The 57,671-nt window shown below is 46.4% G+C and carries 55 protein-coding genes (1 of these 55 running past the window's edge); 21 read left to right on the top strand and 34 right to left on the bottom strand.

Annotation, left to right across the window (positions count from 1 at the left end; translation table 11 throughout):
* From mnmG to IRQ95_RS12915, 10 genes are all read right to left on the bottom strand, one after another.
* A protein-coding gene (gene mnmG / locus IRQ95_RS12960; protein WP_194437326.1) for a tRNA uridine-5-carboxymethylaminomethyl(34) synthesis enzyme MnmG crosses the window boundary here: on the bottom strand, nucleotides 1-539 show its 5' end (the start). The gene continues 1,357 nt to the left of window position 1, outside the view; only the first 539 of its 1,896 coding nucleotides appear in the window; it begins with the start codon at nucleotides 537-539; its stop codon lies off the left edge, out of view.
* Between the two features lie 507 nt (nucleotides 540-1,046).
* Nucleotides 1,047-1,481: an FMN-binding protein MioC gene (gene mioC / locus IRQ95_RS12955; RefSeq protein ID WP_194437325.1), complete on the bottom strand. Its 435-nt coding sequence runs from the start codon at nucleotides 1,479-1,481 to the stop codon at nucleotides 1,047-1,049.
* Nucleotides 1,482-1,564: 83 nt separating this feature from the next.
* Nucleotides 1,565-2,926, bottom strand: a complete 1,362-nt coding sequence (gene mnmE, locus IRQ95_RS12950) for a tRNA uridine-5-carboxymethylaminomethyl(34) synthesis GTPase MnmE (RefSeq protein WP_194437324.1) — start codon at nucleotides 2,924-2,926, stop codon at nucleotides 1,565-1,567.
* A gap of 116 nt (nucleotides 2,927-3,042) precedes the next feature.
* Nucleotides 3,043-4,662 (bottom strand): membrane protein insertase YidC, encoded by a 1,620-nt coding sequence (gene yidC, locus IRQ95_RS12945; RefSeq protein WP_194437323.1) that lies wholly within the window; start codon nucleotides 4,660-4,662, stop codon nucleotides 3,043-3,045.
* A 2-nt stretch (nucleotides 4,663-4,664) separates the two neighbouring features.
* Complete coding sequence (gene yidD / locus IRQ95_RS12940) at nucleotides 4,665-4,922, bottom strand: membrane protein insertion efficiency factor YidD (RefSeq protein ID WP_075648154.1); 258 nt, start codon at nucleotides 4,920-4,922, stop codon at nucleotides 4,665-4,667.
* A complete protein-coding gene (gene rnpA, locus IRQ95_RS12935; protein ID WP_232060479.1) occupies nucleotides 4,889-5,212 on the bottom strand; it encodes a ribonuclease P protein component in 324 nt (107 codons plus the stop codon). Before rnpA ends, yidD begins: the two co-directional genes overlap by 34 nt.
* A 46-nt stretch (nucleotides 5,213-5,258) precedes the next feature.
* Complete coding sequence (gene rpmH / locus IRQ95_RS12930) at nucleotides 5,259-5,393, bottom strand: 50S ribosomal protein L34 (protein ID WP_005378825.1); 135 nt, start codon at nucleotides 5,391-5,393, stop codon at nucleotides 5,259-5,261.
* A 227-nt stretch (nucleotides 5,394-5,620) separates the two neighbouring features.
* On the bottom strand, nucleotides 5,621-6,358 hold the full coding sequence (locus IRQ95_RS12925) for an amino acid ABC transporter ATP-binding protein (protein WP_194437322.1): 738 nt from the start codon (nucleotides 6,356-6,358) through the stop codon (nucleotides 5,621-5,623).
* Nucleotides 6,355-7,026 (bottom strand): amino acid ABC transporter permease, encoded by a 672-nt coding sequence (locus IRQ95_RS12920; protein WP_194437321.1) that lies wholly within the window; start codon nucleotides 7,024-7,026, stop codon nucleotides 6,355-6,357. Before IRQ95_RS12920 ends, IRQ95_RS12925 begins: the two co-directional genes overlap by 4 nt.
* 71 nt (nucleotides 7,027-7,097) lie before the next feature.
* The gene (locus IRQ95_RS12915; protein WP_194437320.1) at nucleotides 7,098-7,859 is read right to left on the bottom strand and encodes an amino acid ABC transporter substrate-binding protein; all 762 of its coding nucleotides are present in this window, start codon (nucleotides 7,857-7,859) and stop codon (nucleotides 7,098-7,100) included.
* A gap of 397 nt (nucleotides 7,860-8,256) precedes the next feature.
* On the opposite strand from IRQ95_RS12915, the gene dnaA reads away from it, so the two are divergent.
* From dnaA to IRQ95_RS12890, 5 genes are all read left to right on the top strand, one after another.
* Nucleotides 8,257-9,663 carry a chromosomal replication initiator protein DnaA gene (gene dnaA / locus IRQ95_RS12910; protein ID WP_194437319.1) on the top strand — a complete coding sequence of 469 codons (1,407 nt, stop codon included), beginning with the start codon at nucleotides 8,257-8,259 and terminating at the stop codon, nucleotides 9,661-9,663.
* Between the two features lie 75 nt (nucleotides 9,664-9,738).
* Nucleotides 9,739-10,839 (top strand): DNA polymerase III subunit beta, encoded by a 1,101-nt coding sequence (dnaN, locus tag IRQ95_RS12905; RefSeq protein WP_194437318.1) that lies wholly within the window; start codon nucleotides 9,739-9,741, stop codon nucleotides 10,837-10,839.
* 1 nt (nucleotide 10,840) lies between these two features.
* A complete protein-coding gene (recF, locus tag IRQ95_RS12900) occupies nucleotides 10,841-11,920 on the top strand; it encodes a DNA replication/repair protein RecF (RefSeq protein ID WP_194437317.1) in 1,080 nt (359 codons plus the stop codon).
* Between the two features lie 17 nt (nucleotides 11,921-11,937).
* A complete protein-coding gene (gene gyrB / locus IRQ95_RS12895; protein ID WP_194437316.1) occupies nucleotides 11,938-14,355 on the top strand; it encodes a DNA topoisomerase (ATP-hydrolyzing) subunit B in 2,418 nt (805 codons plus the stop codon).
* Between the two features lie 550 nt (nucleotides 14,356-14,905).
* Nucleotides 14,906-15,343, top strand: coding sequence for an Hsp20 family protein (locus IRQ95_RS12890; RefSeq protein ID WP_075648163.1), 438 nt, complete (start codon nucleotides 14,906-14,908; stop codon nucleotides 15,341-15,343).
* Between the two features lie 138 nt (nucleotides 15,344-15,481).
* Here the strand turns inward: IRQ95_RS12890 and IRQ95_RS12885 are convergent, their stop codons facing one another.
* The 3 genes from IRQ95_RS12885 to glyQ form a co-directional block, all read right to left on the bottom strand.
* Nucleotides 15,482-16,735, bottom strand: a complete 1,254-nt coding sequence (locus tag IRQ95_RS12885) for a valine--pyruvate transaminase (protein ID WP_194437315.1) — start codon at nucleotides 16,733-16,735, stop codon at nucleotides 15,482-15,484.
* A 332-nt stretch (nucleotides 16,736-17,067) separates the two neighbouring features.
* Nucleotides 17,068-19,134: a glycine--tRNA ligase subunit beta gene (glyS, locus tag IRQ95_RS12880; RefSeq protein WP_194437314.1), complete on the bottom strand. Its 2,067-nt coding sequence runs from the start codon at nucleotides 19,132-19,134 to the stop codon at nucleotides 17,068-17,070.
* A gap of 14 nt (nucleotides 19,135-19,148) precedes the next feature.
* Nucleotides 19,149-20,066, bottom strand: a complete 918-nt coding sequence (gene glyQ / locus IRQ95_RS12875; protein WP_075707150.1) for a glycine--tRNA ligase subunit alpha — start codon at nucleotides 20,064-20,066, stop codon at nucleotides 19,149-19,151.
* Nucleotides 20,067-20,561: 495 nt separating this feature from the next.
* Between glyQ and IRQ95_RS12870 the strand changes: the two genes are divergently transcribed.
* The 3 genes from IRQ95_RS12870 to IRQ95_RS12860 all read left to right on the top strand — a co-directional run bounded on the left by IRQ95_RS12870 (nucleotide 20,562) and on the right by IRQ95_RS12860 (nucleotide 23,576).
* The gene (locus IRQ95_RS12870; RefSeq protein ID WP_194437313.1) at nucleotides 20,562-21,116 is read left to right on the top strand and encodes a TMEM165/GDT1 family protein; all 555 of its coding nucleotides are present in this window, start codon (nucleotides 20,562-20,564) and stop codon (nucleotides 21,114-21,116) included.
* A 301-nt stretch (nucleotides 21,117-21,417) separates the two neighbouring features.
* Nucleotides 21,418-23,091, top strand: a complete 1,674-nt coding sequence (locus IRQ95_RS12865) for an ABC transporter substrate-binding protein (protein ID WP_194437312.1) — start codon at nucleotides 21,418-21,420, stop codon at nucleotides 23,089-23,091.
* A 224-nt stretch (nucleotides 23,092-23,315) separates the two neighbouring features.
* Entirely contained in the window at nucleotides 23,316-23,576 is a 261-nt protein-coding gene (locus tag IRQ95_RS12860) for a hypothetical protein (protein ID WP_194437311.1), read from the top strand.
* A gap of 106 nt (nucleotides 23,577-23,682) precedes the next feature.
* Here IRQ95_RS12860 and tusA read toward each other — a convergent pair whose 3' ends face one another.
* Nucleotides 23,683-23,931 (bottom strand): sulfurtransferase TusA, encoded by a 249-nt coding sequence (gene tusA / locus IRQ95_RS12855; RefSeq protein WP_075648203.1) that lies wholly within the window; start codon nucleotides 23,929-23,931, stop codon nucleotides 23,683-23,685.
* A gap of 528 nt (nucleotides 23,932-24,459) precedes the next feature.
* On the opposite strand from tusA, the gene IRQ95_RS12850 reads away from it, so the two are divergent.
* Nucleotides 24,460-25,401 (top strand): LysR family transcriptional regulator, encoded by a 942-nt coding sequence (locus IRQ95_RS12850; RefSeq protein ID WP_123781764.1) that lies wholly within the window; start codon nucleotides 24,460-24,462, stop codon nucleotides 25,399-25,401.
* A gap of 89 nt (nucleotides 25,402-25,490) precedes the next feature.
* On the opposite strand, the gene acuI is transcribed toward IRQ95_RS12850, so the two are convergent.
* The 6 genes from acuI to ilvG all read right to left on the bottom strand — a co-directional run bounded on the left by acuI (nucleotide 25,491) and on the right by ilvG (nucleotide 33,011).
* Complete coding sequence (acuI, locus tag IRQ95_RS12845; protein ID WP_194437310.1) at nucleotides 25,491-26,471, bottom strand: acrylyl-CoA reductase (NADPH); 981 nt, start codon at nucleotides 26,469-26,471, stop codon at nucleotides 25,491-25,493.
* 239 nt (nucleotides 26,472-26,710) lie between these two features.
* On the bottom strand, nucleotides 26,711-28,261 hold the full coding sequence (ilvA, locus tag IRQ95_RS12840) for a threonine ammonia-lyase, biosynthetic (protein ID WP_194437309.1): 1,551 nt from the start codon (nucleotides 28,259-28,261) through the stop codon (nucleotides 26,711-26,713).
* 4 nt (nucleotides 28,262-28,265) lie between these two features.
* Nucleotides 28,266-30,107 (bottom strand): dihydroxy-acid dehydratase, encoded by a 1,842-nt coding sequence (gene ilvD, locus IRQ95_RS12835; protein WP_194437308.1) that lies wholly within the window; start codon nucleotides 30,105-30,107, stop codon nucleotides 28,266-28,268.
* Between the two features lie 14 nt (nucleotides 30,108-30,121).
* Nucleotides 30,122-31,066, bottom strand: a complete 945-nt coding sequence (ilvE, locus tag IRQ95_RS12830) for a branched-chain-amino-acid transaminase (RefSeq protein ID WP_194437307.1) — start codon at nucleotides 31,064-31,066, stop codon at nucleotides 30,122-30,124.
* Between the two features lie 12 nt (nucleotides 31,067-31,078).
* A complete protein-coding gene (gene ilvM, locus IRQ95_RS12825) occupies nucleotides 31,079-31,363 on the bottom strand; it encodes an acetolactate synthase 2 small subunit (RefSeq protein ID WP_114767268.1) in 285 nt (94 codons plus the stop codon).
* A gap of 1 nt (nucleotide 31,364) precedes the next feature.
* Entirely contained in the window at nucleotides 31,365-33,011 is a 1,647-nt protein-coding gene (gene ilvG, locus IRQ95_RS12820; protein WP_194437306.1) for an acetolactate synthase 2 catalytic subunit, read from the bottom strand.
* Between the two features lie 491 nt (nucleotides 33,012-33,502).
* Here ilvG and IRQ95_RS12815 point away from each other — a divergent pair, with 491 nt between their 5' ends.
* A complete protein-coding gene (locus tag IRQ95_RS12815; RefSeq protein WP_194437305.1) occupies nucleotides 33,503-35,026 on the top strand; it encodes a YifB family Mg chelatase-like AAA ATPase in 1,524 nt (507 codons plus the stop codon).
* Between the two features lie 90 nt (nucleotides 35,027-35,116).
* On the opposite strand, the gene IRQ95_RS12810 is transcribed toward IRQ95_RS12815, so the two are convergent.
* On the bottom strand, nucleotides 35,117-36,112 hold the full coding sequence (locus IRQ95_RS12810; RefSeq protein ID WP_194437304.1) for a DUF2860 domain-containing protein: 996 nt from the start codon (nucleotides 36,110-36,112) through the stop codon (nucleotides 35,117-35,119).
* 176 nt (nucleotides 36,113-36,288) lie between these two features.
* Between IRQ95_RS12810 and yihG the strand changes: the two genes are divergently transcribed.
* On the top strand, nucleotides 36,289-37,236 hold the full coding sequence (yihG, locus tag IRQ95_RS12805; protein ID WP_194437303.1) for a 1-acylglycerol-3-phosphate O-acyltransferase, YihG family: 948 nt from the start codon (nucleotides 36,289-36,291) through the stop codon (nucleotides 37,234-37,236).
* 15 nt (nucleotides 37,237-37,251) lie between these two features.
* Here yihG and IRQ95_RS12800 read toward each other — a convergent pair whose 3' ends face one another.
* The 5 genes from IRQ95_RS12800 to IRQ95_RS12780 form a co-directional block, all read right to left on the bottom strand.
* Entirely contained in the window at nucleotides 37,252-37,854 is a 603-nt protein-coding gene (locus IRQ95_RS12800) for a thiol:disulfide interchange protein DsbA/DsbL (RefSeq protein ID WP_194437302.1), read from the bottom strand.
* Between the two features lie 25 nt (nucleotides 37,855-37,879).
* Nucleotides 37,880-38,866 carry a serine/threonine protein kinase gene (locus IRQ95_RS12795; protein WP_194437301.1) on the bottom strand — a complete coding sequence of 329 codons (987 nt, stop codon included), beginning with the start codon at nucleotides 38,864-38,866 and terminating at the stop codon, nucleotides 37,880-37,882.
* 56 nt (nucleotides 38,867-38,922) lie between these two features.
* A complete protein-coding gene (gene ccoG, locus IRQ95_RS12790) occupies nucleotides 38,923-40,341 on the bottom strand; it encodes a cytochrome c oxidase accessory protein CcoG (protein ID WP_194437300.1) in 1,419 nt (472 codons plus the stop codon).
* A 318-nt stretch (nucleotides 40,342-40,659) separates the two neighbouring features.
* A complete protein-coding gene (locus IRQ95_RS12785) occupies nucleotides 40,660-40,926 on the bottom strand; it encodes a YihD family protein (protein WP_194437299.1) in 267 nt (88 codons plus the stop codon).
* A gap of 129 nt (nucleotides 40,927-41,055) precedes the next feature.
* Entirely contained in the window at nucleotides 41,056-41,223 is a 168-nt protein-coding gene (locus IRQ95_RS12780; RefSeq protein WP_167521311.1) for a hypothetical protein, read from the bottom strand.
* A gap of 420 nt (nucleotides 41,224-41,643) precedes the next feature.
* Between IRQ95_RS12780 and IRQ95_RS12775 the strand changes: the two genes are divergently transcribed.
* Together IRQ95_RS12775 and trhA are read left to right on the top strand one after the other, a co-directional pair.
* Nucleotides 41,644-42,441, top strand: a complete 798-nt coding sequence (locus IRQ95_RS12775) for a sporulation protein (RefSeq protein ID WP_194437298.1) — start codon at nucleotides 41,644-41,646, stop codon at nucleotides 42,439-42,441.
* A gap of 97 nt (nucleotides 42,442-42,538) precedes the next feature.
* Nucleotides 42,539-43,195 carry a PAQR family membrane homeostasis protein TrhA gene (gene trhA, locus IRQ95_RS12770; protein ID WP_194437297.1) on the top strand — a complete coding sequence of 219 codons (657 nt, stop codon included), beginning with the start codon at nucleotides 42,539-42,541 and terminating at the stop codon, nucleotides 43,193-43,195.
* A 14-nt stretch (nucleotides 43,196-43,209) separates the two neighbouring features.
* Here trhA and IRQ95_RS12765 read toward each other — a convergent pair whose 3' ends face one another.
* From IRQ95_RS12765 to def, 5 genes are all read right to left on the bottom strand, one after another.
* Nucleotides 43,210-44,655 (bottom strand): TrkH family potassium uptake protein, encoded by a 1,446-nt coding sequence (locus IRQ95_RS12765; protein WP_194437296.1) that lies wholly within the window; start codon nucleotides 44,653-44,655, stop codon nucleotides 43,210-43,212.
* Between the two features lie 13 nt (nucleotides 44,656-44,668).
* Nucleotides 44,669-46,045, bottom strand: a complete 1,377-nt coding sequence (gene trkA / locus IRQ95_RS12760; RefSeq protein WP_194437295.1) for a Trk system potassium transporter TrkA — start codon at nucleotides 46,043-46,045, stop codon at nucleotides 44,669-44,671.
* Between the two features lie 148 nt (nucleotides 46,046-46,193).
* On the bottom strand, nucleotides 46,194-47,474 hold the full coding sequence (gene rsmB / locus IRQ95_RS12755; RefSeq protein WP_194437294.1) for a 16S rRNA (cytosine(967)-C(5))-methyltransferase RsmB: 1,281 nt from the start codon (nucleotides 47,472-47,474) through the stop codon (nucleotides 46,194-46,196).
* Between the two features lie 118 nt (nucleotides 47,475-47,592).
* Entirely contained in the window at nucleotides 47,593-48,540 is a 948-nt protein-coding gene (fmt, locus tag IRQ95_RS12750) for a methionyl-tRNA formyltransferase (RefSeq protein ID WP_194437293.1), read from the bottom strand.
* A gap of 32 nt (nucleotides 48,541-48,572) precedes the next feature.
* Entirely contained in the window at nucleotides 48,573-49,085 is a 513-nt protein-coding gene (def, locus tag IRQ95_RS12745; protein WP_075648189.1) for a peptide deformylase, read from the bottom strand.
* A gap of 171 nt (nucleotides 49,086-49,256) precedes the next feature.
* On the opposite strand from def, the gene IRQ95_RS12740 reads away from it, so the two are divergent.
* The 4 genes from IRQ95_RS12740 to IRQ95_RS12725 are packed head-to-tail and all read left to right on the top strand — an operon-like array spanning nucleotide 49,257 to nucleotide 51,941.
* A complete protein-coding gene (locus IRQ95_RS12740; protein ID WP_194437292.1) occupies nucleotides 49,257-49,745 on the top strand; it encodes a hypothetical protein in 489 nt (162 codons plus the stop codon).
* Complete coding sequence (dprA, locus tag IRQ95_RS12735; protein WP_194437291.1) at nucleotides 49,738-50,853, top strand: DNA-processing protein DprA; 1,116 nt, start codon at nucleotides 49,738-49,740, stop codon at nucleotides 50,851-50,853. Before IRQ95_RS12740 ends, dprA begins: the two co-directional genes overlap by 8 nt.
* Before the next feature lie 2 nt (nucleotides 50,854-50,855).
* Nucleotides 50,856-51,332 carry a DUF494 family protein gene (locus IRQ95_RS12730; protein WP_284438308.1) on the top strand — a complete coding sequence of 159 codons (477 nt, stop codon included), beginning with the start codon at nucleotides 50,856-50,858 and terminating at the stop codon, nucleotides 51,330-51,332.
* A gap of 24 nt (nucleotides 51,333-51,356) precedes the next feature.
* Nucleotides 51,357-51,941, top strand: a complete 585-nt coding sequence (locus IRQ95_RS12725) for a DNA topoisomerase family protein (protein WP_194437290.1) — start codon at nucleotides 51,357-51,359, stop codon at nucleotides 51,939-51,941.
* Nucleotides 51,942-52,022: 81 nt separating this feature from the next.
* Here the strand turns inward: IRQ95_RS12725 and IRQ95_RS12720 are convergent, their stop codons facing one another.
* Complete coding sequence (locus tag IRQ95_RS12720) at nucleotides 52,023-53,156, bottom strand: 5-(carboxyamino)imidazole ribonucleotide synthase (protein WP_194437289.1); 1,134 nt, start codon at nucleotides 53,154-53,156, stop codon at nucleotides 52,023-52,025.
* Nucleotides 53,157-53,159: 3 nt separating this feature from the next.
* Nucleotides 53,160-53,645 carry a 5-(carboxyamino)imidazole ribonucleotide mutase gene (purE, locus tag IRQ95_RS12715; RefSeq protein ID WP_194437288.1) on the bottom strand — a complete coding sequence of 162 codons (486 nt, stop codon included), beginning with the start codon at nucleotides 53,643-53,645 and terminating at the stop codon, nucleotides 53,160-53,162.
* Between the two features lie 304 nt (nucleotides 53,646-53,949).
* On the opposite strand from purE, the gene tsaC reads away from it, so the two are divergent.
* From tsaC to IRQ95_RS12695, 4 genes are all read left to right on the top strand, one after another.
* Nucleotides 53,950-54,507 (top strand): L-threonylcarbamoyladenylate synthase type 1 TsaC, encoded by a 558-nt coding sequence (gene tsaC / locus IRQ95_RS12710; protein WP_194437287.1) that lies wholly within the window; start codon nucleotides 53,950-53,952, stop codon nucleotides 54,505-54,507.
* Nucleotides 54,508-54,524: 17 nt separating this feature from the next.
* A complete protein-coding gene (hemF, locus tag IRQ95_RS12705; protein ID WP_194437286.1) occupies nucleotides 54,525-55,445 on the top strand; it encodes an oxygen-dependent coproporphyrinogen oxidase in 921 nt (306 codons plus the stop codon).
* Nucleotides 55,446-55,513: 68 nt separating this feature from the next.
* Nucleotides 55,514-56,347: a shikimate dehydrogenase gene (gene aroE / locus IRQ95_RS12700; RefSeq protein WP_194437285.1), complete on the top strand. Its 834-nt coding sequence runs from the start codon at nucleotides 55,514-55,516 to the stop codon at nucleotides 56,345-56,347.
* Entirely contained in the window at nucleotides 56,347-56,613 is a 267-nt protein-coding gene (locus IRQ95_RS12695) for a DUF1488 family protein (protein ID WP_194437284.1), read from the top strand. The genes aroE and IRQ95_RS12695 overlap by 1 nt, the downstream gene beginning before the upstream one ends.
* Here IRQ95_RS12695 and IRQ95_RS12690 read toward each other — a convergent pair.
* A complete protein-coding gene (locus IRQ95_RS12690; protein WP_194437283.1) occupies nucleotides 56,603-57,154 on the bottom strand; it encodes a gamma carbonic anhydrase family protein in 552 nt (183 codons plus the stop codon). The genes IRQ95_RS12695 and IRQ95_RS12690 overlap by 11 nt on opposite strands.
* Nucleotides 57,155-57,671 lie beyond the last annotated feature (517 nt).

The following is a 57,671-nucleotide window of genomic DNA, read 5'->3' as shown; positions in this document are numbered from 1 at the left end:
GATGGAGGATCGCCTGCGCGGCCACCTGACGAACTTTCCATCCCAATGTGAATCTTGCCCCCAAGGAAGGTACCAACGGTCAATACAACCGCTTTGGCGCGGAATTTAAGACCCATTTGAGTAACCACACCTACTGCACGATCATTTTCAACAATCAGATCATCTACTGCTTGCTGGAAAAGTGTCAGATTTGGTGTGTTCTCTAGTACGTCACGCACAAAGGCTTTGTATAGTGCTCGGTCTGCTTGGGCACGAGTCGCTCGTACTGCAGGACCTTTAGAAGCATTCAATGTTCGAAATTGAATACCAGCATGATCAATGGCTTGTGCCATTAAGCCACCCATAGCATCCACTTCTTTCACTAGATGCCCTTTGCCGATGCCACCAATCGCTGGGTTACATGACATTTGACCTAATGTGTCAATGTTATGAGTCAATAAGAGGGTTTTTTGCCCTGTACGCGCTGATGCGAGTGCGGCTTCCGTTCCTGCGTGACCGCCACCAACCACAATGACGTCAAAGTTTTCGTGATAAAGCATGAACTGACCTCTGGTATTCAAGAAAAGTCGGACAGATAAAAAAGAGCGATATTCTACCTGCTTTCTAGTAGAGAGAAAAACGCTTTTGTACTTTTTAAGTTTAGAGGGGCAAACTAAATATATATAAGATCTATATATATGATCTTTTATTAGATCTATTATTAGGATCGACGATCTCTGTGGATAACTTAAAAATGATCAACAAGATCATGGATCTTATTCGGATCATATCATGTGATCTTACCTTGATCAGATCGAGGATTAGCTGGGATCAAAATTGGCACTTATTCACAGGGGTAAGTTTGGATCAAAGTTGTTATTGGGATAACTATAGGTTAATCACCGGATAAACCCCGAGTTATGCACAGACTGATTGGGTGTTTTTTAGGCAAATGAACTTGGTTTTTGCGAGCAACTCTATCCACAAGGCAAAAAAATAGGCCAGCAAAGCTGACCTAATTGAATGACGATCTTATTTTTTCACTGTGTTTTAAGCAAAAAGTGGCTCTATAAACGTTCAATATGAACTTGTAACCACTCTTCTGCGGCATCTTCCGGAACGGCATGTGCCAATATATCGATGGTTAATAGGTCACAAATCGGGGTTCCACCGATATCTTCCAGTAGATCGTAGGCATGCTTTCCGGCTGCACAGAAGGTATCGTAGCTCGAATCACCAATGGCGATGACGGCATATTTCACGTCGGCCATCTTTGGCGGCGTATCTTGTAGCGTCTGGATAAACGGCTTGATGTTATCAGGGTATTCCCCCGCACCATGGGTCGATGTGATGATCAACCAAGTACCTTGGTTGTCGATCTCAGTTAGATTGGGTTGATTGTGGATCGTGGTTTCTAAGCCTTTTTCGACCAACAGATCGCTTAGGTGATCACCGACGTATTCTGCACCACCTAAGGTACTGCCTGTAATGATATGAATCATATTGTTTTGATCCCTCACTGATTCTATTGCTTGGATTTTTTAAATAGATACAAAAACGCGCACCGATGGCGCGCGTTTAATGATTATTTGCCGATACAGAAAGAAGAGAAGATACGGCCGAGTAGGTCATCAGAGCTAAACTCACCGGTAATCTCGTTGAGGTGCTGCTGAGCAATGCGTAGCTCTTCTGCCAAGATTTCTCCAGCCATGTAGCCCTCGAGTTGCTGCTGACCGATATCAAGATGCTCAGAGGCTCGCTCCAATGCTTCTAGGTGGCGTCTACGCGCCATGAAGCCACCTTCATGACCACCAGCAAAGCCCATGCACTCTTTTAAGTGGCTGCGCAGTGCATCAACACCTTCACCTGTTTTTGCTGAAAGACGAATTAAGGTTGGCGAATTCACGTGACAAATGCCCAACTCTTCGCCCGTTTGATCGGCTTTGTTGCGGATCACGGTCATGCCGATATTATCCGGCAGGCGATCGACGAAGTCAGGCCAAATATCTTTAGGATCGGTGGCATCTGTGGTGGTGCCATCAACCATAAAGAGTACGCGGTCTGCTTGTGAAATTTCATCCCAAGCACGTTCGATACCAATTTTTTCTACTTCATCAGAGGCATCACGTAGGCCTGCTGTATCGATGATGTGTAGTGGCATGCCATCAATATGAATGTGCTCACGCAGTACGTCGCGAGTAGTGCCTGCAATATCGGTCACAATCGCTGACTCTTTACCTGATAGGGCATTAAGTAGGCTCGATTTACCTGCATTCGGGCGACCGGCAATGACGACTTTCATGCCTTCACGCATGATCGCACCTTGGTTGGCTTCTTTGCGTACTGCGCTCAGGTTATCGATGATAGCTTGTAAGTCTGCTGATACTTTGCCGTCGGCAAGAAAATCGATCTCTTCCTCTGGGAAATCAATCGCAGCTTCAACGTAGATACGTAGATGAATTAACGATTCAACCAGCGTATTAATGCGTTGTGAGAATGCGCCTTGCAGCGACTGTAGCGCTGATTTTGCTGCTTCTTCTGAACTGGCATCAATCAAGTCAGCAATCGCTTCTGCTTGGGCTAAATCGAGCTTATCGTTTAAGAAGGCACGCTCTGAGAACTCCCCTGGGCGTGCGGTACGAATACCGTCAATTTTTAGAATACGCTTGATCAGCATATCCATCACAACGGGACCACCATGACCTTGCAGCTCAAGTACATCTTCACCAGTGAATGAGTGCGGGTTAGGGAAGTAAAGGGCGATGCCTTGGTCTAGCTGATTACCTGCTTCGTCACTAAATGGTAGGTATTCTGCGTAACGTGGACGAAGAGTCTTACCTGTCACTTCTAGCGCAACTTTTTCTGCTAGCGGACCTGAGACGCGGATAATACCGACACCGCCACGACCGGGTGCAGTAGCTTGGGCGACAATGGTATCTGTAGTCATAAAGAGTGTGCCTATGATTGAGTGGCTCTATTGAGCTAAATAATGCGATTAGCTGAATTGTAATCAGCTCCAATAAAAAAGGCGACCTTTTGGTCGCCTTTGTTTTCGAATCAAACTTACTTAGTATGTAAGCCTTTCTTCTCCAGAGACTTGTAGATAAGTGTCTGCTGGATTAGCGTTACGATGTTCGATACCAACCAGTACAGTACTAGACCTGACGGGAAGAACAGGAAGAAGAAGGTAAACATAACCGGCATGAAGGTCATGATCTTCTGTTGCATCGGGTCAGTAACGGTTGTTGGGCTCATCTTCTGGATCATAAACATCGATGCACCCATCAGGATAGGCAAGATGTAGTATGGGTCTTGCGCTGATAGGTCGTGAATCCAACCAAAGAATGGTGAATGACGAAGCTCAACTGATTCCATTAGTGCCCAGTATAGCGCGATGAAAATAGGCATCTGTAGGATAAGAGGTAAACAGCCACCTAGTGGGTTTACTTTCTCTTTCTTGTACAGTTCCATCATCTCTTGGCTCATGCGTTGACGGTCATCACCGATACGCTCACGCATTGCTTGTAGCTTAGGCTGAAGCATACGCATTTTCGCCATTGACGTGTATTGCGCTTTCGTTAGTGGGTACATTGCACCACGAACGATGAAGGTCAAACAGATGATCGCAACACCCCAGTTACCCACAAAGCTTTGGATAAATGAAAGTAGAGTGTGAAGTGGTTTTGCAATAAACCATAACCAACCGTAATCCACTACTAGGTCTAGGTGTGGTGCTACTTCCGCCATTTGACCTTGAAGTTTTGGACCCACCCATAGTGTTGCGGTCATTTCTGCCGTTTCACCATTCGCGATAGTTTTGTTTGGCATACGAACACCGATGTCCGCTAGGTTGCCAATGACGCGAGTGTATAGGTTTGTACCTGGTTCATCACGTGGAATCCACGCGCTTGCGAAGTAGTGTTGGATCATCGCTGCCCAACCTTGACCGTCAGTCAAGTTGATAGACAGGTTGCGATCTTGCATATCTTCGAAGCTGTATTTTTTGTACTTGGTATCTTCAGTCGAGTAAGCACCGCCACGGTAAGTTGGCATTGTGATGCTGCCGCCGTCATCCATTACGTTTTGACGTAGGTGTGCGTACATACCAACTGTTGCGTTGTTACCAGAGTTGTTCACTACATCGTATTCAACGTCAACCGCGTAGCTGCCACGTTTTAAGATGAAAGTTTTGGTGTACTCGATACCATTTGCTGAGAATGTCATTGGAACGCGCAGTTCGTCTTGACCTTCCGCTAGCGTGAAACTGTCAGCACTTACTGTGTAGTGAGGACGGTTTGTGCTGCTTAAATCGACACCTTGAGGGCCCACTAGACCACTTTGAGCAATAAACTGGTGACCCGGTTCATTTTTTAGTAGCTCAAACAGTTCTGGTGAATCCAGTTCAGCAGTGTATTGGTTTAGGTCAGCTTGAACAACGTCACCACCAACCGTATCAATAGACAGAGTTAATACATCCGTTGTTACAGTAATCGCTTTCGCTGTTGCCTGTTGAGCAGGCGCAGGGTCTAGCTCATCGGCAAAAGATGGTGCAGGTAGGGAGCTGCTTGATTGTGCCTGTTCAATCGCTTGAGGAGCTGGATTCTTAGCTACATTCCATTGCTGGTAAAGTAGGAAGGAGACCAAAGCCAAGGCGATTAACAGGATATTACGTTGAGAATCCATCGTTATTTATCTCTGTCGTGTTTTTGAACTGGTGGAACGGGGTCAAAGCCCCCTTCATTTAGAGGGTGGCATTTTAATAGACGTTTGCCAGATAACCAACACCCTTTTACAAAACCGTGAGCTTTCAGTGCTTCTACGGCATAAGTTGAGCATGTTGGTTGAAAACGACAACGTGGTCCGATAAGCGGACTAATGAGACCTTGATAAAGTCGGACTACACCGATTGCTAGCCACGTGATGGGCGAGACAGTCGTTGCCATAGCTTATCAAACAATTTGAACATTTCGTCATTGCTTAAATCTTGCGCAGATTTCTTGGCAATTACAACAAAATCTTTGTTAGGAAGTTGATGTTGATGATTACGGAAACTTTCGCGAGATAAACGCTTAAAGCGGTTGCGACCGACAGCAGTTTTGATTTGCTTCTTAGGAACAGCTAAACCTAGTCGAGGATGAGATAGGTTATTATTGCGTGCAATGATGGTGAAATGAGGTGAGCCCGCTCGATGAGCTTGCTTGAAGACATTTTGATAATGCTCGGGAGTTAACAAGCGTAACTCCCGATTGAACGCGTACGTATTCAAAATAAATTAATTATTATTTTGACAGGCGCGCACGGCCTTTAGCACGACGTGCATTAATTACTTTACGACCGTTCTTAGTTGCCATGCGAGCACGGAAGCCGTGAGTACGCTTGCGCTTTAGAACTGTAGGTTGAAAAGTGCGTTTCATGATAATTACCTTACTGATCAGTAGTTTTAGGTTCTTTAGTTAACCCGGCGTGGGCATAAAGTCTTCTTATATATAAAGAGGACAACCGACGCCTCTCAACAAAGAGGCGGAATTGTAATCACACTCACAAATTGTGTCAACGACTCATGTGTATGAAATTCCGCGTCGGGCGATTATACGTAGTGTGAGCAAAATCTCAAGGATCAAGCGATCCTTATGTTGGATCTTTATTCAACTCCTACCTGATTGAGGAACTTTTTCAGTCTCGGATCTTGCGGATTGTCGAAAATTTCCGCAGGCGATCCTTGTTCGACGATATTTCCCTCGGCCATGAAGATCACTCGGTCAGCGACTTCTTTGGCAAATTGCATTTCATGAGTCACCACCAGCATGGTCTGATGTTGAGTGGCGAGGTGTTTCATTAGGTTTAACACTTCTCCGACCCATTCAGGATCTAACGCTGATGTTGGCTCATCAAATAACAATAATTCTGGCTGCAATGCCATGGCACGGCCAATTCCTACACGTTGTTGTTGTCCACCAGAAAGTGCCGCGGGATAGCTATCGCCTTTATCACCTAGACCAATATCATCAAGGATTTGCTGAGCACGGGCGAGAGCATCGGCTTTTTTCCAGTTACGCACTGTGATTAAACCCTCGGCGATGTTTTGTCTGGCGGTCATATGAGCAAATAGGGCATAGTTTTGAAACACAAAACCGGTTTTTCGTCGCAGCGCCAACACTTCCGCTTTGGTGTGTTTTTGGCTATCTACACTCACATCATCAATGGTTATCGTACCTTGGTCGGCTTGCTCGAGAAAATTGACACAACGTAATAACGTCGATTTACCGGTACCACTAGAGCCGATAATCACAATGATCTCACCTTGTTTAATTTCAAGATCAATGCCTTTAAGTACTTCGCTATTGCCAAAGCGTTTGTGAATATTATCTAACTTGATCATCGTACGTACGCCTTATTTAGTTTGTGTTCTGCCCAAATTTGCACGCGAGTTAGAATCACGACAACGCCCCAGTAAATGAGTGCAACCGCTAAGAAGGCTTCAAAGAAGCGAAAGCTCGAAGAGGCTTCCATTTGGGCTTTGGCCATGATTTCAGCCACACCTAGAGTAAATGCCAACGAGGTCGATTTAATCATATCGATGAAATAGTTCATCAATGATGGCAATGCGACTCGGGTTGCTTGCGGCAGAATAATGCGGCGCATAGCTTGGGTGGTGGTCATACCCACAGACAAACTGGCTTCCATCTGGCTGCGATCAATACCAATAATTGCGGCGCGAATACTTTCCGCCATATAAGCGGCAAAATGTAAGGTTAAACCGATAATCGCTGCGCTAAAGGCATCCAGCCCAACCATTATTGGGAAGACTTGTGGTAAGCCGTAGTAAAGCAAAAACAACTGAACTAATAGGGGAGTACCACGAAAGAAGCTGATGTATAGCTGACTAAGTTGATCCAACACCGGTAGACGAAAAACACGAATATTGGCAAGAATGACCGCTAAGATCAGTGAAAATACCAACCCCCACGATGCCATCTCCATGGTGGTGCCAAGATACTTGAGTAGGATCGGCATCAGCTCAAGCATGTAGTTAAAATCGAATCCCATAAACCTTACCTAAAAGAGAAAAGAAAAGGTGGAGTTACTCCACCTTTATTGTGTTGGATGATAATTAGAGCTTAGTGAGTAATGTCGGCACCGAACCATTTTTCTGAGATGGTTTTTAGCGTGCCGTCTGCGCGCATGTCACTCAGGGCTTGGTTGACTTCAGTTTGTAGCTGTTGACCGCGAGCATTGTTTAAGAAAGGCCAAGCATTTTGAATGGTTTCAAAGGGTTCGCCAGCAAGTTGCAGTGGTAGACCGGTTTTCTTGATTAACTCTAGCGCTGAGAGTCGATCCATCACAAAGGCGTCCGCGCGACCTAAAGCGACATCGTGTTCGATGCCGGTATCGTAAGTTTTGATATTGATTTGATTGTCTTTATCGTATTGGCGCAATAGTTGCTCGAAGTTAGAACCTAAGTTTACCGCCACTGTTTTACCCGCGAGATCTGTAACATCTTGGATCTCATCATTCCCTTTGCGTACTGTGATTTGAGCACCATCCACTACGTATGGGTCAGCAAATAGGTACTTAGCTTTACGCGCGTCAGTCATGGTGATTTGGTTCGAAATGGTATCAATACGACCGGTTTCTAATAAGCCGAATAGACCTGAAAAGTTGGCTGTCACATACTCCACTTGGTAGCCATTACGTTTACCAATTTCATCCCATAGATCGACTTCAAACCCTTGCAGTTTATCCTTTTCTACAAACGTGAATGGGAAGTAACGACCGGACATCCCCACTTTTACTTCATCAATCACAGTTTCAGCCGAAGCGTGCAATGCAGCAGTCGAGAGGGCGATAGTAGCAATTGTTGTTTTTATCCAGTTTTTCATATTACATCCTCATAAATTTATGGTTACAAATACTACATATGAGAATCTGCTTAGATAAATAACTTCGAGTGATAACCTAGATAGCTTAGTAATAAGATTGTTATTTGTAGGGGCTTGTTTTTCGATATCTGTTGAATTTACTTGTGGATAAGCTTTGAAAAAATAACTTCATGCACAGAGTTATCACCAATGCGTGGATCTAGGGATAAACGGGTAAATGTGGATCAATTTGTGGGTAATACTGGGATTGGGCGTGATGATCCGTCGAATAATTGCGAGAAAATTGTGAATAACTTAGATCTTATTCACTGGATCATCGATCATTTGCTGGCGATCTTGGTTATCAACAGGTAAAATCCGTTCTCTTTTCCGATCAATTATCTCGAGTGGGGTCTCTGTGTCATCTTCGCTTTGGTTGCAATGCCTGCAACAGCTTCAAGAAGAGCTACCAGCTACAGAATTCAGTATGTGGGTACGTCCGTTACAAGCGGAGCTTAATGACAATACACTCACTTTATTCGCGCCGAACCGATTTGTATTGGATTGGGTGCGTGATAAATACCTCAATAGCATCAATCGTCTGCTGCAAGAGTACTGTGGTAACGATATTCCGAATCTTCGTTTTGAGGTCGGTAGTCGCCGTGTAGCAGCACCTGCTCCGGCTCCTAAGCGCACCCCAGCCGATGTGGCGGCGGAATCTTCTGCGCCAGCACAACTGCAAGCGCGTAAGCCTGTGCATAAGACTTGGGATGATGATGCGCAAGCGATGGCAAATATAAACCACCGCTCAAACGTGAACCCAAAACATAAGTTCAATAACTTTGTTGAAGGTAAATCAAACCAATTGGGTTTGGCAGCGGCGCGTCAGGTAGCGGATAACCCTGGTGCAGCATACAACCCACTGTTTCTTTATGGTGGAACAGGTCTGGGTAAAACTCACTTGTTGCATGCGGTGGGTAACGCGATCGTCGATAACAAGCCAAATGCAAAAGTGGTGTACATGCACTCAGAGCGTTTTGTGCAAGACATGGTTAAAGCGCTGCAAAATAACGCGATTGAAGAGTTCAAACGCTATTACCGCAGTGTGGATGCGTTGCTTATCGATGATATTCAGTTCTTTGCCAATAAAGAGCGCTCTCAAGAAGAATTCTTCCATACTTTCAATGCTCTGCTTGAGGGCAATCAACAGATCATTTTGACTTCGGATCGCTATCCAAAAGAGATCAGCGGTGTTGAAGATCGCTTGAAATCGCGTTTTGGTTGGGGTTTGACGGTTGCGATCGAGCCACCTGAGCTTGAAACGCGCGTCGCTATCTTGATGAAAAAAGCCGAAGATCACCAAATTCATTTGGCGGATGAAGTGGCTTTCTTTATTGCTAAGCGTCTACGTTCTAACGTTCGTGAGCTAGAAGGCGCATTAAACCGCGTAATTGCCAATGCGAATTTTACCGGTCGTCCAATTACGATTGATTTTGTACGTGAAGCGCTACGTGACCTACTGGCTCTACAAGAAAAGCTGGTAACGATTGATAATATTCAAAAGACAGTTGCGGAATACTACAAGATTAAAGTGGCTGATCTGCTATCAAAACGTCGTTCGCGTTCCGTTGCACGTCCTCGCCAGTTGGCGATGGCACTAGCAAAAGAGCTGACCAACCACAGTTTGCCAGAGATTGGCGACGCGTTTGGTGGTCGTGATCATACGACAGTATTGCATGCATGTCGTAAGATCGAGCAGCTGCGCGAAGAGAGTCACGATATTAAAGAAGATTACTCGAACTTGATTCGTACCCTTTCTTCTTAATTCGCTGTATTCTTATCAGTTGCTAGTATTGGCTATAGAGCTAAACGCCATCAAGAATTCAAACAAGAGCGCATTATGAAATTTTCCATTGAACGCAGTCATCTACTGAAACCACTTCAACAAGTGTCGGGTGCTTTGGGCGGCCGACCTACGTTACCAATTCTTGGTAATTTATTGATTAAAGTTGAAGAAAACACCTTATCAATGACCGCAACGGATTTGGAAGTTGAGCTGATCAGCCGCGTGACCCTTGAAGGGGATTTCGAAGCGGGCAGCATCACTGTGCCATCACGTAAGTTTCTTGATATCTGCCGTGGTCTACCAGACGACTCAGTGATCACCTTCGTACTTGAAGGCGATCGCGTACAAGTTCGCTCAGGTCGTAGCCGTTTTTCTTTAGCGACGCTACCTGCGAACGATTTCCCAAATATTGAAGATTGGCAAAGTGAAGTTGAAGTATCACTGACTCAAGCTGAACTGCGTGGTTTGATTGAGAAAACGCAATTCTCTATGGCAAACCAAGACGTACGTTACTACCTCAATGGTATGTTGTTTGAAATTGATGGTACGACACTACGTAGTGTCTCAACCGATGGCCACCGTATGGCGGTTTCTTTGGTCTCGTTAGGCGCAGACTTTGCAAACAAGCAAATTATCGTACCGCGTAAAGGGGTACAAGAATTGGTGAAACTGCTGGATGCACCAGAGCAACCAGTGGTGCTTCAGATAGGTAGCTCCAACGTACGAGCCGAAGTAAATAACTTTGTTTTCACCTCTAAACTGGTCGATGGCCGCTTCCCGGATTACCGCCGCGTAATGCCACAGAGTACGACTAAAACGTTGGAAGCAAATTGTGATGAACTGCGCCAAGCATTTTCACGCGCAGCAATCCTTTCTAACGAGAAATTCCGTGGTGTACGCGTTAACTTAGCAGAAAGTGAGATGCGTATTACGGCCAACAACCCTGAGCAAGAAGAAGCGGAAGAGATGTTGGATGTGAGCTTTGAAGGTGATGCGATCGAAATCGGCTTCAACGTAAGTTATGTTCTTGATGTATTGAATACGTTGCGCTGTGAAAAAGTGCGTATTTCCATGTCAGATGCTAATGCCAGTGCGTTAATTGAAAACGCCGATGATGACAGTGCTCTGTATGTGGTGATGCCAATTCGACTCTAGCATGCCGCTATCTCGCCTTATTATTAAGCAGTTTCGCAATATTAAAGCCTGTGATATCCAACTATCAGCAGGCTTTAACTTTCTTATTGGTCCTAACGGTAGCGGTAAGACCAGCGTCTTAGAAGCCATTTATTTATTGGGGCATGGGCGTTCATTTAAAAGCAGTTTAACTGGACGCGTGATCCAAAATGAATGTGATGAACTGTTTGTTCATGGCCGTTTTTTGAACTCGGATCAATTTGAGCTACCTATTGGGATTAATAAGCAGCGTGACGGCACAACAGAGGTTAAAATAGGCGGTCAATCTGGGCAAAAGTTAGCGCAACTGGCTCAAGTTCTGCCACTGCAACTTATTCACCCGGAAGGGTTTGATTTGTTGACTGACGGTCCTAAACATCGCCGTGCATTTATTGATTGGGGTGTGTTTCACTCAGAATCGGCTTTTTATGATGCGTGGGGACGATTTCGTCGGCTGAGTAAACAGCGTAACGCTTTATTAAAAACTGCCCGTAGCTACCGAGAATTAAGCTATTGGGATCAAGAAATGGCTCGTTTGGCTGAAAACATTAGCCAATGGCGCGCTTTTTACGTTGAGCAGATGAACAGCAAGGCCGAGCAACTCTGTCGCGAATTTTTGCCAGAATTTGATATCCAATTGAAGTATTATCGTGGGTGGGATAAGGACACGCCTTATCAACAAATCCTCGAAAAGAACTTCGAACGCGATCAAGCATTAGGTTATACCTTTAGTGGGCCTAATAAAGCGGATTTGCGCATAAAAGTGAATGGTACACCAGTAGAAGATGTGCTTTCACGTGGTCAGTTAAAACTGATGGTGTGTGCTTTGCGCGTGGCGCAAGGGCAACTCCTTACCGAAATGACCGGAAAGCAATGCATTTACTTAATTGATGACTTTGCATCGGAATTAGATAGTCAACGTCGCAAGCGTCTTGCTGATTGCTTGAAAGAGACGGGGGCTCAAGTTTTTGTAAGCTCTATTACTGAGGGTCAAATTGCCGATATGTACGACGATAAAGGCAAGATGTTCCATGTGGAACATGGCACAATAGAGCAACTATAAATAGCGGAAGATAACTCATGTCTGAAAATTACGATTCATCGAGTATTAAGGTACTGAAGGGTCTGGACGCTGTTCGTAAGCGCCCAGGTATGTACATCGGCGACACGGACGACGGCACCGGTCTTCACCACATGGTCTTTGAGGTGGTGGATAACTCAATTGATGAAGCGTTGGCAGGTCACTGTAAAGACATCATTGTGACAATCCATGAGGATAACTCTGTTTCTGTTAGTGATGATGGCCGTGGTATCCCAACTGAGATGCACCCGGAAGAGAAAGTGTCGGCAGCCGAAGTTATCATGACGGTACTGCACGCGGGTGGTAAGTTTGATGACAACTCGTACAAAGTATCGGGTGGTCTACACGGTGTTGGTGTCTCGGTTGTAAACGCTCTGTCTGAGAAAGTTGAACTGACTATCAATCGTGGTGGTCACATCCATACCCAAACTTACCATCATGGTGAGCCGCAAGCACCACTAGCGGTTGTGGGTGATACCGATAAAACCGGTACCATGATTCGTTTCTGGCCAAGTGACCAGACTTTCACTAACGTAGAGTTCCACTATGACATCCTAGCGAAACGCCTACGTGAGCTATCATTCCTAAACTCAGGTGTTTCTATCAAGCTTGCTGACGAGCGTGAAGAAGACAAACACGATCACTTTATGTATGAAGGTGGTATCCAAGCGTTTGTTAATCACCTAAACACCAACAAAACACCAATCCATGAGAAAGTATTCCACTTCAACTCTGAACGTGATGATGGCATCTCTGTAGAAGTGGCAATGCAGTGGAACGATGGTTTCCAAGAAAACATCTACTGTTTCACCAACAACATTCCACAACGCGATGGTGGTACTCACCTAGCAGGTTTCCGTGCAGCGCTAACGCGTACACTGAATACTTTCATGGATAAAGAAGGCTTCTCGAAAAAAGCGAAGACGGCAACATCGGGTGATGATGCGCGTGAAGGTCTAACCGCGGTTGTCTCGGTGAAAGTGCCTGATCCAAAATTCTCAAGCCAAACTAAAGACAAGTTGGTTTCATCTGAAGTGAAATCAGCTGTTGAGTCGACCATGGGTGAGAAACTGTCAGAGTTTCTAGCGGAGCATCCGTCAGAAGCTAAGATGGTTTGTTCGAAGATCATTGATGCTGCTCGTGCACGTGAAGCGGCGCGTAAAGCGCGTGAAATGACTCGTCGTAAAGGCGCACTTGATCTTGCGGGTCTACCAGGCAAACTTGCTGACTGTCAGGAAAAAGATCCTGCACTGTCTGAACTATACATAGTGGAGGGTGACTCTGCGGGTGGTTCAGCAAAACAAGGTCGTAACCGTAAGAATCAAGCTATCCTGCCACTAAAAGGTAAGATCCTAAACGTTGAGAAAGCACGTTTTGATAAAATGCTGTCTTCTCAAGAGGTGGCTACGCTAATTACCGCACTTGGTTGTGGTATCGGCCGTGATGAGTACAACCCAGACAAATTGCGTTACCACAACATCATCATCATGACCGATGCTGACGTCGATGGTTCGCACATTCGTACGCTACTGTTGACCTTCTTCTACCGCCAAATGCCAGAGCTGATTGAACGCGGCTATGTGTACATTGCTCAGCCACCACTATACAAAGTGAAGAAAGGCAAACAAGAGCAGTACATTAAAGATGAAGATGCAATGAACCAGTACCAAGTTTCATTGGCTCTGGACAACGCTGCACTACATGTAAATGCAGAAGCACCAGCACTAGCAGGTGAAGCTCTAGAGAAGCTAGTACAGCAGTACAACGCATCAATTAAGCTGGTGGATCGCATGAGCCGCCGTTACCCACGTGCACTAGTGCATGAGCTAATCTACGTACCGCGTCTAACGGCAGAACAGTGCCAAGATGCAGCAACTGTGGAAGCTTGGACTAAGCAGTTGGTTGAGCAGTTAAACGCGAAAGAAGTTGGTGCAAGTCAGTACAGCTTCGAAGTTGAGCAACACGCTGAGCTTGGTATTAACCTACCGAAAATCATCGTACGTACCCATGGTGTAACTTACGATTACGCGCTAAGTGCTGACCTGCTGAACTCGAAAGAGTACGGCAAACTGGCAACCCTATCAGAAGCACTAGATGGTCTGATTGAAGAGGGTGCTTACATCAAACGTGGTGAGCGTACTCAGCCTATCGCAAGCTTTGTTGATGCACTAGAGTGGTTAATTAAAGAGTCACGTCGTGGTCTAAGCCTACAACGCTACAAAGGTCTTGGTGAGATGAACCCAGATCAGCTTTGGGAAACCACGATGGATCCAGAAACTCGCCGTATGATGCAAGTAACGATTGAAGATGCCGTAGGTGCAGACCAATTGTTTACGACATTGATGGGTGACCAAGTTGAGCCGCGTCGTAACTTCATTGAAGAGAACGCATTAAAAGTAGCAAACCTAGACGTTTAGATTATTTTTTCTTTGCTGGATACGCTGATTTCGTTGTCGAAGGTGCTCACATACATTTGTATGCTGCGCGCCTTCTCCTAGAACTAAAGCGTATCCCACTGCGAAAAAACGAATCTAAATTTCTTTTGATAGAATTTTAAAAGCACTGCCTTCGGGGGGTGCTTTTTTATTGGCTGAGGATACGAGTGGGCTGCGGGAGCGCTTCGCTTCAAGAATGTGACCTCGATAGAAGAGGGGACCTAATAATATTTTTAGCCGATCCCTTGAAAGCCGATCTTTTGACCTTATATCTATTTATGAAGAGGAATGGCTAACTTGCTCAACAAGAGAAGTGCAGCGCCTCTGGAAGCGCTAAATGAGATCGCTCAGGAGAGGATACTCAAATTAGCACACAACTTGACCCTAGATTCGACATCATGTCCCCGAACCTAAAGAGTAGGTCAGAGGAATGAATCATCGAATCCCTTAGCTCGGCGCTTTCTTGCATAAATGCGCCATGTGGATGACTCTCATCCGAGCTAAGACTATTGCTTAATAAGAGGATAGGATTATGCGTAATGTAGATTTCTCACCACTATACCGTAATGCAATTGGCTTCGACCGTCTGTTCAACCTGATGGAAGCAAGCTCTGCGAAAAACACTTCTGGCGGTTACCCTCCATACAACATCGAGCAAAAAGACGAGCACAACTACCGTATCACTATGGCAGTGGCAGGCTTTGCTGAAGAGCAGTTAGATCTGACTCAAAACGAAAACATGTTGATTGTTAAAGGTGAGCGTAAAGCGGAAGAAGGTAAAAACTACGTTTACCAAGGCATTGCAGAGCGCGATTTTGAGCGTAAATTCCAATTGGCGGATTACGTGAAAGTTGTTGGTGCTTCAATGGAAAACGGTCTACTTCATATCGATTTAGTTCGTGAAATTCCAGAAGCGATGCAACCACGTAAGATTGCTATCGGTGGCAACAGCCTAATTGAGAATAACTAATCTGTTAGTTATACCTCAGCTAACCACGCGTATATAGAACGCGGTTATAGAATGAGAAAGAGCGCCAGATGGCGCTCTTTTTAGTTTTGGTTTTTTTAAGCGACCACTCTAAACAGAACAGTGACTTAGTTGGTGAGTCTACTGACCTTCGCGATAAGCTTTTGCCACTTCTTCTGCGATAATCGCGATGCCTTTTTGCATCATCTCATCGTCTTGTACGTAGTTCATACGCAAGCACTGGTGAGCGTGGTCCCAGTCGTCTTCTTGACCAATAAAGAAGTATTCACCCGGAACAATCAGTACTGCGCGTGCTTTAAGACGCTTATATAGCTCCATAGTGGTAATCGGCAGTTCATCAAACCACAGCCACAAGAAAATCGCCCCTTCCGGCTTATGAATTTTAAAGCGTGGATCCGTGATGGCTTGTTGTAGAAGTTCAACCGCACGCAGCGCTTTTTGGCGATAAAAGGGTTTAATCACCTCAGTGCTGAGTTTTAGCAGGTCACCATTTTCAATCATATGGTTAGCGTAAGCGGGACCAACACTGCTTGGTGCTAGGCTAATAATGCCATTCATATTGGTCATCGCTTCGGTGATCGCTTCGCTAGCAATCACAATCCCACAACGCACACCCGGTAAACCGAGTTTCGATAGGCTCATACACAAAATGGTGTTGTCATTCCAAAACGGTTCGACATCTTCAAAGATGATGTTCGGGAACGGTAAGCCATAAGCGTTATCGATGATCAGGGGAATGTTATGCTGGCGTGCCAGTTTATCCAGCTTGTGGATCTCTTCATCCGTTAGGACATTGCCAGTTGGGTTGGTTGGGCGTGATGCACAGATTGCGGCGATAGAGTCATCGATGGTTAGCTGTTCAAAGTCGACATGGTATTTAAATAGACCATCATCAAGTAGTTCTATCTCAGGATGGTAAGAGACAAAGATATCTTCATCGATACCCGCATCACCGTAGCCGATGTATTCCGGCGCCAGTGGTAGCAGGATTTTCTTGTGTGACCCGTCTGGTTGTTTGCCTGCTAACAAGTTAAACAGATAGAAGAAGCCGCTTTGGCTGCCATTGGTTAGGCTAATGTTCTTCTCGCTGATATCCCAGCCATAAGTCTGTTTAAGTAGGTTAGCCAGTGCTTTAACAAAGCTGTCTTTGCCCTGAGGACCATCATAGTTGGCGAGGGCGGCGACCAGTTCGCCATTGGCGAGCATTTTCTCACTGGCTTGATGAAAGTAATCGAGCATGGCAGGAATGGCGGCTGGGTTACCCCCTCCGAGCATGATGGCGCCAGGTGTGCGCAGACCATCATTCAAATCGTCCATTAATTGCGTGATACCGGAATACTGATTAAATTTTTCACCAAATTTTGAGAATTGCATGCTTTGTTAGACCTAGTACATTGTGTTTGCTTTCATGTGTATGGCGTCAGTACATTGCTGACGAATCGAGTAATCCTTGAACATACCGCAATGGCTTTGAGACGCAAAGCACAAATTTGCGCAAGATAAGATAAAAGTGCTTTTCTCTGCCTATTGATAGCCTAGTTAGAAACTATTTAATCAAACTAGGATTAATAAGAATGAAATGCGGGTAAAAAAATCGATACGGATTGGCTGGTGGTTGTAAGCAATAAAAAAGGGAAGCCACTGGCTTCCCTTTGCTATCTGAGCGATCGGCTCTTAATTCTTGGAGTCGATTACTTTGGTCTCGATTACTTTTGCAGTAATGAGATATCTGCGATCTGTAGGAACAGGTTACGTAGGTTGTTCAGTAGCGTTAGACGGTTAGTCTTAAGCGCTTCATCATCAGCCATAACCATTACGTTATCGAAGAACGCATCCACAGGCTCACGAAGGTCAGCCAGTTTGCTGAGTGCTTCTTGGTAGTTACCTGTTGCAAATGCTGGTTCAAGCGCTTCAGTCATCACTTCCACGTTTTCAGCCAGTACTTTTTCCGCATCTTCTTGCAGTAGCGCAAGGTCGATTTCTGCTGCTAGCTCGCCATCGAATTTCGCTAGGATGTTACCAACACGTTTGTTCGCCGCTGCCAATGCTTCTGCCGCTTCCAGTTCACGGAAGTGAGAAACCGCTTTAACACGTTGGTCAAAGTCAGCTGGCTTAGTAGGACGACGTGCCAATACCGCTTGAATGATGTCAACGCTGAAACCTTCATCTTGGTACCATGCACGGAAACGACCAAGCATAAACTCAATCACTTCTTGCTCAACGTTGTCGTTAGTTAAACGCTCGCCGAACAGTGACTTCGCTTTCGCTACTAGGTCTACTAGGTCTAGGTTGTAACCGTATTCAACGATGATACGCAGTACACCAAGTGATGCGCGGCGCAGTGCGAATGGGTCAGAACCTTTTGGTGCTTGACCGATACCGAAGATACCTACGATAGTGTCTAGCTTATCTGCCATAGCAACCGCTGCTGACACACCATTTGATGGTAGCTCATCACCAGCGAAACGAGGCATGTATTGCTCGTTAAGTGCCACTGCCACTTCTTCCGCTTCACCGTCATGGCGAGCGTAGTGCATGCCCATAACACCTTGAGTATCGGTAAATTCGAATACCATTGATGTCATTAGGTCACATTTTGCTAGTAGACCTGCGCGTTTAGATTTCTCAACGTCCGCACCGATTTGTTCAGCAATGTAGCCAGCAAGTTCAGTGATGCGATCGGTTTTGTCTTTGATGGTGCCAAGTTGCTGTTGGAAAATCGCGTTTTCTAGCATTGGCAGACGATCGACTAGCTTGCTCTTACGGTCAGTGTTGAAGAAGAACTCAGCATCGGCAAGACGTGGACGAACCACTTTCTCGTTACCTTCAATAACGTAACGAGGCTCTTTCGATTCGATGTTAGATACGAAGATGAAGTTAGGTAGTAGCTTCTTGTTTTCATCGTAAACAGGGAAGTACTTTTGGTCGCCTTTCATGGTGTAAACCAATGCTTCAGCTGGGACTTTTAGGAACTCTTCTTCGAACTTAGCTGTCAGTACAACCGGCCATTCAACCAGAGACGTCACTTCTTCTACTAGGTCATCTTCTAGATCTGCGATACCGCCGATTGCTGCTGCCGCTTTTTGTGCATCAGCAAGAATGATGGCTTTACGCGCATCGTAATCTGCCATCACTTTACCGCGCTCTTCTAGGATCGCTGGGTATTGCTCTGCAGAATCGATAGTGAACTCGCGCTCACCCATAAAGCGGTGACCACGGATAACGCGATCAGAGGCTACGCCTAAGATTTCACCTTGGATAAGGTCACTACCCATTAGCATAGTAAGCGTTTTCACAGGGCGGATAAACTGAGTGGTTTTGTTGCCCCAACGCATAGGTTTTGCAATTGGCAGACCTGCTAACGCTTTTGCTGCAAGTTCAACTACGATGTCAGCAGTTGGTTGGCCTTTTACTTCTTGTTTGAACAGTAGCCATTCACCTTTGTCAGTCACCATGCGGTCAGCTTGTTCAACGGTGATACCACAACCACGTGCCCAACCTTGAGCGGCTTTGGTTGCGTTACCTTCTGCATCAAATGCTGCTGATACCGCAGGACCACGTTTTTCAACGATCTTGTCTGCTTGGTTTTCTGCCAGTGCTGTCACTTTAAGTGCTAGACGGCGAGGTGCTGCATACCATTTTACGCCTTCGTGCGTTAGCTCAGCGCCTTTCAGTTCAGCTTCAAAGTTTGCTGCAAATGCTTCAGCCAGAGTGCGAAGTTGCGTTGGTGGCAGTTCTTCAGTACCTAGCTCGATTAGAAATTCTTTTGCCATATTCACTCTACCCCTTACGCTTGTTCTTTTTTACACATTGGGAAGCCTAGTGCTTCACGCGATGCGTAGTATGCTTCTGCTACTGACTTAGTCAGGTTACGGATGCGCAGGATGTAGCGTTGACGCTCAGTTACTGAGATTGCTTTGCGAGCATCCAGTAGGTTAAACGCGTGTGCTGCTTTTAGAATGCGCTCGTACGCAGGTAGCGGAAGCGGTGTTTCAAGTGCAAGTAGGTTTTGACACTCTTTCTCACACTGTTCGAAGAAACCGAATAGGAAATCAACGTCAGCGTGTTCAAAGTTGTAAGTTGATTGCTCAACTTCGTTTTGGTGGAAGATATCACCGTAAGTAACCTTGCTGCCATCTGGCGCAATGTTCCAAGTTAGATCGTAAACAGAGTCTACTTCTTGGATGTACATTGCTAGACGCTCGATACCGTAAGTGATTTCGCCCGTAACTGGTTTACATTCAAGACCGCCAACTTGTTGGAAGTAAGTAAACTGAGTTACTTCCATACCGTTTAGCCATACTTCCCAGCCTAGACCCCATGCGCCTAGTGTTGGGTTTTCCCAGTTGTCTTCCACGAAACGAATGTCGTGTACTAGTGGGTCAATACCAAGTACTTCTAGAGAACCTAGGTACAACTCTTGGATATTGTCTGGTGATGGTTTTAGCGCTACTTGGAATTGGTAGTAGTGCTGTAGACGGTTAGGGTTTTCACCGTAACGACCATCAGTTGGACGACGAGAAGGTTGTACGTAAGCTGTAGACATTGGCTCTGGGCCAAGCGCTCGTAGACAGGTCATTGGGTGAGAGGTACCCGCACCCACTTCCATATCTAGCGGTTGAACAATGGTGCAACCATTTTGAGCCCAATAATCCTGCAGCGCGAGGATCATTCCCTGGAAGGTTTTGATATCGTATTTTTGCATAAGTCGGTTCGCGCGATTCTCTAATTACTCGCATGGCATCTTTGGCGAGGCTTGATACCTCAGCTCTGACGTTTGGGAGTAATGACGGTTGAATAAAATAACAATCAAGTATACCCAGATATTGTGCGAGGGAGTAGAGCTAATCTTGCTTATTTCATAGCCAGAACCGCTAAGTTTGCCCATTTATTGGCATATTTGGCTATCAATGCGAGAAATTGAACCTTTAAGGTGATTTTTGCTTACAAAAGCGGGCTTGAGATGCCGAGGTAATATGATTAAAATCGCGCCGTCTTTGGGGAGTAGCTTACTCAATTCACAGCTTGGTGAATGAGTTTGTTCGTCAACATAATTGGTGCAAAATCACCATGGCGTCCAAGACTTGCCACCCTTGGCAAGTTTAGCAAGACCTTAGACAAATCATCATGAACCGGGGTGGGGCATGAGGTTTGTCTATGGTTATAAAAATTATAATCCCCGCCTCGCAATGAGCATGTTGTGAGTGTATTAGCACTATCTTTAACTACGGTTGCGATCGCTGAGATCGGCGACAAGACCCAGCTATTGTCGCTGGTTCTCGCTAGTCGTTATCGTAAACCGATTCCAATCATCCTCGCGATTTTATTTGCGACCTTGGCAAATCATGCCCTAGCCGCTTGGCTTGGTGTGTTGGTTGCCGATTACCTTTCACCAGATATTCTACGTTGGGTCGTGACCATCAGTTTCTTATTGATGGCTGGTTGGGTTTTGATTCCAGATAAACTCGACGAAGAGCAAACCCACTGTGGGAAAAGTGCCTTTGTCACCAGTTTTGTGGCTTTCTTTGTCGCTGAAATTGGCGATAAAACTCAAATAGCCACCTCGATTTTAGGTGCGCAGTATGCCGATGCACTGCTAATGGTGATTATTGGCACCACGTTAGGCATGATGGTCGCCAATGTACCCGTGGTTTTGATGGGTAAGATGTCGGCGGATAAATTACCCTTGGCGCTTATTCGTAAAATATCGGCCTTGTTGTTCTTAGGGTTGGCGATCGTTGCCGCGTTTTTCTAGTCGGTAGCAACGGATGATGCGAGTTGAGCGAAATTTTTAATCGACTCGCATTTTTCATTTCTAATCAAATGCGCTTAAAGACACCTTACTTGTGGTAATTTTCCAACAATTGGTCGGTTTATTTTCGACTCATATCGAGGTTGTTGTGGTCTGCTGTGGCAAAGCTACGTTACTGCATCATCAAACTTACCTCTGTTGTTAACAATAGAGTAACTAACTGTTTTTATGTGATTTTTATCACCGTTGAAGCCTAGTAGTTAACTGGTTATTTTGTGTTCATGTCCATAGTTAAGGTAACGTCATGAAAACAAACCTACTTTCTGCAGTGATCGCTTCTGCATTGACTCTGTCTGCCCATACCGCAGTCGCAGCTGATGTAGATAACATGTCGCAAGTCACCATTATTCCTAACCATAATGCGTCATTGATCCGTAACTTCAACCCTTACGCTGTCTCACGTTTGCACACCGCTCGTGACTTTATTTTCGAACCTTTGGTCATTTTTAATGAACTGAAAGGCAATACGCCTAATTTCCGTTTGGCGACCAACTATGAGATGAGTAATGATCTACTCAGCATCACTTTTGATTTGCGTGAAGGTGTGAAATGGTCCGATGGCGAAACGTTCGATGCCGATGATGTGATTTTTACCTTTAACTTGGTTGAGAAGCACCCAAATATTGACGATCGCGGAATCAACAGTAAGTTGAAATCGGTTGAGAAACTGGGCCCGTACAAAGTGCGTTTTCATCTCAATGAAGTAAACACCAACATCAGTTATGAAATTGTCCAAGTACCAATCGTACCTGAGCACCAATGGAATACCGTTGAAGACCCTGCCGCGTTTATGAACCCAAATCCGGTAGGTACCGGTCCATTTACAGAGCTGCCTCAATTTACATCGACACTATTTCTGCAATGTCGTAACCCCAATTATTGGGATAACGCAGAGCTAGACGTCGACTGTCTGCGTATTCCGCAGATGAACCATAATGACCAAGTATTGGGTGAGCTTATCAACTCTCGCATCGATTGGGCTGGTTCATTTGTACCAGACATTGATGCGACTTTCCTCGATGTATCAAAAGATCACGGCTACTGGTTCCCACCTGCAGGGACGCAAGCATTTGTATTTAACTACGCGTCGAAAGACAAAGTAAAACATGAAGTTCTGACCGATATTGATTTCCGTCGTGCCTTCTCAATGGCATTGGATCGCCAAACACTGATCGATATTGCCAACTATGGTAATGCGGTATTGAACGACTTCGCGTCCGGTCTAGGTTATGCATTTGAAACATGGTCAGATAAAGAAGTGCATGAAAAGTACAAACCATTTATGACCTACTCGCCAGATAATGCCAAAGCGTTGTTAGCCAAAGCGGGTTATAAAGACATCAATGGTGATGGTTTCGTCGAATCCCCATCAGGTCAACCGTTTGAGTTAGCGATTCAATCACCGCAAGGTTGGACCGATTTTAACAATACGGTGATGTTAGCCGTTGAGCAGTTAGCAGAGGTGGGTATTCATGCCAAAGCGCGCACACCGGACTTCTCGATCTACAACAACGGCATGATCAGTGCGGATTATGATATTGCTTACACCAACTATTTCCACGGTCCAACACCGCACAAGTATTGGGACAGTGGTTACCACTCGCGTCTGCAAGCATCTGAAGGGATGCCACGTTTTGCGATGCACCATTGGCAAAATGCTGAGTTAGATAAATTGCTAGATAGCTTCTACAAAACGGCAGACAGCCAAGAGCAGTTGAAGATTGCGCATAAGATTCAGAACATCATTGCAGAGAATCAAGTCACGGTGCCTGTGTTGTCAGGTCCTAACTTCTATCAGTACAACACCAAGCGCTTTACGGGCTGGTGGACCAAAGAGAATCCAAAAGGTCGTCCTATGATTTGGGAAGGGACACCTGAGCGTTTACTGCATGTGTTGGACCTTAAGCCTCGCAGCTAAATTTGCCTAATACGTTAAAGGCTCTAATCTTGTGATTAGAGCCTTTTTTATTGTCGGCAGAATGAACATTGATAGGTGAAATCATCGTATTTTTTCAATCCGTCACGGAAGTTGAGTTAGTTCAAAATCCACGAAAAATCGGCGTATAGCGTGACCAGTGACATATAAGTGTCATGTTTGTCATGCTACTTTAATCTTAACCATTAGTGGTGGAGGGCAAGAGTATGTTGACACGTTATATGGGGATGTCCCCGAAGAGTCAAAGCTATCTGTTCACCTTCGGGTTTGTGTTAACCCTGCTAGGTATGATGCTGACGGATATGTGGCTGCCTATGGTTGCTGGCGCGATTATTCTCGCTGGTTTGACCGTTGAGGCGTGGATTCGCGTCGCGCACATAATTCCTATGCATGAAGAGATGCGTTCAATGCAACAGCAAATCCGCAAGCTTCAATCGGAAGTGCGAACCCTCGAATACGATGAATAACAATATACTCAAGCACCTCGAGGTTATTTGAGTATAACGGCAGCCCGATAGGCTGCCGTTTTCCATTCTGCTTAAAAGATTTTAGTTGCATGTCAGCAACGTTATCTTAGCTTAACCCTTTCTTAATCAGATACTGATACGGTAGCTCTTCTGTTTGAGCGCCAATCAACTGATGATCCATAAAGCGACAAAAGCTTGGGATATCACGCGTTGTTGATGGATCGTCTGCTTTGACTAGCAGTATATCGCCATCCTGCATATTTCGAATTGTCTTCCTGACCATCATTACTGGCTCTGGGCAGCGGAGTCCTTCCGCTTCCAATGTATGTGTAGCCTGTTCTGGATTGAATGTCATGGTCATCACTTCATTGCCTTTTCAGGCGACTGATAATACTAGTGGAGAAAAAATATTCAATAATCACTTGGCAAAACGATCATTTTGTTTTAATTTAATTAACAAGTTGGTAACAAAATTATTTCAACGCCAATTCAAAGCCAGTTTGACCGACCTGCTTGAATTGATAGCGAGAAGCTTTTGTTCGGTACTCTTGGACTTTATCTCAGGTCAACAAGGGACAAAGACCACTAGCGTCACAACTCGGTTCTCATTGTAGGGATTTGAACTGAGAAGCGCCAGAGGCTTAACTCTTGAGAGAGTACAAACCGACCAATGTATGTTGAAAGAGACATCTTCCAAACACATTCCGACACTATCCCCAGTTTTCTTGGGCTTCCCCGCCGAAAGGCGGGATTTTTTTGCCTGTCATTTGGTTTTCACCCTCACTCTTAATCAGTGTTGTATTGAGCAAATTCGATGCAAATCCCGTACGTTGGGCTCGGGATATAGTACACTTATGCCATTGTTAGCCGTTGGAACCCATACGTGGAATTAGAAGAGATTTACCGCCGCGATTTAAATTTGTTAGTGGCGCTGCGAGTACTGATTGAAGAGTGCAGTGTAAGTAAAGCGGCGACGCGCCTGAATTTAAGTCAATCGGCGATGAGTCGAGTACTGGGGCGTCTGAGAAGTTTGTTAAATGACCCGTTATTTACCCGCCAAGGGCAACACTTGATTCCAACGGAAAAGGCATTAGAAATTGATGCTCAATTAGGTGTGCCGCTTGAGTCGTTGCGCCAACTGTTGGCGCCGGCTGAATTCGATCCACACAGTTGCGAGCAAACCTTCACCATTGCGACTACAGACTACGCGATGCAGACTATCTTGCCGTTCGCTATTCCAAGGCTGTACCAAGAAGCGCCGCTGGTATCGTTGAATTTTATTCCTCTGCATCATGATCGCTTGGCTGATCAGCTGACTTATGAAGGGGCGGATCTCGCGATCTGCCGTCCGATTGGAGCAGTTGAGCCTCTGCGCAGTGAAGTGATTGGTCGAGTCGGGGTATTTTGTCTGCTGTCTAAACATCACCCGTTGGCCGATAAAGAGATGACGCTTGACGATTATCTCTCTTATCCACATGCGATGATCGCAATTAGTGATGGGGTAAAGGCGCTGATTGAGCAAGCCCTGGTTGATTTACCGCAGCGCAGAATGGTACTCAGAGCGTATCACTTAGAAGCGGCGCTGGCGATTGTCGATACCATGCCGTTGATTATTACCGTACCGGCTGATTTAGCCTATTTGGTTTCTGAGCGTTATGACTTGGTCGTCAAACCACTTCCATTTCACTTTACCCCCTTTGATTACTCGCTGATTTGGCATCCACGTTGTGAGCATTCTCCGGCACAAGAGTGGATTCGAGGTGTGTTACGTGAAGAGTGTAGCCGTTTGATTGCCAAGCGGATTGAAGATATGGGTTTGGATTAATTGTCTACTTTCTAGTCGACGTTGCCGCAGTTATTGCAGCGATACAAAAAGAGCCAGCATTGCTGGCTCTTCATCATTTTAGCTAAGCATTATAGCTTGATCACCACGCGACCCGTTACTTGACCGTTAGTGATGTCTTCTGCGTATTTTGGTGCTTCTTCTAGCGTTGCCTCTGTACATGCTTGCTCGAAGTAGCTGTCAGGCAGTAGCTCAACCAATTTTTCCCAAGCTGCGATACGTTTTTCAGTTGGGCAACTTACTGAGTCCACACCTTGTAGGCGCACGTTACGTAGAATGAATGGCATTACAGTGGTTGGTAGGTCGAAACCACCTGCTAGACCACATGCCGCTACAGCGCTGTTGTAATCCATTTGTGCCAATACTTTCGCCAGTACTTTGCTACCCACGGTATCAACGGCACCAGCCCAAACTTGTTTTTCAAGTGGACGAGCTGGCTCTTCAAACTCAACGCGATCGATGATGCGGCTAGCACCTAGTTTTTCTAGCAGTGGACCGTTTTGCTCTACGCGACCAGTAACCGCTGCCACCTTGTAGCCTAGTTGAGAAAGTAGCGTGACTGCCACTGAACCTACGCCGCCACTTGCACCAGTGACTAAGATCTCGCCAGCTTCTGGTTTAACGCCCGCATCCAGTAGTGCTTGTACACATAACATTGCAGTAAAGCCTGCTGTACCCACCATCATCGCTTTTTTGCCGTCGAAGCCTTTTGGTAGTGGTACTAACCAATCTGCGTTTAGACGCGCGCGTTGCGCCATGCCGCCCCAGTGGTTTTCACCCACACCCCAACCAGTTAGAACCACTTCGTCACCTGCTTGGTAACGAGCGTCTTCAGAACTCACTACTTTACCCGCAAGGTCGATACCTGGAACCATTGGGAAGTTACGAATGATTTTGCCTTTACCTGTGATTGCTAAACCGTCTTTGTAGTTTAGTGAAGAGTAATCAACTTCAATTAGAACGTTACCTTCCGGCAGTTGTGCTTCGTCGATCTGTTCGATTGAAGCGATAGTGCGTTTGTCTTCTTGATTTAGGATTAGAGCGTTAAACATAGGGATCTCCGCATGATGCAGCAAATGAATAGTGCAGCAAATTAATTGTTCTAAATTCTACCCACACAGTGTAGTCGGGTTGATGCTATGACAAAAATGAAACTTTAGCATTTATATTATGTTTAAAATGCATTAATTCATAAAAAACAATATTTTAAACATAGAACAAAGCCAGTCTATCGACTGGCTTTAATATCAAAACTAAGATCTAGCTCAATACCGCGCTTAGGGAGCTTGAACTAGCGAGGAGAAGAAAGGAAGAATTGATAAGAAGGGTTATCGGTTTCATCTTTACATTGGTAGCCGAGTTCTCGCAGATGGGCAGAGAAACGGGTTAAATCGCTATCTGCTAGCTCAAAACCACACAGTACGCGACCATAGTCGGCGCCGTGGTTGCGGTAGTTGAATAGGCTAATATTCCAATGCGTGCCAAGCGTGCTTAAGAATTTCAATAGTGCTCCCGGGTACTCGGGAAACTCGAAACTGTACAAACGCTCTTGCAGTGGTTTAGAAGGTTTGCCCCCTATCATGTAGCGCACGTGCAGTTTTGCCATTTCATCATCGGAGAGATCGACCACTGGGTAGCCTCCAGCGCGCAGATCTTGAATGATGTGCTCCAACTCTTCTTGGCCACCATTGAGACGCACACCAACAAAGATATTGGCGAGGGCATCATCGTTGTAACGGTAGTTAAACTCAGTCACCGCGCGACCGCCAATCAGATTACAGAACTCAAAGAAGGCTCCTTGACGTTCTGGGATTGTCACCGCCAGCAAACCTTCGCGTTTTTCACCTAATTCACAACGTTCAGAAACGTAACGTAAGCCATGGAAGTTGGTATTCGCGCCAGATAGCACAGTACCGAGTTGCTTACCACGCAGTTGATGCTGCTCAGCAAACTTCTTTAACCCTGCCAGCGCTAATGCACCAGAGGGTTCTGCAATCGCTCGAGTATCTTCAAAAATATCTTTGACCGCTGAACAGATCTCATCGCTGGAGACGGTAATGTGACCATCAAGGTATTTGTCGCACAGACGGAAGGTTTCTTCACCGATGCGTTTAACTGCTACACCGTCTGCAAACATACTGACCTGATCAATTACCACAGGTTCTCCCGCATCCAGTGCGGCTTTCAAGCAGGCAGAATCTTCAGGCTCAACGGCAATCACTTTGATCTCTGGCATCAGCTGTTTTACTAGTACTGCAACACCTGCGGCTAAACCACCACCGCCCACTGGAACGAAAATGTAGTCGAGATGACCATTTTGCTGCAGCATCTCCATACCGATTGTGCCTTGGCCGGCGATCACCAAAGGATGATCGAAAGGCGGCACAAAGGTGTAGCCATATTCTACCGATAGACGCTCTGCTTCTGTTTTGGCTTCATCAAAGTTGTTGCCATGTAGCACCACATTGCCACCAAACCCACGTACCGCTTCGACTTTGATGTCTGGTGTGGTTTTCGGCATCACAATCGTGGTTTTGATGCCTAGTTTAGTGCCTGATAGCGCCATACCTTGGGCGTGGTTACCTGCTGATGCAGCAATCACGCCTGCGGCTTTTTGCCCGTCACTGAGGCTTGAAACCATATTGTAAGCGCCGCGCAGTTTAAAAGAGTGGACCGGTTGGCGGTCTTCTCGCTTGAGTTGCACTTGGTTACCGATACGAGCAGATAGCCTTGGCATCGCTTGTAGCGGTGTGACGATTGCTACTTCGTAAACTGGCGCGCGCAGGACTTGGCGCAGATAGTCTGCGCCAGATTGTTTATGTTCGACAGAGGTGTCACTCATGGTATTACCCCTCAAGTTTACTCTTGTCGCGCACTGCACCTTTGTCGGCACTGGTCGCCATGCTGGCATACGCTTTAAGGGCAAAAGAAACCTCGCGCTGACGATCGACTGGTTTCCAGCCAAGCTCATCTTGCTTAGCTCTGCGGGCATTCAGCTCCGCTTCTGGCACATCAAGCGTGATAGAGCGGCTAGGGATATCGATGGTAATGATGTCGCCATCACGCACTAGACCGATGGTGCCGCCACTGGCTGCTTCTGGTGATGCGTGCCCAATTGATAGACCAGAAGTGCCACCAGAGAAGCGTCCATCTGTCAGCAATGCACACGATTTACCCAATCCCATCGACTTAAGGTAAGTGGTTGGATAGAGCATTTCTTGCATGCCCGGGCCACCTTTCGGTCCTTCGTAGCGGATCACGACCACTTCACCGGCTTTTACTTTACCGCCTAAGATGCCATCAACCGCGGTATCTTGGCTTTCAAACACAATCGCAGGGCCTTGGAATTTGAGGTTCTCTTCATCCACACCAGCGGTTTTTACAATACAGCCATCCACGGCAATATTGCCAGATAGCACCGCCAGACCACCTTCTTGGCTAAAGGCGTTTTCTTTGGTGCGGATACAACCATCGACTCGGTCATCGTCAAGGCGATCCCAACGGCAATCTTGTGAGAAGGCTTGGGTGGTGCGGATGCCCGCAGGACCAGCACGGAAGAATTTTAGTACCGCTTCATCTTCGGTTTGCATGATGTCGTATTGGGCTAATTGTTCTTTTAGGCTAAGACCGAGCACAGTGCGCGCTTCGGTGTTGAGCAGACCAGCGCGGTCGAGTTCGCCTAAAATCGCCATTACCCCACCTGCGCGGTGGACATCTTCCATGTGGTATTTCTGGGTGGACGGCGCCACTTTACATAGATGCGGAACGCGACGAGACATCTGATCGATGTCGCCCATATCAAAGTCAATCTCGCCTTCTTGTGCCGCCGCAAGTAAGTGCAGCACGGTATTGCTTGAACCGCCCATGGCAATATCAAGCGCCATCGCATTTTCAAACGCCGCGCGATCAGCAATAGTGCGTGGTAAGGCACTGATATCGTCTTGCTCATAGTAACGACGAGTTAATTCAACAATGCGTTTACCCGCATTGATAAACAGCTGTTCACGATCGGCGTGAGTGGCCAGCATTGAGCCATTGCCCGGTTGAGACAAACCAAGCGCCTCGGTTAGACAGTTCATCGAGTTGGCCGTAAACATCCCCGAGCACGAGCCACAAGTCGGGCACGCTGAGCGTTCAATTTGTTCACTTTGCTCATCAGAGACGGTTGGATCGGCACCTTGAATCATGGCATCAACCAAATCGAGTTTGATGATTTGATCAGAAAGCTTGGTTTTACCCGCTTCCATTGGGCCACCAGACACAAAAATCACCGGAATATTGAGGCGCATTGATGCCATCAGCATCCCGGGGGTGATTTTGTCACAGTTGGAGATACACACCATGGCGTCCGCACAGTGAGCGTTAACCATATACTCGACCGAATCAGCAATCAGCTCGCGCGATGGCAGTGAATAAAGCATGCCTCCGTGACCCATTGCGATACCATCATCAACCGCGATGGTATTGAACTCTTTCGCGATACCGCCCGCTTTTTCAATTTCACCGGCAACTAACTGTCCCATGTCTTTAAGATGGACATGACCCGGTACAAATTGGGTAAATGAGTTCACCACGGCGATGATCGGTTTACCAAAATCTTCTTCTTTTACCCCAGTTGCACGCCAAAGTGCGCGTGCGCCAGCCATATTTCTTCCGTGGGTGGTGGTGGCTGAACGGTATTTAGGCATATCCTTTTCCTCTACTACTTGGCTGCATCTTGCGGGTAGACGTAATCAAGCCATCCCCACTTATCTTCGGTGGTGCCATTAAATAGGCCAAAGTATGCTTCTTGAATTTGCTTGGTGATTGGACCGCGTTTACCGCTGCCAATTTCAATTTGGTCCACAGAGCTAACAGGCACAACTTCTGCGGCAGTACCGGTCATAAAGATCTCATCGGCAAGGTAGAGCGCTTCACGAGCGATGTTGTTTTCACGCACTTCGTAGCCCATTTCACGCGCCAGCGTCATGATGGAGTCACGAGTGATGCCCGGTAGAATTGCACTGGTTGCTGGCGGCGTAGACAGCACGCCATCTTTGACGACAAAGATGTTTTCGCCCGCACCTTCAGAAAGGTAACCATCCACGCTAAGGGCAATACCTTCGGCATAACCATGACGACGCGCTTCACCACCAACTAATAGTGAGGATAGGTAGTTACCGCCCGCTTTAGCGGCGGTAGGAATGGTGTTTGGTGCCGATCGGTTCCAGCTGGAAATCATCGCAGCTACGCCATTTTCTAGAGCTTCTTCACCTAGGTATGAACCCCATGGGAAAGCGGCAATGATCAGCTCCATCTCTGTCCCTGCTGGTGGGCAAACACCGAGACCGACGTTGCCAACAAAGCCAAGTGGACGGATATAAGCGTTATCCAGCTTGTTTTGACGGAGCGTTTCACGCGTCGCTTCCATGATCTGATCTACCGTATATGGGATTGGGAAACGGTAGATTTTTGCTGAATCTTTTAGACGTTGGGCGTGCTCGCGGTGACGAAAGACGATAGGTCCTTTCGGCGTGTTGTAACAACGTACACCTTCAAATACGGATGTTCCGTAATGCATTGCGTGAGTGAGGACGTGAACGTTCGCCTCAGCCCAAGGAACCATTTCACCGTTAAACCAAATATAGTCTGCTGTTCTTGTAGCCATTGCTTGCCTTCCTTATGCACAGATTTTTTGTTGTAGGTTGTTATTTGGTAGTTCATCACGGGCGATTTGTGTGACGTCAACAGTGCGAACATCCCAGAGTTTTTCAATTTGATTAGTGATAAATGAGATAGGACGATCGCTATCTACAATGATTTCGACACTCGCGACATGGCTTTCATGATTTTGCGTCGCCGCGACTTGTTTGATGATGAAGCCACGATGGCGAATTACACGCAGAACACGCTCTAGTAAAACTGGCTTATCGTCCGCTTTAATATCGAGTAAGTATCTTTCCATGTTAGGTGTTCTCCAGCATGTCACTGTTCGAGGCACCCGGTGGAACGAGTGGCCATACATTCTCTTCTTCATCAATTAAGACATGAAGCAGGTAAGAAGTTTTGCTTGCCAACATCTCTTTTAGAGCCGGTTCAACTTCTTGTTTGGTGGTGATGGTTTTACCCGGGATATCGAACGCTTTAGCTAGCGTGATAAAGTCAGGGTTATCATCCAAAATGGTTTCACTGTGGCGCCCATCGAAAAACAGAGATTGCCACTGACGCACCATGCCTAAGCGTTGGTTGTTGAGTAGTACGATTTTGACTGGGATCTGACGACGCTTAAGTGTGCCAAGCTCTTGCACATTCATCATAAATGAACCATCACCAGTGATTAGGATCGACTGATCATCAGGGCGTGCGACGGCTGCCCCCATCGCGGCTGGCAGACCAAAACCCATAGTGCCAAGACCGGCTGAAGTGATGAAGTTTTGTGGTTCACGGGGCTGAATGTGCTGCGCTGCCCACATTTGGTGTTGACCGACATCGGTTGACACAATCGAGCTATCTGGCATTAAGTCGGAGAGCTGTTTAAGCAGTCCCGGTGCGTAAATTAGTTCACCCGGGTGGTCATAACGCCATTTAAAGCCACTACGAAGGCTTTCACTGTGTTTGACCCACGGCGTGATATCTTGAGTTAATTCAAGCAGTGGAAGGATAGTGTTGATTTCACCACGTAGAGGTGCGTGAGCGTGACGCAGCTTATGGATTTCTGCGGCATCGATATCAATATGGATAATTTTGGCACTCGGTGCGAAGGTGTCTAACTTGCCGGTTACTCGGTCGTCAAAACGCGCACCAACGGCAATTAATAAGTCACATTCTTGGACCACTAGGTTGGCCGCTTTGGTGCCATGCATGCCGAGCATGCCAAGATAATGCGGATCATGGCGCTCTATGGTGCCCAGTCCTTTTAAGGTACTGACCGTAGGCATTGGGTTAAGGCGCAGGAATTCACGAACAGAGTCAGTTGCATGGCCTAGTTGTACACCACCACCGACATACAAGACCGGTCGAGAGCTTTGCGAAAGTAGAATTTGCGCTTTGGCTATCGCGTCTACAGTAGCGACTGGCGTTGCTGGTGGAGTAAACGCCGGCAAATCCACCACTGGCGCTTGAGCCAGTTGCACGTCTTTGGCGATATCGACAATAACCGGCCCCGGACGCCCCGCCTTTGCCACTTCAAATGCTTCTGCAAGAGTGGGTGCAAGATCGTTGATATCGGTAACTAAGTAGCTGTGTTTAGTACATGAGAGGGACATACCAATCACATCCATCTCTTGGAACGCGTCGGTACCGATATGTGAGCTGGCCACCTGACCGGTGATGGCAACAAGTGGTATGGAATCCATAAACGCATCGGCCAGACCTGTCACTAGGTTGGTCGCACCCGGTCCGGATGTTGCCATACATACTGCGACGTCTTGGGTTGAGCGTGCCATACCAATTGCAGCCATAGCTGCGCCTTGCTCATGACGGCATAAGATGTGTTCGACACCGCCGTCATAGAGCGCATCGTAGATCGGCATGATTGCCCCGCCAGGGTAACCAAAGATTGTTTTGATGCCTTGTTGCTGTAACGCGGCAACGACTAACTGTGCACCTGTCATTGTCCGCCTCCTTCGCTACGTGAGTAGCATTCCTTGTGATTGTTGCACTTCATGTGCGCTCCCATTCTTCCTGTCACTACCTGCTCGAAGTCCTACGAGCTAAGTACTTGTTAGTTTTTAAATTGTTATCTGCACTGCATAAAAAATATTCGAAATAATTGTAAAAAAACCCCCGGACTTTTCAGTGCGGGGGTTTATCTAATTCTTGGCTTTGTTTCGCCCACTAGACCCCGCGCGATCCGATAATGACCACGATAATCAGGGCGATCAGAGAATGTAAGCGGGCGTTCAAGTTCATTATTAATTCTTTACTGTTGTGTTTGCGTAATATGATACGTCTAAATTTGCACCACTAGTGGTATCACATATTTCCGTTAATTGACAAGCAAAAAGTCATTCTTTTTTCACATTCTCTCAGCAACTCACCACGCTATATAACAATGGCGCTATAAAAATAAGCGATTTAATTAGCTGAGTAAATAAGGAAAAGTATGGGATTAGCGGTGGTTTATAGCCGAGCATCGGTGGGGGTTGAAGCCCCGCTGGTGACGGTGGAAGTGCACATCAGTAACGGTATGCCGGGGTTTGCTTTGGTCGGTTTGCCGGAAACCACGGTGAAAGAATCCCGCGATCGGGTGCGCAGTGCGATCCTCAATTCGCGCTTTGAATTTCCTGCCAAACGTATCACGGTAAATTTAGCGCCGGCGGATCTACCCAAAGAGGGCGGTCGGTTTGATTTGCCGATAGCACTGGGTATTTTGGCGGCTTCACAGCAAATTCCGTTACAAGCACTCAAAAACCAAGAGTTTGTCGGAGAGCTGGCGCTGTCAGGCGAACTTCGGGCGGTCAAAGGTGTGTTGCCTGCAGCCTTAACGGTGCAAAATCACGGGCGGAGCTTAGTGGTACCGCACGCCAATGGCGACCAAGCAGCGCTAGTGGGGAAAGAGATACATAAATCAGCACAAAGCCTCCTCGAGGTGTGCGCAGATCTCTGTGGTCAGCAAAAGCTGGCACTGCACCAAACGCCAGCATCGGTCGAAATGCCAAGTTTAACTCGCGATTTGCAAGATATTATCGGTCAGCAGCAGGGTAAGCGTGCGTTAGAAATCGCGGCGGCAGGTCATCATAATTTGTTGTTTCTCGGTCCTCCCGGTACCGGAAAAACCATGCTGGCTTCTCGGTTAAGTGACTTATTACCTGAGATGTCCAATCAAGAAGCGATGGAGTCAGCCTCGGTCGCGTCATTGACTCAACAAGAAATTAATCAATACAACTGGAAGCAGCGACCGTTTCGAGCTCCGCATCATTCCAGCTCAATGGCGGCGTTGGTGGGCGGTGGTTCAGTGCCCAGGCCGGGTGAGATCTCTCTAGCCCACAATGGCTTGCTGTTTCTTGACGAGATGCCTGAGTTTGAGCGCAAAGTGCTGGATGCGCTGCGCGAGCCGCTTGAATCAGGCGAGATCATTATCTCGCGCGCACAGGGTAAAACCCGTTTTCCCGCCCGTTTTCAACTAATCGGGGCGCTTAATCCCAGTCCGTCTGGTCACTATGATGCCAGCAAACCGCAAGGTAACAGCCAAGCGGCGCTGCGTTATCTGAGTCGTCTTTCTGGACCATTGCTTGATCGCTTTGATATGTCGATTGAAATCCCAGCCTTGCCCAAAGGGACATTAGCGGCTGGCGGTGAGCGAGGAGAAACCACTTCAGAAGTTAAGTGGCGCGTGTTGCAGGCGCGTGAGGTGATGTTTGCGCGTGGCGGTAAAGCGAATGCGCTGCTGGCGAGTAGAGAGATTGAGCGAGATTGCCGTTTAGATAAAAGTGATGCGCAATTTTTAGAGCAAGCTCTGCATCGACTTGGTCTATCGGTTCGAGCTTATCATCGCATCATTAAAGTCGCGCGCACCATTGCTGACTTGGCTGGTGAAGAACATATTGCTCGCCAACACCTTGCCGAAGCTTTAGGTTACCGTGCGATGGATCGCTTGTTGAAACATCTTCATGCTCAAGCGGTGTAACGACAGTCATTATTGTGAATAATAAAAAACCCACCAAAAGGTGGGTTTCACAAACCGTCATTAACTATGTAAATCAGTTAGCTGCGCAGATTAGAACTGGTAGTTCATACCCACAGACATGATCAGCTCATTCTTATCGTAGAAATCGATGTTTGAATCTGAGCTGTTAAAGCCAGCAAATGAGATGAATGACCAATCTTGCCAGTCCATTACGTTAGCGTATTCGTAAGCCGCGAATAGGCTCATTTCATCGTCTTCACGAGTTTGGTTAAATACTGGATTGTTCGCATCGTAATCACGAGTATCAAAACCAGCTGTTAGTGCAAATTGATGACGACCTAGGAACTTGAAGTAGCTCAGTTCCACACCGTAGCCTTTAAATGAGTTAGCATCACCATCCGCATCTGATTTGATGAATGATAGGCGTGGCTTAAGCATTGTGGTCTGGTCAACCATGTACTTGTAATCCGTTCTGAAGAAGAACGTGTCAGCATCGCGACGTAATGCGTCTCGATTTGCAATTACTTGTGGGTCTGCAGATGCAAAACCAGAGCGTTCACTTTCAACGTCTTTGGTCGCGTAAGCCATATCCACAGAGAACTTACTGCCGGCAATATTTTCTAGTTTTAGGCGGTATGCGTTGCCATCTTCATCGGTGGTTTGGCGATCTGTCGCTTTGTATGGGTCTGCCCATACTTCACCAGACATAATGGTTGGCAGAATCGACGCGTCGATGATCATGCCTGATGCTAGTTGGTATTTGTAACCCATCTCGAATGCAAGTGTACCAGTGGCGATATCTTCACGTGAGGTACCCATGTAAAACTGTTGATTTAGGTTATTACCGAAAGTGTAAGATAGGTTACCTAGTGGTAGCAGTAGACCGCCACTTACCGCATCATTGGTTTGACTTAATGTTGGATCTTTTAGGTCTTTGTTATCGTCGTGCGTATTTAGGTTTGACTCAACTGAGTAGAAACCTGTGCTTAGTGAGATCTCACCAGCGAAGCCTGCTGTGTCAGCAAGTTGTGCCCATGCAGAGCCACTCATAAGTGCTAATGCCACTAGAGAATATTTAACGTTCATGATTCCTCGATTATCTCAGCAATTGTCCCACTATAGTGTGAAGTGAAGTTGAGAAGAAAACCTCGTCGTTGTCAAAACAACAAATCTGACCAATTGGTTAGATATTTCAAACTTTGAGCGGGTTAGTATAATTGCATATCATTTTTTATTCGGCGCGAATTTTAACCTGATTTCTTATGTTGGCGTATCTATTATTTTTCATCAATGTATCGTTGGTCATTTTCAACTCGGCTGTGATGTCGCTAATCATCTGTTTGCTCGCGATATTTAAGTTGATAGTGCCAATAAAAACCGTCAGGTGCTGGATAACCTATAGTGCAAATCGAGTGATGTGGTTATGGGCGACCATCAATGGTGTGATCTTGCGAGCAACAAATGATGTCGAGTGGGATATCAAAGGCGTAAAGGGATTAAGCCAGGATGCGTGGTATTTGATGTTCTCTAACCACCGCAGTTGGACTGATATCGTGGTACTGTGTTACGTATTTAAAGACAGTATTCCAATGCCGAAATTCTTTCTTAAGCAGCAGTTGCTTTACGTGCCTTTCATCGGTATGGCGTGCTGGGCGTTGGATATGCCATTTATGCGCCGCTACTCACGTGAATATCTACTGCGTAATCCAGAAAAGCGCGGTCAGGACTTGCACACCACGCGCCGTTCTTGCGCTAAATTCAAACATATTCCTACCACAGTGGTGAACTACGTTGAGGGCACTCGCTTTACCGAGCAGAAACACGCCAAGAGTAAAGCCGGCTATCAGCATCTATTGCAACCCAAATCCGGTGGTATTGCCTACACGTTAGCTGCAATGGGAGAGCAGTTTGATCAGATTATCGATGTAACGTTGGCTTATCCTGATAATACTGAGCAGCCGTTTAAAGATATGCTGATGGGGCGAATGAAGCGGATTGTGGTTGATGTGGCGCTGCTGCCGATGGATGAGCAGGTTAGCGGTGATTACTTTAACGATAAGAAGTACAAACGCCAGTTTCAGCTTTGGTTGGGACAGGTGTGGCAGCGTAAAGATGCCAAGCTAGCCAGTATCTACCAGTCGGCGTCGCCACAATCCCAGCCGTCAGGCGAGCAAAGTGAATTGCCAGCGGGATTAAAAAAGGAGCCGTAGCTCCTTTTTGGTTAATTATTTTAGCGTTAGTAGGTAGTTAACTAGCGCGAAGTACTCGTCGATGCTGGTGATTGAGCCCGCTTCTACTAGGTACTTGTTGTTAACGATAACCGCTGGAACACCCGCTAGACCGCTGTCATTGAACTGTTTGTCCATACGACGCACCATCGAATCTACGGCGAAACCGTTGTAAGCAGCATCGAATTTCTTCGCATCGATACCTTCATCAAGGAAGATTTGACGAATTTCAGCTTCATTTTTCGGTGCTTTACGCATGTTGTGGATGCGGTTAAACATGATTGGCGCCATTTTGTCTTCCACTTTCAGCACGATCATCGTCGCGAAAGCTTTGCTCATTGGTAGACCCATTGATCCACCCATAAATGATACGTGGTTCTTTTGCAGTTTAACGCCTTCAGGAAGTTGCGCTTTCAACTGGCGAATGATTGGGTCAAAGGTATTACAGTGTGGGCAGTAGAATGAGAAAAACTCAGTCACCATTGGCTTTTTCGCTGGCTCAAGGTCTAGCACTTTGTAGTACTCGCCCTCGGTAAACTTAGCTGCCTGAACTGAGAAGCTCAGTATTAAAGTTGTAAATAGTGCAAACAGCTTTTTCATTATGTTCTCCATGTATTTGCTTATTTTACCATTGTGGCATCAGTGATAGTGGTGGCTCGTTGAGCACTGAAATTTGTTCCTTGAACGCCAACACCTGACTTTCCCAATACTTTGGATCATCAAACCAAGGAAAGGCAATTGGGAAGGCTGGATCCTGCCATCTTTTTGCTAACCATGCCATATAGTGCACCATACGTAGACCGCGCAATGGCTCAATTAGTTTCAATTCACTCATGTTGAAGTCACTAAATTCTTGGTAAGCCTCTAAAATAATGTCGAGCTGCATCAATTTATCCGCGCGGTCACCATTGAGTAGCATCCACAGATCTTGTACCGCAGGGCCATTGCGTGAGTCATCTAAGTCGACAAACATCGGACCATCACGCCAGAGGATATTACCTGGGTGGCAATCGCCATGTAAGCGTAAGATTTGACTTGGTTGTTGCCAATGTTGCTCTAATTGACCAATCAACATATCTAAGTCGTTGAAGAAGGCATTTTCGAGATGCATCGGAATAAACGGCGATTGCTGTAAGATCTCTCTTGGTTGGTAGAGATACTCTTGCAAGCTGATCGTCGGTCGATGAATAAAAGGCTGACGTGCGCCGACTTTATGGATACGACCTAAGAAACGACCAACCCCTTCAAGCTGCTCTAGGTTATCGACTTCAAATTGACGACCACCGACGCTGGCAAACAGAGCAAAAAGGTAACCCTGATATTCATGCAGTGTGTGGCCATTGATTTTGCATGGCGGCGCAACTGGAATTTCAGAGTCAATCAACTCCAAGGTGAAATCGTGTTCTTCTTGGATCTGTTCACGCGTCCAACGTTCAGGACGGTAGAACTTCACCACATAACGCACACGCTCTTCGTCGGTAAATTGATAAACGCGGTTTTCGTAACTGTTGAGGGCAAGAAAACCGGACTCTGCGCGCACGCCGATACTTTCGAGGGCGTACCACATGAAATCAGGGGTGAGCGCTTCAAAGTTAAATGCTGTTTCTGACATAGAAATAAAGGGCTCATTACTGAGCCCTTTCCGTATCCTTATTGGGTTAAGTCGGCTTATAAGTTCTTGAGGAACCTACTTTCTACCGTCACGGTAAACTGTTCACTGTCAGACAGTATAAACTGAATTGTTGAAACAGGAGAGTTGAGATTTTCAGGGTTGACGCCCAAGCTCATTGGCAGAGTCAGTACTTCACCAGGTGCGACTTGAATGGTCTGTTTGCCATACCAAGAGACATCATCTAAGCCGGTTACACTGAGTTTATATTGCTGAGCTTGCTGGGTTTTGTTGATGATTTTTAAGGTATAGGTGTTTTCAATTTCGCCAGCACCGTTTTCACGATAGAGTTGGTTGCGATCACGCAAAACGTTCATGCCAACGGGTTCAACCGTGGCAATTTGCGCAAAGAACAGACCGATAATCACCAGTAATACTGCGCCATAACCCAGCAGTTTTGGACGCATCACCTTAGTTTTATGCCCTGATAGGCGATGTTCGGTGGTGTAGTTAATTAGACCTTTCTCATATCCCATACGATCCATGGTTTGGTCACAGGCATCAATACATGCACCACAGTTGATGCATTCATATTGCAACCCGTCACGAATGTCGATTCCGGTCGGACATACCTGAACGCACAAGTTACAGTCGATACAGTCACCGAGTCCCAGTGCTTGCGGATCGGCTTTGCGTGAACGAGGTCCGCGGCTTTCACCTCGCTTGGTATCGTAACCTACGATAAAGGTATCTTTATCGAACATCGCTGACTGGAAGCGTGCATAAGGGCACATGTGGATGCAGACAATTGAACGCATCCAACCGGCGTTAGCATAGGTACAAGCGGCAAAAAATAGCACCCAAAACACCGGCCAAAAACCCGCGTTGAAGCTAAAAAAGTTCACCACTAATTCACGAATCGGCACAAAGTAACCGACAAAGGTCAGTCCGGTAATTAAGGCCACTGCAATCCAAGCTAAGTGCTTTACTCCTTTGCGCCACATAAGTTGAGGCGTGAGTTTACCGGAGTCTTGCTTACGGCGCTTATTGGCACTGCCCTCGAGTTTTTCTTCAAACCAGATATAGATAAAAGTCCAGACGGTTTGTGGGCAGAGATAGCCACACCATACCCGTCCTAGGAAGGTGGTGATAAAGAACAGCCCAAAGGCAGCAATCACAAATAGGGTCGCGAGTAGGGTTAAATCTTGCGGATAAAGCGTGGTGCCAAAGAAATTGAATTGTTGCTTACCAATGTCGAGCAAGATTGCTTGGCGTTCACCAAAGGGTAACCATGGAATTAAGCCAAACAACAGGAGTAAGAACCAGCCACCATAACGACGCAGTTTTTGAAACGTACCTTTGCTCTCGCGCACGTAAATGCGGTTATTGGGGTTAAAGCGATCGCCTTGCTCTTTGTGGGCTTTGGGGTTAAAAGTTTTGGGCGTCACATCCTTTACGTCAATCTTATCTTGACTCATTACGCTTCCTCTAGGCTTTCAATGGCGCAGTTTCTTATGTAGCGCTCTAGTTGAATGGTGCAGTAGTTCAGCGAGGCCTAACAAAATGTAGAGTTAGAGTGTTAGCTAGGCACTGAATACTTGAGACATTGCTATTTTAATTTTAGGGCTAATTTTCATTAGAAGAGAAAGTATACAGTTAATAACAAATCCATTTCTTTAACACTATCAACCTTTAACAATAATTATCCTTATTAAATCACTGGATTAATAGAGGATTTAACTAGCAGGTAATAAAAAAGCAGCCATTGGCTGCTTGAAGAGATTGAGACTTTGACTTTATTTGATGATGCCACGCGCTTTAAGAATCGCGGTTTTGAAATCATCTTCTTGGTCTTTTTTAAGGCCTGGGATCATTTCATCTTTCGCGCTGTTACGCATTTTAAGATGGTAAATCAGCACATCATCGGTCAAATCTGCAAGTTCGCCTTTGTAGCCAGCTTCTTTTGCTAGCTTAACGATAAACTGCAGTAGGTTGAGTTCTTGGTCTTTTTGCCACTCAGGGCCAATAAGTTCGAGCAACTCTTCGATGCGATGGCAATTCATTAACTTTCTCCACAATATTTATAATGATTTTCGGTCAAAGGTAACAAATCCATGCGGTAGATAGCAATCGACAATATTGTTCCAGAGAAGGATAGATAAGAAAAAAGCGCAGGAGTCTGCGCTTTTTCATTATGCCGCTTTAATTTCTTCGTTCGGAGTCGCAACCAAAATCGTTTGCTTCTCTACCAAAGTCATTGTCGGCGTAAGTTTTGGTGCGACAAACGCTTTGGTAAAACCACTGCGACGACGCATTGCACTACGGTTTGTGTGCGAAAACCTGACTGTTGTTGGGCGCATCTAATTACCTAACTGTCAGGCACATCCATTGCCAATGTTATGGCCTAATCAATCATGAGTTGAGCTTCATTGCTGAAGTTTGGCTCTTTCTGGCCTACGCCAATCCAAATGATTGAAGAGGGATTATGATATGAACAACATATCACTAATAGGTTAGCATTACGTAACAGTTTGGTCGATATCTGATCGCTTTTTAAGCAGTGTATGTCACTATAATTTTTGGGGTTTTTAGTTGGGTTGCGGTTCAGTATGTGCGCTAAATCATTGAAAAGCCGCTCGCAGTGGTGGTCGCTTAGTGAATAATATGCGATGGTGTGAAGAGTTCACTCACATGCCTAGTTTTTGGGCTATCTATGAGACAAACTCACTAAATAGTATACTTAAAGAGTTTGGCTTCGTTGTGTATCAAGGAGGAGTTTGATGTCGTTTTTTAAGAAAACCCTTGCCAGTTTTGGTATTGGTTCTGCCCAAGTTGATTCAGTCCTGCAACAAGAAGTGCTCTATCCGGGGCAGAAGGTTAATGTGACGATTCATGTCTATGGCGGTGCTACAGAGCAAGCCATCGACAACATCGAGTTAAAGCTATGCTGTCGTTATATTAAAGAAGTTCCGGTTAATCCCGATAAAGCGCAACATGAAACCACTAACAAACGCCGCGCACCACAAAGCTATGTGTTAGCGGAGTGGAACTTGCCTTATGCCTTTACTATTCATCCAGGTGAAACGCGTGACTTTGATGTGGAACTGGATGTGCCGTGGAATACGCCAATTACCATTGGTGACTCTAAAGTGTGGCTTGATACCGGTCTCGATATCGCGCTAGCCAAAGACCCAACTGATAAAGATATTCTTACCGTACGCCCTGACCCTCTCATGGATGGTATTTTGAGTGCGTTAGAAGCGCAAGGAATGCGTCTGCGTCAGGTTGAGTGTGAAGCGGTTGATGGTTTTGCTATGCCCTTCGTACAAGAGTTTGAATTTGTACCCACTACCGGCCCTTACCATGGGCGTTGGCGTGAGCTGGAGTTGGTAGCCTATCGTGAAGATCAACAACTGAAACTGTGGTTTGAGGTCGATAGACATCGAGAGGGCGCGCGCGGCATGCTGGCATCTCTGCTGGGGGTTGGTCAGCTAAAACGTGAATTGACTATCCCATTGACCACTGAGCCTAAAGCGGCGGGTCAACAAGTGCTGGAGTATCTTGACGTCACTTGCTAGCGAAACCATAACAAACTACAACCACTTTGGGCTTACACGTGTAAGCTAAATGTGCCATACTCGGGATTCGTGTTGCAGCCAATCCCGAGCGATAGTTATGTCCGACGATAATCAAAATGCGGCTTATAGCGTCAAAGAAGAGATCGCCAATACCATTACTCATGCTATCGGCATGGTGCTAGGTATTGTTGGTCTGGTATTGCTATTGATCAAAGCCATCGACCATCATGCCGATGCGTTGACTATCACCAGTATGAGCATTTATGGGGGCAGTATTATTGTGCTGTTTCTTGCTTCCACTCTTTATCATGCGATTCCGTACCGTAAAGCCAAGCGAGCGCTTAAGACTTTTGACCACTGTGCGATCTATCTGCTGATAGCGGGCAGTTATACCCCATTTTTGTTAGTCAGCCTGCGCACACCACTGGCGATTGGTTTGATGATCGTGATTTGGTCGATCGCTTTGGTCGGCATCATTATGAAACTGGTCTTTGTTTATCGCTTTAAGCGACTCTCTCTGGTGACCTATTTGATGATGGGCTGGCTATCGTTAGTGGTGATCTACCAGTTGGCGATGAATTTAGCTTGGGAAGGCTTAACGCTGTTAGCGGTAGGTGGACTGATTTATTCGCTAGGGGTGATTTTCTATGTGGCGAAACGCATCCCTTACAATCATGCCATCTGGCATGGCTTTGTTTTAGCAGGATGCGCTTGTCATTTCTTTGCTATTTATTACTTTGTTCAGCCAGTGTGAGACTGGCTGACAAGTTAACGTTTCCAGAAGGCAGGGAAGAACAACACCAAAATGGTGAGGATCTCCAAGCGGCCCATCAACATACCAAAACTTAAAATCCATTTGGCGGTATCCGGTAGCGAAGAGAAGTTGCCGGTTGGTCCGATAACGGTACCCATACCAGGACCGACGTTTGCTACTGCGGTGATAGAGCCAGAAATACTGGTCACCGGATCGAGCCCTAAAGCACTTAAGCTGCCAGCCACAACAATGATGGTAATGAAATAGGTCAAACAGAAGGCGACAACTGAGCGCACAATATCATCATTAACCGGACGATGGTTGTAGCGCTGAATAAACACCCCTGATGGGTGAATCAGTTTCATGATCTGTTTGTTCAGTAGCGTCATTGCGATCTGGAAGCGGAAGATTTTCATCCCGCCAGAGGTTGAGCCCGAACACGCCCCCACCATCAGTAAGAAGAAAAACAGTGTGCCAGGCAGTGCGCCCCAGGCGGTAAAATCTTCTAAGCCAAAACCGGTCGTCGTCACCACAGAAATGATGTTGAACAGCGAAACGCGTACCGCATCCAGCACGGTGTAATCATTGCGAATCACCAGCCATGTGCTGATCACCACGCCTGTTGCCAATACTAAGTAAGTAAAGCCACGCACTTGAGCGTCTTTCAGTAGAATGCTCGGCTTGCGTTTGGTAAGGGCAGAGACAAACAGTAAGAAAGGCAGACCACCAAGGAACATGAATAGCGTTGCGTTCCAATGTGCACCGTGGGAAAAGTGGTTCATTGAGCCATCAGAGGTGGAGTAACCACCGGTGGATAGCGTAGTGAATGAGTGGTTGATTGCTTCAAACAGGTCCATGCCGGACAGTAAGAAACCAAGCATGCACAAACCGGTTAGCGTTACATAAACCAAGACGATGTTTTTCGCGACGGTTTTTGCGCGTGGGCTACTTTTATCTGACCAATCGGAAGACTCGGTTTGGAATAATTTCATACCACCGACGTTAAGCATCGGTAGGATGGCTACTGCCATTACGATAAAGCCAATACCACCAAGCCATTGCAAGATAGAGCGCCACAATAAAATACTCGGCGCCATGCTATCTAAGCCACTTAACACGGTTGAGCCGGTAGTGGTGATGCCCGACATGGTCTCAAAGTAGGCGTCAGTAAAGCTAATGTGGTTGATAAACACAAACGGCAGCGCTGCAAATGCACTGGCAATGGTCCACACCAAACTGGTGATGAGGAACATATCGCGCACGCTGAGTTTAAAGGTCGCGGTGCGACCTATGGTTAAGCAGAAAAAAGCCACCACGTGCGTGATCAAGACCGATTGACCAAACTCGATGAAACCCGAGGTGCCAGAGAAAAATGCCACTAAGGTGGGTACGTACATAAATAGGGCGAGTTTAGACAGTACTAACCCTATCACGAACAGTACGGGACGAAAATTAACCATGTTGAACAGCGCCTTAGAGGAAGAACGGACTCGGCTGGAAGAGTGTCTCTACATCAGGGACATACTTCTTATCGACCAAGAACATTACGACGTGGTCATCTTGTTCGATAACCGTTCTATCGTGGGCAATCAGTACTTCTTCACCACGCACAATCGCACCAATGGTGGTGCCTGGTGGCAGTTTAATATCGCCAATCGCGCGACCGACCACTTTCGAGGTGCTCTCATCACCGTGGGCAATCGCTTCGATTGCTTCTGCAGCGCCGCGGCGCAGTGAAGATACGTTAACAATATCAGCACGACGCACGTGAGTGAGTAGGGCAGAGATGGTGGCTTGCTGCGGTGAGATTGCGACATCGATGACGCCACCCTGTACCAAGTCGACGTAAGCACCGCGTTGGATCAGTACCATTACCTTCTTCGCACCCATACGTTTGGCAAGCATGGCTGACATGATGTTGGTTTCATCTTCGTTAGTCAGGGCAATGAATACATCCACTTGGTCGATGTTTTCTTCGGTCAGTAGCTCTTGGTCTGCGGCGTCACCACAGAATACAATGGTGTTTTCCAGCTCTTCTGAGAGACGTTCAGCGCGCTGGTAATTACGCTCAATCAGCTTAACGCTGTAGTTTTGTTCAAGGCGTCTAGCTAAGCTGGCTCCGATGTTACCACCCCCGACAATCATGATGCGACGGTATGGTTTTTCGAGGCGTTGCAGTTCACTCATTACGGAGCGAATGTGGTTGCTTGCTGCAACGAAGAAAACTTCATCGTCTGCTTCAATAATGGTGGTGCCTTGCGGACGAATAGGACGACCTTGACGGAAAATCGCAGCAACACGGGTATCAATGTGCGGCATGTGCTCACGCAGAGCGGAGAGTGCATTACCCACTAATGGACCGCCATAGTAGGCTTTAACCGCAACTAAGCTAACTTTTTGCTCAGCAAAGCTGACTACTTGCAGGGCGCCTGGATATTGGATCAGACGTTCAATGTAACTCGTGACGAGTTCTTCAGGAGCGATAAGGTGGTCAACGGGCACTGCGCCAGATTGGAATAGCGCTTCTTTTTCAGCAAGGTATTGAGGGGAACGAATACGAGCAATTCGATTGGGCGTGTTAAACAGAGAAAACGCTACTTGGCAGGCCGCCATGTTGGTTTCATCAGTGTTGGTCACCGCGACCAGCATATCGGCATCTTGCGCCCCTGCTTCGCGCAGTACATCTGGGTGACTTGCATGACCATTTACAACACGTAAATCATATTTATCTTGCAGTTCACGTAGTCGGTCACTGTCTTTATCGACGATGGTGATATCGTTATTTTCACCAACAAGGTTTTCTGCCAAAGTACCGCCAACCTGACCTGCGCCAAGAATGATGATCTTCATATTCTTATCTCATTTTGTTACTGAAATACCCATAAGGCTATTGTGGTTAATATATATTAACTCTTACCTACTAGGTATAGTTCGTATTCCAATGCCTTGAAAATAAAAGTGAAACCTATAAAGAATAAGTTTCACTTTTATGACAGAACTAGGCTTTTTTGGTCATTACTGCGTAGTAGAAACCATCCATATCGTCTTCACCTGGAAGGATTTGACGACCAGGGTTGTCGCTCTCTGAGCCTTGCAGCTGTGCATCTTTAGTGCGCTCAAGGAAAGCTTTCACCTGTAGTTTGTTCTCTTGCGGGGTGATAGAGCAAGTTGCGTAAACTAAGGTTCCGCCTGGTTTTAGTTGTTGCCACATCGCATCAATGATTTCACTTTGCAGTTCAGCCAATGCGTCGATGTCGTCAGCGCGACGTAGCCACTTGATGTCTGGGTGACGACGAATGACACCGGTTGCCGAACATGGTGCATCCAATAGAATGCGATCGAACTGTTCGCCGTGCCACCAATCTTGTGGTTTGCGCGCGTCGCCACAAATCACTTCTGCTTGAAGGTTAAGGCGCTTAAGGTTGTCGTGCACACGTTTTAGACGTGAGTCATCACAGTCGATTGCGACCACTTGTGCATCTTTGGTGCGCTCAAGAATGTGTGCCGTTTTACCACCTGGTGCAGCGCAGCAATCTAGAATCAGTTCACCATCTTGCGGGGTTAGGTAATCAAGTGACAACTGAGCCGCGGCATCTTGGACCGATACCCAGCCTTTTTCAAAACCTGGCAGCTTAATGACATCACAAGGCGCAGCGAGTTTCAGAGCGTCAGCCGCTTGTGGATGAAGGCTAGTTTCGATGCCTTCTTTATCGAGTAGCGCTTGGTATTCATCACGGCTATGGTGCTGGTGGTTCACACGTAGCCACATTGGCGCTTTGCTGTTGTTGGCTTCAACAATGTTTTGCCACTGCTCTGGATACGCTTGTTGCAGCAGTTTCAGTAACCAACTTGGGTGACCGTATTTGCCTGCGTTGTGGCTAACGGCTTGCTCATCCAATTGCTCTTGATTGCGTTGGTAGTTACGTAATACCGCATTGATTAAGCCACGTAGGCGCGGACCTTTAAGATCTTTGGTACCCTCGACGGTTTCGCCAACCGCTGCGTGAGCAGGAATACGCATAAAGCTCAGCTGGTAAATACCCACAAGGATTAGGTGGTGGAAGACACGTTGTTTGCCTTTTAGCGGCTTGTCCATCAACTCATTGGCGATAGATTCTAAGCGAGGCAAGTAACGCAGCGCACCGTAGCAAATCTCTTGTAATAGAGCATGGTCACGAGGTCGAATCTGCTGTTGAGCCGCAGGAAGGGCGTTAGAGAGTGATTGACCTTTGTCGACAACTTGGAAAAGGACATTAGCTGCCGCAGCGCGAACATTCATGTTGAATACCTTAAAGTAAAGGAGGGCATCTCTGCCCTCAAAAAGTTCTTATATACCTACCTGTTGCTCGGCAGGTATTGTCACCATTGCGCGGATTACGCATTGGTTTTGGTTTGAATTAAGCCAGTTGGCTGCCTACTTCAAACCAAGCCGCACGTGAGTTCAGAATATCTTGAACCGACATGGCTTTTTTACCTGGTACTTGCAGTTGCTCTAGTACCAATACGCCATTGCCTGTTGCCACATAGATACCTGATTTATCCGCTTGGATAATCGTACCCGCAGGTTTATTGCTACTTTGCTCTGCGACACGGCTTTGCCATACTTTGATGCTGTTTTCCGCTACTTCAAAGTGGCTCATTGGCCATGGGTTAAAAGCACGTACACAGCGTTCAATGTGCGCCGCGTCGTCATTCCAGTCAATGCGCGCTTCTTCTTTGCTTAGTTTTTTCGCGTAGTTCGCAAGCTCATCATCTTGCTTAACTGGTACGGCTTTACCTGTTGCGATATCGGCTAAACAATCAACCAATGCAACAGGACCAAGTTCAGCAAGTTTTTCGTACATTGATGCGCTAGTATCGCTTGCTTCGATTGGTAGCGTCGCGATTTTTAGCATATCACCAGTATCAAGACCGATGTCCATCTGCATAATGGTTACGCCTGTTTCGGTATCACCCGCCCAAATTGAACGTTGGATAGGTGCAGCGCCACGCCAGCGTGGAAGAATCGAACCATGCACATTGATACAGCCCAATTTCGGCGTATCTAGAACTACTTGAGGTAGTAGAAGGCCGTATGCTACTACCACCATTAGATCCGCATTAAGGTCGGCTAATTCTTGCTTAGCTTCGTCTGACTTAAAGTTTTCTGGTTGGTATACCGGAATGTTGTGCTCAACCGCGATCTGTTTTACCGCGCTCGCAGTCAATTTCTTACCGCGACCTGCTGGGCGGTCTGGCTGTGTGTAGACAGCAATAACTTCGTGCTCCGAAGACAACAACGCCGCCAAATGACGGGCGGCGAAGTCCGGAGTACCTGCAAATACAATACGTAAAGGCTTGCTCAAGGTACCTTCCTTCTTACTAATTCTGTCGCGACTTAACGTTGCTTGTCGTTAAAGCGTTTGATTTTCGCTAGCTTGTCTTGAATACGCTTACGCTTTAGTGGCGATAGGTAATCAACGAATAGCTTGCCTTCTAGGTGATCCAGTTCGTGTTGAACACAAATCGCCAGTAGGTCGTCCGCTTCGAAAGTGTATTCTTCACCGTCGCGGTTTAGTGCTTTAACGGTCACTTCTGCTGCGCGTGGCACAAGAGCGCGAGCACCAGGAACTGAAAGACACCCTTCTTCAATGCCATCTTCGCCGCGTTTCTCTAGAATTTCAGGGTTAATAAGCACCATTGGCTCATTACGGTTTTCTGAAATATCGATAACTACGATACGCTGGTGAACATCAACTTGCGTCGCAGCAAGACCGATACCTTCTTCGTCGTACATGGTTTCAATCATGTCGTCGACGATTTTTTGAATTTCTGGAGTCACAGCTTCTACTGGCTTAGCCACAGTGCGAAGGCGATCATCTGGGAATGTTAATACTTGTAATACAGACATATTCACTCGAAATATTGATTTGTGCCGAATCGAGATTACCTCGTTGGCTCAATTCTAGACATTTTAGACCTCAAATGACAGCATCAATACGCTTTTTGAGGTGCTTTTCTGTCGATAAAGTAACCACCTTTGTTGTCAGGTTTATTAACGAATCAATACAAGGAGTGGGTTATGCATTGGCGATACACTAAGCTTCTTTTGCTGGTTACACTACTGTTTTTGCAGCTCCCAAGCTATGCTCAGCAAGCGCCTGAGGTTAAAACGACAGTTAAACTAATCCCCAAAATTCGTCCTCTCGATGCAAATCAAACAGTGCTGCCAACTGAGTCGGCTGCCGATAGCTTGGCATTGGTGCTCTCATCACAACAGTTGCGAGACGCTGCGCGGGTGATTGGACTTAACCATGGTAAGCATTACATCACTGACCAAGATCGGCTCTTTATTACTGGCGCGCAGAGCCAAACTCGCTGGGGAATCTATCATCCAACCCAAAGCTACTCACAAGATGAGTCAGAATTCGTCCAGCTAAAAGTGGTCGCATGGGCTGAGTTGCAAGAGAGCGGGGAAAAGATGTCGCGTTTGCAGATCACTCGTTTACTACAAGAAGTGCGGGCTGATGATATTGCGCTACCGATAGAGTGGAGTGAGCGTCGTGACTGAACAAGCATTGCGAGCTTGGTTAACGCTCTATTTCACGCCAAGATTAGGGGGGAAGGGGTTACAAAAATTGCTCGCTAAAGCGAGCCCGAATGATTTGCTCTGTTGGGATGGCGCGCAACTGCAAGCGGCAGGGCTTTCTAGCGCGCAAGTCGCTTTTATTCAGCGAGCCAGTCATGACTATATTGAGCAGTGCTTACGCTGGCGAGATGAAGCGCCTCATCACCATATCATTACTCTTGATGACCCACGTTATCCACCACTGTTAGCGCAGGTACCAGTGCCACCCCCTCTATTATTTGTCAAAGGTGAACTCACCAGCTTGAGTTCGCCACAAATCGCGATCGTCGGCAGTCGCCACGCTACGATCGATGGTTTGCAGAGCGCTAAGCATTTTGCGCGAGCCATGGTGGAGCAGGGTTTGATAGTGACTAGCGGTTTAGCGCTGGGTGTCGATGGTCATGCCCACGATGGTGCGCTGCAAGGTGGTGGTCAAACTGTGGCGGTATTAGGCTGCGGACTCAATACCATCTATCCGGCGCGGCATAAACAATTGGCAATGCGAATTGAGCAACAAGGTGCGTTGGTTTCGGAGTTTCACCCCAACATCTCGCCCAAAGGCGCCAATTTTCCCCGTCGTAATCGTATTATCAGCGGTTTGTCATTGGGGGTTTTGGTGGTGGAAGCAACTGAGCGAAGTGGTTCTTTGATTACTGCTCGTTATGCTGCTGAGCAAGGACGAGACGTGTTTGCTTTGCCGGGCTCAATACATACGCCCCAAGCCAAGGGGTGCAATCAGTTGATCAAGCAAGGGGCTGCGTTAATCCAAACCGTTGATGACATCGTAAATGAAATAGAGCACCTGCTACTGTGGTCTAATAATTATCAGGCTAGATTAGACGCTGATGACGTGATTGAAAAAGAAGCGAAAGAACAATTGCCATTTGCCGATCTTCTAGCTAACGTAGGCAAAGAAGTAACACCAGTTGATATTCTGGCACAAAGGACCAATATTCCTGTGCAAGAGGTCATGATGCAGCTGTTAGAGCTCGAGCTCTTAGGGCATGTTGTTGCGGTTTCCGGTGGCTATATTCGAAAGGGGAGGGGCTAGCTATGATGATGGATATCCTTATGTATCTATTTGAAACTTACATCCATAGCGATGCAGAGTTACAGGTCAATCAAGATGAGCTTGAAGATGAATTGCTTCGAGCGGGTTTTGATCAAAAAGACATTTATAAAGCCCTTGTCTGGTTAGAAGAGTTGGCAGCCTTGCAACAAGGTGAGCTTGATTCAGCGATCTCAGTCAGTGGTGCAATGTCGACGCGTATTTACACCGCGCGTGAGATGGACCGCTTAGATCTTGAGTGTCGTGGCTTTTTGATGTTCTTGGAGCAAGTGAGTGTGCTGACCACAGAAACTCGTGAGATGGTGATTGATCGAGTGATGGGTTTAGAGACCGATGAGTTTGAACTCGAAGATCTCAAATGGATTGTGTTAATGGTGCTATTTAATGTGCCGGGCAATGAAAATGCCTACACGCTTATGGAAGAGCTGTTGTATACCAAAGAACAAGGTATTCTTCACTAACTTAGGCAGAACGCACCTATTTATATGAGTAGTAAAATCGACCAACAACTGTTTTCTGCCCATGAGCACGCCCTAGAACACCAAGCTTGTCCTAAATGTCAGGAACAGCAGCGTGAGGGCGAGTTGCATTTGCGCCACGGTAAACATGGTCCCTTTTTAGGTTGTAGCCTCTACCCGGAGTGCGACTACATTAAACCGCTGCACCAAAACGATGGTCATATCATCAAAGAGCTTGGTGTGCCCTGTCCACAATGTGGCAATGAAATGGTGCTGCGCCAAGGTCGTTACGGGATGTTTATCGGCTGTAGTCACTACCCAGAGTGTCATCACATTGAATCTCTGGAGCACAACGAACAGCCAGAGCAGAATGCGCAGATTACTTGCCCTGAGTGCAGCAAAGGTCACCTAGTTGAACGTAAAACACGCTTTGGTAAGCTGTTTTACGCCTGTGATAACTATCCGAAGTGCAAATTTGCCGTTAATCAGCCACCTGTGGCTGGCAAATGTCAGGCATGCGGTTTTCCGCTGTTAGTGGAAAAGAAGCTCGCTAGCGGAAATAGATTGCAGTGTGCCGACCGGAAATGTCAGCACACTCAAACAGACGGCTGATGCTTCGTTATGATAAATATAAAAAGCGACGGTTTAACGTCGCTTTTTAATAGATGTTGATAAGATACTGACTAGGTTCAGTTAAGCTGAAAATTGTTTAGCAAAATCATGGATAGCAGGAAATGCCTCACTGTCCAATACATCCGCTAAGGCAAAGAGTCTGCGTTGCAGCTCACCACTGTAGTCACCACTAACGTTGATATGCCCCATCTTGCGACCCGCACGTTTTTCCTTGCCATACCAGTGAATGTGACAGCCTGGCATTGATAGTAGTTCTGCTGGTAAGGTGTCTTCACCGAGGATGTTGATCATTGCCGTCTCACGCACCAGTTTGGTGCTACCTAATGGTAGACCGCAGACTGCACGAAGGTGGTTTTCAAATTGGCAAGTTTCTGCGCCTTGCTGGGTCCAGTGACCTGAGTTATGCACTCGCGGAGCTATCTCATTGACTAATAGCTGGCCATCAAGGTCAAAAAACTCCAGTGCCAATACACCCACGTAATCTAAGCTGTCTGCTACTGCGGTAAACATTTGTTGCGCTTGTTCTTGCAGCGCTTGATCGGCGATAGCGGTAGAAAGACTCAATACACCATTGGTGTGAACGTTTTCAGCTAATGGGTAGACTGCAATCGAGCCATCTTTACCACGAGCACCAACTAATGAGACTTCACGTTGGAAAGGCACAAACTGCTCAGCCACAATGGCTTGGTTATCGCTGCTTGCGATGCAATCTGCCATTTGCAGCCAGATAGTCTCGATGTCTGCGGCATCTTTTAAACGCCACTGTCCTTTGCCGTCGTAGCCACCAAGTGCGCTCTTTAGCACCATCGGAATACCCACATGTTCAATTGCGTGGGTAAAATCTTCACGAGTGTTAATCACTGCATACTTAGCGTTACGTACCCCAGCGTTATCCAAGAGTGCTTTTTCAATACGGCGATCGCCGCCAGCTCTGATCGCGGCCGTTGAAGGGAGAAACTTGCCGCTTTGTTCACACAGATCGAGAATATGATGCGGGATATGCTCAAACTCAGCGGTGATCACATCGGCGCTGGCAATCGCGTTGTCTAAGCCGCTGCCAAGTACAGTTTGCGTTAATGGATGAACAATATTGCCGTTACCGACATCATAAGCCGACAGTTCGATATTCAGCGGTGCACCAGCCAGTGACATCATTCGCGCCAGCTGACCTGAGCCTAAAACCAAAACGTGCATGGATTAATCCTCTGCTGGGTTTGAGTTTGCTAGTACAGTTTCGGTTTGCTCGTTACGGAAAGCTTCTACTTTCGCCATCACTTCTTCATCATGAGTACCGATGATTTGTGCCGCGAGAATACCTGCGTTGGCTGCGCCTGCTTCACCAATCGCCAGTGTACCGACCGCAATGCCTTTTGGCATTTGTACGATTGATAGCAGTGAATCCATGCCTTTTAGTGCACGAGATTGCACCGGTACGCCCAACACTGGCAAGCTAGTAAAGGCCGCCGTCATGCCCGGTAAGTGTGCGGCGCCGCCAGCGCCAGCGATAATGACTTTGATGCCGCGCTCTTTTGCGCTGGTGGCGTATTCTGCTAGCAGTTGAGGGGTTCGGTGCGCAGAAACCACTTTGGTTTCATAGCTCACGCCAAATGTGTCGAGCATTTCTGCTGCAAGTTTCATGGTTGGCCAATCCGATTTTGAACCCATGATAATACCGACTTTCATCTCACACTCCTTCAAGCTGCTACTGGGGAATACCAAGTTAATTTGTGCGCATTATACGAGTATTTTTAGCTCAAGCAAACGTTTGCGCGAGGTAAAAATCGAATTGACACATTTAATAAAAAAATTGCTTTAGTCAGCGCGGCAGATTGTTAGTAAACTGAACAAAAATGTTAACATACCATTCCAACTAGACGTCGCAGTGTGATGAACTCAGGAAAAGCTCGCTTCAAGGCACACGATGGAGACGCTTTTTTTGCACTTCGCTTTGCGTCGTTTCGGTATCGAAATTAGAAAGGAAACTTGAGTGGATAACTTTGAGCAAGCGCTGAGAGCATTGCAGCAAGGTGAAGTGATTGCCTATCCAACCGAAGGTGTATTCGGTGTTGGCTGTGATCCTGATAGCCCGCAAGCGATTGAAAAACTATTGACCTTAAAGCAGCGTCCTGTCGAAAAAGGATTGATTCTGATTGCGGCGAGCTATGAGCAGTTATTGCCTTATATTGATGAATCACAGCTGACAGAAGAACAATTGCAAACGGTGAAAGCTTCTTGGCCTGGTCCTTATACTTGGATTATGCCGGCAAGTGATAAGGTCTCTGATTGGGTCTCGGGTCAGTTTGATTCGATCGCAGTACGAGTGACCGCTCACCCATTGGTACAAAAAATCTGCCTAGCGTTTGGTAAACCGCTGACTTCTACCAGTGCCAACCTTTCTGGTTTGCCACCGTGTATGACGACGGAAGAAGTCGAATCGCAACTTGGTGACCAGTTAGTTGCCATTTTGCGTGGCGAAACCAGCGGTCGCGATAAACCGAGTGAAATTCGTGACGCAAAAACGCTAAAAGTGCTAAGACAAGGATAAGAACAAAGGAAGCCAAGATGCCAACTTCAATTGATAAACACGCAGTAAAACAGTTCTTAATGGCGCTGCAAGATCAAATTTGTACCCAGTTAGAAAGCGCTGATGGTAAAGCGAGCTTTGAAGAGGATGCTTGGCAACGTCAGCCTGGCGAACGTTTGGCTGGTGGTGGTCGAACTCGTGTGATGACCAATGGCGCGGTGTTTGAACAAGGTGGGGTGAACTTTTCTCATGTTAGTGGAAAAGAGATGCCTGCATCAGCGACCGCACATCGACCTGAGTTGGCAGGGCGTAGTTTTGAAGCGATGGGAGTCTCTTTGGTTATGCACCCTCATAACCCTTATGTGCCGACATCCCATGCTAATGTGCGTTTCTTTATTGCTGAGAAAGAGGGTGAAGCGCCTATTTGGTGGTTTGGCGGTGGGTTTGACCTTACACCTTTTTACCCATTTGAAGAAGATTGTGTTTATTGGCACAACACGGCGAAAGAAATTTGTGCACCGTTTGGTGATGATATTTATGCCGAGCATAAGGCATGGTGTGATAAGTACTTTTATTTACCACACCGTAATGAGACTCGTGGTATCGGTGGCTTGTTCTTCGATGATCTCAATCAGTGGGAGTTTGAAAAGTGTTTTGCCTACATCAAAGCAGTAGGAGAGGGTTACACGCAAGCTTATTTGCCAATTGTTGAGCGTCGTAAAACGACCTCTTACGGTGTCCGAGAAAGACAGTTCCAGCTGTATCGTCGTGGACGCTACGTTGAATTTAACCTCGTCTTTGACCGTGGCACCTTGTTTGGCTTACAAAGTGGTGGACGTACCGAATCAATTTTGATGTCAATGCCACCAATGGCTCGCTGGGAATATGGCTACCAGCCGGAAGCGGGTTCTACCGAGGCTGCACTTTATGAGCATTACCTCAAGCCAAGAGAGTGGTAACGCTTTTCTCCTTATATAGATAATGATAGGGTCAATGTCGACCCTATTTTGTTTTTGGTGATAAGGATATGACACAACAAATTGATCGCTACGCTGTTTTTGGTAATCCCATTGGACACAGTAAATCGCCATTTATTCACACTCTGTTTGCCCGCCAAACTAGCCAGCCTTTGACTTATACTGCGGAACTGGCACCAGTGGATGGTTTTAAACATGCCGCTGAGATGTTTTTCGCCCAAGGTGGTCGTGGTTGTAATATTACGATGCCATTCAAAGAAGATGCCTATCAGTTTGCTGATCGACTTACCGCCCGTGCTGAGTTAGCAGGAGCGGTCAATACCCTAAAGAAGCTTGATGATGGCATTATTATTGGTGATAACACTGATGGTGCAGGTTTGGTGCTGGACTTGCAAAACTACCAAGTACCACTGACCGATGCACGTATTCTGATCATTGGTGCGGGTGGCGCGGCGCGAGGTGTCATTCAACCATTATTAGAGTTAAAGCCTCAGCAAATCGTTATAACCAATCGAACCTTTAGTAAAGCTGAGCAGCTTGCCAATATGTTTACCGAGTTAGGCTCGATTCAAGCTGTGGCGATGGACCAAGTACTAAGCGGTTTTGATCTAGTGATTAACTCAACGTCTGCTAGTTTGAGTGGCGAGTTACCGGATATCTCTCCAGCAATCTTTACCCCAACGACCATTGCTTATGACATGATGTATGGACAAGGTAAGACGGCGTTTAACCAATGGGCACTAGAACTAGGCGTTGCTCAGGCATATGACGGATTAGGTATGTTGGTCGGCCAAGCCGCAGAAAGTTTTATGTTGTGGCGAGGTTTAAGGCCGGGTACAAAGCAAATCTTACGCGAATTACGCAAGAATTTAGAAGGTATGTAATGAATCAATCGATTCTATTCCCAGATATTCAAGACTGGGATGATGGGTTGAACGGGGTAAAGTTTCCTGCTCAACAAGCCGGAGCATTAATTGAATGTGTGGTGTCATTAGAGTATTTGAGTTCACTGGCGAGTGAGCCTCTGACAACTGCCCAACAAGCCTTAGCGGTTTTTGAACAAAATCGCTTTGAAATCGAAGAGCTTGCTGAACAGTTAATAGAAGAGGAAGAGTACAACGTTGCAGGCTTAATTGAACTTAAGGCGTAATATTCTCAACTTGATGTAAGTAGTCTTCTTTATTCTGTACATAGTTATTGGCAGATTTAAGTAAAAAAGCACGTTCTTCTTCTTTTAATGGGCGTGCTTGTTTTACTGGACTACCCACATAGAGAAAACCAGTTTCTAATCTTTTTCCGGGTGGAACTAAACTGCCTGCACCAATCATCACCTCTTCTTCTATTACCGCACCATCAAGCACTATCGTACCCATACCAACTAAAACGCGATCTTTGATAATACAGCCGTGCAGCATAACTTTATGCCCGACAGTGACATCATTACCGATGATCAACGGATAGCCGGATGGATTTTGCGCATTTTTGTGGGTGACGTGTAAAACTGACCCATCTTGAATATTGGTGCGCTCACCGATCTCGATATGGTTTACATCTCCGCGAGCTGCGACCAGCGGCCAAATACTAGAATCATCGCCGATAGTGATATCACCAACTAAAACTGAACTACTATCTATATAGACGCGTTGACCAATCGATGGGGCAATGCCTTTATAGCTGCGTAATGAACTCATTTTTGCTCCTGAATAGATGTTTCAAGCCTAATATAGCCATGATTTTGCCAAGAAGAGTTGAAGAAATAGGCGTTTGTGACTATAAAATGCCCAAATGATAAAGAAATCAAAAAAAACCGCAAAAAGGGCTTGCCAATGTGACGGCGATCTCTATAATGCCACCTCGTTGACACGGCAAAGCTTCGAAAGAAACGAAAGCCAAGTTGACATGGTCACTTAGCCAAGCGAAACGCTTGAAAAAAAGTTTGAAAAAAGTGGTTGACACTAAACTTTATCTCGCTAAAATGACCGCCTCTTCCGAAGTGATGTGAGTCACAAAGAAGAAAGCTCTTTAACAATATAAACCTATCAATCTGTGTGGGCACTCGTTGATGATAATCCAAATAGATACTTCGGTATCAAATTAGATTTCAATGAACTGAGTGACCAATTGATACTTCGGTATCAGCACAGTCAATTCATTATCGTTCTGTTGGAACGATAATAGCTTTAAAATTACTTCTTACTTTCGGGTAAG

Source organism: Vibrio fluminensis (assembly GCF_015278125.1).
GTDB lineage: Bacteria > Pseudomonadota > Gammaproteobacteria > Enterobacterales > Vibrionaceae > Vibrio > Vibrio fluminensis.
This window is presented reverse-complemented; position numbering and strand designations above follow the sequence as displayed.

Bases quoted from the DNA above. Each gene is read 5' to 3' on its own strand.
- mioC (WP_194437325.1), bottom strand. From the start codon at position 1,481: ATGATTCATATCATTACAGGCAGTACCTTAGGTGGTGCAGAATACGTC.
- mnmE (WP_194437324.1), bottom strand. From the start codon at position 2,926: ATGACTACAGATACCATTGTCGCCCAAGCTACTGCACCCGGTCGTGGC.
- yidC (WP_194437323.1), bottom strand. From the start codon at position 4,662: ATGGATTCTCAACGTAATATCCTGTTAATCGCCTTGGCTTTGGTCTCC.
- yidD (WP_075648154.1), bottom strand. From the start codon at position 4,922: ATGGCAACGACTGTCTCGCCCATCACGTGGCTAGCAATCGGTGTAGTC.
- rpmH (WP_005378825.1), bottom strand. From the start codon at position 5,393: ATGAAACGCACTTTTCAACCTACAGTTCTAAAGCGCAAGCGTACTCAC.
- IRQ95_RS12925 (WP_194437322.1), bottom strand. From the start codon at position 6,358: ATGATCAAGTTAGATAATATTCACAAACGCTTTGGCAATAGCGAAGTA.
- IRQ95_RS12920 (WP_194437321.1), bottom strand. From the start codon at position 7,026: ATGGGATTCGATTTTAACTACATGCTTGAGCTGATGCCGATCCTACTC.
- IRQ95_RS12915 (WP_194437320.1), bottom strand. From the start codon at position 7,859: ATGAAAAACTGGATAAAAACAACAATTGCTACTATCGCCCTCTCGACT.
- dnaN (WP_194437318.1), top strand. From the start codon at position 9,739: ATGAAATTTTCCATTGAACGCAGTCATCTACTGAAACCACTTCAACAA.
- recF (WP_194437317.1), top strand. From the start codon at position 10,841: ATGCCGCTATCTCGCCTTATTATTAAGCAGTTTCGCAATATTAAAGCC.
- gyrB (WP_194437316.1), top strand. From the start codon at position 11,938: ATGTCTGAAAATTACGATTCATCGAGTATTAAGGTACTGAAGGGTCTG.
- IRQ95_RS12890 (WP_075648163.1), top strand. From the start codon at position 14,906: ATGCGTAATGTAGATTTCTCACCACTATACCGTAATGCAATTGGCTTC.
- IRQ95_RS12885 (WP_194437315.1), bottom strand. From the start codon at position 16,735: ATGCAATTCTCAAAATTTGGTGAAAAATTTAATCAGTATTCCGGTATC.
- glyS (WP_194437314.1), bottom strand. From the start codon at position 19,134: ATGGCAAAAGAATTTCTAATCGAGCTAGGTACTGAAGAACTGCCACCA.
- glyQ (WP_075707150.1), bottom strand. From the start codon at position 20,066: ATGCAAAAATACGATATCAAAACCTTCCAGGGAATGATCCTCGCGCTG.
- IRQ95_RS12865 (WP_194437312.1), top strand. From the start codon at position 21,418: ATGAAAACAAACCTACTTTCTGCAGTGATCGCTTCTGCATTGACTCTG.
- IRQ95_RS12860 (WP_194437311.1), top strand. From the start codon at position 23,316: ATGTTGACACGTTATATGGGGATGTCCCCGAAGAGTCAAAGCTATCTG.
- tusA (WP_075648203.1), bottom strand. From the start codon at position 23,931: ATGACATTCAATCCAGAACAGGCTACACATACATTGGAAGCGGAAGGA.
- acuI (WP_194437310.1), bottom strand. From the start codon at position 26,471: ATGTTTAACGCTCTAATCCTAAATCAAGAAGACAAACGCACTATCGCT.
- ilvA (WP_194437309.1), bottom strand. From the start codon at position 28,261: ATGAGTGACACCTCTGTCGAACATAAACAATCTGGCGCAGACTATCTG.
- ilvD (WP_194437308.1), bottom strand. From the start codon at position 30,107: ATGCCTAAATACCGTTCAGCCACCACCACCCACGGAAGAAATATGGCT.
- ilvE (WP_194437307.1), bottom strand. From the start codon at position 31,066: ATGGCTACAAGAACAGCAGACTATATTTGGTTTAACGGTGAAATGGTT.
- ilvM (WP_114767268.1), bottom strand. From the start codon at position 31,363: ATGGAAAGATACTTACTCGATATTAAAGCGGACGATAAGCCAGTTTTA.
- ilvG (WP_194437306.1), bottom strand. From the start codon at position 33,011: ATGACAGGTGCACAGTTAGTCGTTGCCGCGTTACAGCAACAAGGCATC.
- IRQ95_RS12815 (WP_194437305.1), top strand. From the start codon at position 33,503: ATGGGATTAGCGGTGGTTTATAGCCGAGCATCGGTGGGGGTTGAAGCC.
- IRQ95_RS12810 (WP_194437304.1), bottom strand. From the start codon at position 36,112: ATGAACGTTAAATATTCTCTAGTGGCATTAGCACTTATGAGTGGCTCT.
- yihG (WP_194437303.1), top strand. From the start codon at position 36,289: ATGTTGGCGTATCTATTATTTTTCATCAATGTATCGTTGGTCATTTTC.
- IRQ95_RS12800 (WP_194437302.1), bottom strand. From the start codon at position 37,854: ATGAAAAAGCTGTTTGCACTATTTACAACTTTAATACTGAGCTTCTCA.
- IRQ95_RS12795 (WP_194437301.1), bottom strand. From the start codon at position 38,866: ATGTCAGAAACAGCATTTAACTTTGAAGCGCTCACCCCTGATTTCATG.
- ccoG (WP_194437300.1), bottom strand. From the start codon at position 40,341: ATGAGTCAAGATAAGATTGACGTAAAGGATGTGACGCCCAAAACTTTT.
- IRQ95_RS12785 (WP_194437299.1), bottom strand. From the start codon at position 40,926: ATGAATTGCCATCGCATCGAAGAGTTGCTCGAACTTATTGGCCCTGAG.
- IRQ95_RS12780 (WP_167521311.1), bottom strand. From the start codon at position 41,223: ATGCGCCCAACAACAGTCAGGTTTTCGCACACAAACCGTAGTGCAATG.
- IRQ95_RS12775 (WP_194437298.1), top strand. From the start codon at position 41,644: ATGTCGTTTTTTAAGAAAACCCTTGCCAGTTTTGGTATTGGTTCTGCC.
- trhA (WP_194437297.1), top strand. From the start codon at position 42,539: ATGTCCGACGATAATCAAAATGCGGCTTATAGCGTCAAAGAAGAGATC.
- IRQ95_RS12765 (WP_194437296.1), bottom strand. From the start codon at position 44,655: ATGGTTAATTTTCGTCCCGTACTGTTCGTGATAGGGTTAGTACTGTCT.
- trkA (WP_194437295.1), bottom strand. From the start codon at position 46,045: ATGAAGATCATCATTCTTGGCGCAGGTCAGGTTGGCGGTACTTTGGCA.
- rsmB (WP_194437294.1), bottom strand. From the start codon at position 47,474: ATGAATGTTCGCGCTGCGGCAGCTAATGTCCTTTTCCAAGTTGTCGAC.
- def (WP_075648189.1), bottom strand. From the start codon at position 49,085: ATGTCTGTATTACAAGTATTAACATTCCCAGATGATCGCCTTCGCACT.
- IRQ95_RS12740 (WP_194437292.1), top strand. From the start codon at position 49,257: ATGCATTGGCGATACACTAAGCTTCTTTTGCTGGTTACACTACTGTTT.
- IRQ95_RS12730 (WP_284438308.1), top strand. From the start codon at position 50,856: ATGATGATGGATATCCTTATGTATCTATTTGAAACTTACATCCATAGC.
- IRQ95_RS12725 (WP_194437290.1), top strand. From the start codon at position 51,357: ATGAGTAGTAAAATCGACCAACAACTGTTTTCTGCCCATGAGCACGCC.
- IRQ95_RS12720 (WP_194437289.1), bottom strand. From the start codon at position 53,156: ATGCACGTTTTGGTTTTAGGCTCAGGTCAGCTGGCGCGAATGATGTCA.
- purE (WP_194437288.1), bottom strand. From the start codon at position 53,645: ATGAAAGTCGGTATTATCATGGGTTCAAAATCGGATTGGCCAACCATG.
- hemF (WP_194437286.1), top strand. From the start codon at position 54,525: ATGCCAACTTCAATTGATAAACACGCAGTAAAACAGTTCTTAATGGCG.
- aroE (WP_194437285.1), top strand. From the start codon at position 55,514: ATGACACAACAAATTGATCGCTACGCTGTTTTTGGTAATCCCATTGGA.
- IRQ95_RS12695 (WP_194437284.1), top strand. From the start codon at position 56,347: ATGAATCAATCGATTCTATTCCCAGATATTCAAGACTGGGATGATGGG.
- IRQ95_RS12690 (WP_194437283.1), bottom strand. From the start codon at position 57,154: ATGAGTTCATTACGCAGCTATAAAGGCATTGCCCCATCGATTGGTCAA.